At 47.7% G+C, this 57671-nt stretch carries 48 protein-coding genes, 1 other RNA gene, 11 pseudogenes and 1 riboswitch (2 of these 61 running past the window's edge); of the genes and pseudogenes, 20 read left to right on the forward strand and 40 right to left on the reverse strand.

Annotated elements, in window-relative coordinates:
- Positions 1–118, reverse strand: a riboswitch (Lysine riboswitch) (it extends 64 nt beyond the left edge of the window).
- A 114-nt stretch (positions 119–232) separates the two neighbouring features.
- Positions 233–376 (reverse strand): annotated as a pseudogene (gene sspJ, locus D368_RS07350) (small acid-soluble spore protein SspJ).
- Positions 377–559: 183 nt separating this feature from the next.
- Here sspJ and D368_RS07355 point away from each other — a divergent pair.
- Together D368_RS07355 and D368_RS07360 are read left to right on the forward strand one after the other, a co-directional pair.
- Complete coding sequence (locus D368_RS07355) at positions 560–1042, forward strand: metal-dependent hydrolase (protein WP_014305800.1); 483 nt, start codon at positions 560–562, stop codon at positions 1040–1042.
- Between the two features lie 42 nt (positions 1043–1084).
- Positions 1085–2938: pseudogene (locus tag D368_RS07360) on the forward strand (LTA synthase family protein).
- 29 nt (positions 2939–2967) lie between these two features.
- Here D368_RS07360 and D368_RS07365 read toward each other — a convergent pair.
- Positions 2968–3894, reverse strand: a complete 927-nt coding sequence (locus tag D368_RS07365) for a substrate-binding domain-containing protein (protein ID WP_003151757.1) — start codon at positions 3892–3894, stop codon at positions 2968–2970.
- 117 nt (positions 3895–4011) lie between these two features.
- On the opposite strand from D368_RS07365, the gene modA reads away from it, so the two are divergent.
- The 7 genes from modA (at position 4012) to D368_RS07400 (ending at position 10643) form a co-directional block, all read left to right on the forward strand.
- Entirely contained in the window at positions 4012–4809 is a 798-nt protein-coding gene (gene modA / locus D368_RS07370) for a molybdate ABC transporter substrate-binding protein (protein WP_071392270.1), read from the forward strand.
- A complete protein-coding gene (gene modB / locus D368_RS07375) occupies positions 4790–5473 on the forward strand; it encodes a molybdate ABC transporter permease subunit (RefSeq protein ID WP_003151755.1) in 684 nt (227 codons plus the stop codon). The genes modA and modB overlap by 20 nt, the downstream gene beginning before the upstream one ends.
- 93 nt (positions 5474–5566) lie before the next feature.
- Complete coding sequence (locus D368_RS07380) at positions 5567–6214, forward strand: response regulator transcription factor (protein WP_003151754.1); 648 nt, start codon at positions 5567–5569, stop codon at positions 6212–6214.
- A gap of 5 nt (positions 6215–6219) precedes the next feature.
- On the forward strand, positions 6220–7323 hold the full coding sequence (locus D368_RS07385; protein ID WP_486129243.1) for a sensor histidine kinase: 1104 nt from the start codon (positions 6220–6222) through the stop codon (positions 7321–7323).
- A gap of 119 nt (positions 7324–7442) precedes the next feature.
- Positions 7443–8378 (forward strand): ABC transporter ATP-binding protein, encoded by a 936-nt coding sequence (locus tag D368_RS07390; protein WP_015240573.1) that lies wholly within the window; start codon positions 7443–7445, stop codon positions 8376–8378.
- 23 nt (positions 8379–8401) lie between these two features.
- Complete coding sequence (locus D368_RS07395; protein ID WP_128574679.1) at positions 8402–9496, forward strand: ABC transporter permease; 1095 nt, start codon at positions 8402–8404, stop codon at positions 9494–9496.
- A 1-nt stretch (position 9497) separates the two neighbouring features.
- Positions 9498–10643 (forward strand): ABC transporter permease, encoded by a 1146-nt coding sequence (locus D368_RS07400; RefSeq protein ID WP_128574680.1) that lies wholly within the window; start codon positions 9498–9500, stop codon positions 10641–10643.
- A gap of 31 nt (positions 10644–10674) precedes the next feature.
- Here the strand turns inward: D368_RS07400 and D368_RS07405 are convergent, their stop codons facing one another.
- Positions 10675–11505: an aldo/keto reductase gene (locus tag D368_RS07405; RefSeq protein ID WP_007410023.1), complete on the reverse strand. Its 831-nt coding sequence runs from the start codon at positions 11503–11505 to the stop codon at positions 10675–10677.
- A gap of 221 nt (positions 11506–11726) precedes the next feature.
- Between D368_RS07405 and D368_RS07410 the strand changes: the two genes are divergently transcribed.
- Positions 11727–12212 carry a hypothetical protein gene (locus D368_RS07410; RefSeq protein WP_003151740.1) on the forward strand — a complete coding sequence of 162 codons (486 nt, stop codon included), beginning with the start codon at positions 11727–11729 and terminating at the stop codon, positions 12210–12212.
- A gap of 36 nt (positions 12213–12248) precedes the next feature.
- Here D368_RS07410 and D368_RS07415 read toward each other — a convergent pair.
- From D368_RS07415 to D368_RS07440, 5 genes and pseudogenes are all read right to left on the reverse strand, one after another.
- Positions 12249–14262, reverse strand: a pseudogene (locus D368_RS07415) (Na+/H+ antiporter).
- A 346-nt stretch (positions 14263–14608) separates the two neighbouring features.
- Positions 14609–16324, reverse strand: a complete 1716-nt coding sequence (gene cysI / locus D368_RS07425) for an assimilatory sulfite reductase (NADPH) hemoprotein subunit (protein ID WP_052827842.1) — start codon at positions 16322–16324, stop codon at positions 14609–14611.
- A 27-nt stretch (positions 16325–16351) separates the two neighbouring features.
- Positions 16352–18160, reverse strand: a complete 1809-nt coding sequence (locus D368_RS07430; protein WP_128574681.1) for an assimilatory sulfite reductase (NADPH) flavoprotein subunit — start codon at positions 18158–18160, stop codon at positions 16352–16354.
- 174 nt (positions 18161–18334) lie between these two features.
- Positions 18335–20649, reverse strand: a pseudogene (gene helD, locus D368_RS07435) (RNA polymerase recycling motor HelD).
- 171 nt (positions 20650–20820) lie between these two features.
- The gene (locus D368_RS07440; RefSeq protein ID WP_007410017.1) at positions 20821–21429 is read right to left on the reverse strand and encodes a trimeric intracellular cation channel family protein; all 609 of its coding nucleotides are present in this window, start codon (positions 21427–21429) and stop codon (positions 20821–20823) included.
- A gap of 222 nt (positions 21430–21651) precedes the next feature.
- Between D368_RS07440 and D368_RS07445 the strand changes: the two are divergent.
- Positions 21652–22451 (forward strand): annotated as a pseudogene (locus tag D368_RS07445) (zinc-dependent metalloprotease).
- A gap of 34 nt (positions 22452–22485) precedes the next feature.
- Here the strand turns inward: D368_RS07445 and D368_RS07450 are convergent.
- The 6 genes and pseudogenes from D368_RS07450 to csoR form a co-directional block, all read right to left on the reverse strand.
- Positions 22486–22905, reverse strand: coding sequence for a disulfide oxidoreductase (locus tag D368_RS07450; protein ID WP_101562429.1), 420 nt, complete (start codon positions 22903–22905; stop codon positions 22486–22488).
- Complete coding sequence (gene bdbD, locus D368_RS07455) at positions 22895–23566, reverse strand: disulfide bond formation protein BdbD (RefSeq protein ID WP_071392275.1); 672 nt, start codon at positions 23564–23566, stop codon at positions 22895–22897. The genes D368_RS07450 and bdbD overlap by 11 nt, the downstream gene beginning before the upstream one ends.
- A 116-nt stretch (positions 23567–23682) precedes the next feature.
- Positions 23683–25793, reverse strand: a pseudogene (locus tag D368_RS07460) (heavy metal translocating P-type ATPase).
- Positions 25794–25942: 149 nt separating this feature from the next.
- Positions 25943–28370 (reverse strand): annotated as a pseudogene (locus D368_RS07465) (heavy metal translocating P-type ATPase).
- A gap of 83 nt (positions 28371–28453) precedes the next feature.
- Positions 28454–28660 (reverse strand): copper chaperone CopZ, encoded by a 207-nt coding sequence (gene copZ / locus D368_RS07470; protein WP_015240581.1) that lies wholly within the window; start codon positions 28658–28660, stop codon positions 28454–28456.
- A 74-nt stretch (positions 28661–28734) separates the two neighbouring features.
- Positions 28735–29040, reverse strand: coding sequence for a copper-sensing transcriptional repressor CsoR (gene csoR / locus D368_RS07475; RefSeq protein WP_013353610.1), 306 nt, complete (start codon positions 29038–29040; stop codon positions 28735–28737).
- 138 nt (positions 29041–29178) lie between these two features.
- Between csoR and D368_RS07480 the strand changes: the two genes are divergently transcribed.
- Complete coding sequence (locus D368_RS07480) at positions 29179–30219, forward strand: oxidoreductase (protein WP_128574683.1); 1041 nt, start codon at positions 29179–29181, stop codon at positions 30217–30219.
- A 46-nt stretch (positions 30220–30265) separates the two neighbouring features.
- Here D368_RS07480 and azoRB read toward each other — a convergent pair whose 3' ends face one another.
- Positions 30266–30901, reverse strand: a complete 636-nt coding sequence (azoRB, locus tag D368_RS07485; protein ID WP_003151719.1) for an FMN-dependent NADH-azoreductase AzoRB — start codon at positions 30899–30901, stop codon at positions 30266–30268.
- A 344-nt stretch (positions 30902–31245) separates the two neighbouring features.
- Positions 31246–32096, reverse strand: a pseudogene (locus D368_RS07495) (helix-turn-helix transcriptional regulator).
- Between the two features lie 103 nt (positions 32097–32199).
- On the opposite strand from D368_RS07495, the gene D368_RS07500 reads away from it, so the two are divergent.
- The 3 genes from D368_RS07500 to D368_RS07510 are packed head-to-tail and all read left to right on the forward strand — an operon-like array spanning position 32200 to position 34622.
- Positions 32200–33417, forward strand: coding sequence for an MFS transporter (locus D368_RS07500; RefSeq protein WP_128574684.1), 1218 nt, complete (start codon positions 32200–32202; stop codon positions 33415–33417).
- Positions 33417–33833 (forward strand): carboxymuconolactone decarboxylase family protein, encoded by a 417-nt coding sequence (locus D368_RS07505; RefSeq protein ID WP_014305820.1) that lies wholly within the window; start codon positions 33417–33419, stop codon positions 33831–33833. The genes D368_RS07500 and D368_RS07505 overlap by 1 nt, the downstream gene beginning before the upstream one ends.
- A 3-nt stretch (positions 33834–33836) precedes the next feature.
- A complete protein-coding gene (locus tag D368_RS07510; RefSeq protein WP_128574685.1) occupies positions 33837–34622 on the forward strand; it encodes an amidohydrolase family protein in 786 nt (261 codons plus the stop codon).
- A 169-nt stretch (positions 34623–34791) separates the two neighbouring features.
- Here the strand turns inward: D368_RS07510 and D368_RS07515 are convergent, their stop codons facing one another.
- Genes D368_RS07515 through D368_RS07555 form a run of 9 tightly spaced genes read right to left on the reverse strand, consistent with a single transcriptional unit; the run spans position 34792 to position 41850 of the window.
- Entirely contained in the window at positions 34792–36120 is a 1329-nt protein-coding gene (locus D368_RS07515; RefSeq protein WP_070082371.1) for an LLM class flavin-dependent oxidoreductase, read from the reverse strand.
- Positions 36117–36404, reverse strand: a complete 288-nt coding sequence (locus tag D368_RS07520) for a glutaredoxin family protein (RefSeq protein WP_128574686.1) — start codon at positions 36402–36404, stop codon at positions 36117–36119. Before D368_RS07520 ends, D368_RS07515 begins: the two co-directional genes overlap by 4 nt.
- Positions 36405–36406: 2 nt before the next feature.
- On the reverse strand, positions 36407–37423 hold the full coding sequence (locus D368_RS07525) for an LLM class flavin-dependent oxidoreductase (protein WP_077722844.1): 1017 nt from the start codon (positions 37421–37423) through the stop codon (positions 36407–36409).
- Positions 37420–38199 carry an amino acid ABC transporter ATP-binding protein gene (locus D368_RS07530; RefSeq protein WP_071392281.1) on the reverse strand — a complete coding sequence of 260 codons (780 nt, stop codon included), beginning with the start codon at positions 38197–38199 and terminating at the stop codon, positions 37420–37422. Before D368_RS07530 ends, D368_RS07525 begins: the two co-directional genes overlap by 4 nt.
- Entirely contained in the window at positions 38196–38903 is a 708-nt protein-coding gene (locus D368_RS07535; RefSeq protein WP_128574687.1) for an amino acid ABC transporter permease, read from the reverse strand. Before D368_RS07535 ends, D368_RS07530 begins: the two co-directional genes overlap by 4 nt.
- A 15-nt stretch (positions 38904–38918) precedes the next feature.
- Positions 38919–39641 (reverse strand): amino acid ABC transporter permease, encoded by a 723-nt coding sequence (locus tag D368_RS07540; RefSeq protein WP_128574688.1) that lies wholly within the window; start codon positions 39639–39641, stop codon positions 38919–38921.
- A 22-nt stretch (positions 39642–39663) separates the two neighbouring features.
- Positions 39664–40476 (reverse strand): amino acid ABC transporter substrate-binding protein, encoded by an 813-nt coding sequence (locus D368_RS07545; RefSeq protein WP_015387707.1) that lies wholly within the window; start codon positions 40474–40476, stop codon positions 39664–39666.
- A 25-nt stretch (positions 40477–40501) separates the two neighbouring features.
- The gene (locus tag D368_RS07550; protein ID WP_128574689.1) at positions 40502–41314 is read right to left on the reverse strand and encodes an amino acid ABC transporter substrate-binding protein; all 813 of its coding nucleotides are present in this window, start codon (positions 41312–41314) and stop codon (positions 40502–40504) included.
- Entirely contained in the window at positions 41311–41850 is a 540-nt protein-coding gene (locus D368_RS07555) for a GNAT family N-acetyltransferase (protein ID WP_003151702.1), read from the reverse strand. Before D368_RS07555 ends, D368_RS07550 begins: the two co-directional genes overlap by 4 nt.
- A gap of 152 nt (positions 41851–42002) precedes the next feature.
- Here D368_RS07555 and D368_RS07560 point away from each other — a divergent pair.
- Positions 42003–42892, forward strand: a pseudogene (locus tag D368_RS07560) (LysR family transcriptional regulator).
- Positions 42893–42932: 40 nt separating this feature from the next.
- On the opposite strand, the gene D368_RS07565 reads toward D368_RS07560, so the two are convergent.
- Both D368_RS07565 and D368_RS07570 read right to left on the reverse strand, forming a co-directional pair.
- Positions 42933–43727, reverse strand: a complete 795-nt coding sequence (locus D368_RS07565; RefSeq protein WP_003151697.1) for an SDR family NAD(P)-dependent oxidoreductase — start codon at positions 43725–43727, stop codon at positions 42933–42935.
- Between the two features lie 114 nt (positions 43728–43841).
- Entirely contained in the window at positions 43842–44147 is a 306-nt protein-coding gene (locus tag D368_RS07570) for a barstar family protein (protein ID WP_077722849.1), read from the reverse strand.
- 176 nt (positions 44148–44323) lie between these two features.
- On the opposite strand from D368_RS07570, the gene D368_RS07575 reads away from it, so the two are divergent.
- Positions 44324–44977, forward strand: a complete 654-nt coding sequence (locus D368_RS07575) for a hypothetical protein (protein ID WP_101562435.1) — start codon at positions 44324–44326, stop codon at positions 44975–44977.
- Between the two features lie 941 nt (positions 44978–45918).
- On the opposite strand, the gene ssrA is transcribed toward D368_RS07575, so the two are convergent.
- From ssrA to D368_RS07610, 6 genes and pseudogenes are all read right to left on the reverse strand, one after another.
- Positions 45919–46281: a transfer-messenger RNA gene (gene ssrA, locus D368_RS07585) on the reverse strand.
- Between the two features lie 168 nt (positions 46282–46449).
- The gene (smpB, locus tag D368_RS07590; RefSeq protein ID WP_029973572.1) at positions 46450–46920 is read right to left on the reverse strand and encodes an SsrA-binding protein; all 471 of its coding nucleotides are present in this window, start codon (positions 46918–46920) and stop codon (positions 46450–46452) included.
- A gap of 139 nt (positions 46921–47059) precedes the next feature.
- Positions 47060–49392: pseudogene (rnr, locus tag D368_RS07595) on the reverse strand (ribonuclease R).
- An 18-nt stretch (positions 49393–49410) separates the two neighbouring features.
- A complete protein-coding gene (locus D368_RS07600) occupies positions 49411–50151 on the reverse strand; it encodes an alpha/beta hydrolase (protein WP_014305833.1) in 741 nt (246 codons plus the stop codon).
- A gap of 118 nt (positions 50152–50269) precedes the next feature.
- Complete coding sequence (secG, locus tag D368_RS07605; RefSeq protein WP_003151681.1) at positions 50270–50500, reverse strand: preprotein translocase subunit SecG; 231 nt, start codon at positions 50498–50500, stop codon at positions 50270–50272.
- 123 nt (positions 50501–50623) lie between these two features.
- The gene (locus D368_RS07610) at positions 50624–50809 is read right to left on the reverse strand and encodes a helix-turn-helix domain-containing protein (RefSeq protein ID WP_087920807.1); all 186 of its coding nucleotides are present in this window, start codon (positions 50807–50809) and stop codon (positions 50624–50626) included.
- 195 nt (positions 50810–51004) lie between these two features.
- Here D368_RS07610 and rghR point away from each other — a divergent pair, with 195 nt between their 5' ends.
- From rghR to catR, 3 genes are all read left to right on the forward strand, one after another.
- The gene (gene rghR / locus D368_RS07615; RefSeq protein WP_014418895.1) at positions 51005–51415 is read left to right on the forward strand and encodes a transcriptional repressor RghR; all 411 of its coding nucleotides are present in this window, start codon (positions 51005–51007) and stop codon (positions 51413–51415) included.
- Positions 51416–51439: 24 nt separating this feature from the next.
- Positions 51440–51871 (forward strand): helix-turn-helix domain-containing protein, encoded by a 432-nt coding sequence (locus D368_RS07620; RefSeq protein WP_003151674.1) that lies wholly within the window; start codon positions 51440–51442, stop codon positions 51869–51871.
- Between the two features lie 81 nt (positions 51872–51952).
- The gene (gene catR, locus D368_RS07625) at positions 51953–52270 is read left to right on the forward strand and encodes a catDE operon transcriptional regulator CatR (RefSeq protein WP_003151672.1); all 318 of its coding nucleotides are present in this window, start codon (positions 51953–51955) and stop codon (positions 52268–52270) included.
- An 84-nt stretch (positions 52271–52354) separates the two neighbouring features.
- Here the strand turns inward: catR and D368_RS07630 are convergent.
- From D368_RS07630 to D368_RS07660, 7 genes and pseudogenes are all read right to left on the reverse strand, one after another.
- Positions 52355–53757, reverse strand: a pseudogene (locus D368_RS07630) (sensor histidine kinase).
- Entirely contained in the window at positions 53748–54410 is a 663-nt protein-coding gene (locus D368_RS07635; protein WP_101562436.1) for a response regulator transcription factor, read from the reverse strand. Before D368_RS07635 ends, D368_RS07630 begins: the two are co-directional and overlap by 10 nt.
- 21 nt (positions 54411–54431) lie before the next feature.
- A complete protein-coding gene (locus D368_RS07640) occupies positions 54432–55202 on the reverse strand; it encodes a lantibiotic immunity ABC transporter MutG family permease subunit (protein ID WP_057080221.1) in 771 nt (256 codons plus the stop codon).
- Entirely contained in the window at positions 55199–55933 is a 735-nt protein-coding gene (locus D368_RS07645; protein WP_071392290.1) for a lantibiotic immunity ABC transporter MutE/EpiE family permease subunit, read from the reverse strand. Before D368_RS07645 ends, D368_RS07640 begins: the two co-directional genes overlap by 4 nt.
- Positions 55930–56643 carry a lantibiotic protection ABC transporter ATP-binding protein gene (locus tag D368_RS07650; protein ID WP_071392291.1) on the reverse strand — a complete coding sequence of 238 codons (714 nt, stop codon included), beginning with the start codon at positions 56641–56643 and terminating at the stop codon, positions 55930–55932. The genes D368_RS07645 and D368_RS07650 overlap by 4 nt, the downstream gene beginning before the upstream one ends.
- Before the next feature lie 72 nt (positions 56644–56715).
- The gene (locus D368_RS07655; RefSeq protein ID WP_128574691.1) at positions 56716–57429 is read right to left on the reverse strand and encodes an ABC transporter permease; all 714 of its coding nucleotides are present in this window, start codon (positions 57427–57429) and stop codon (positions 56716–56718) included.
- An 18-nt stretch (positions 57430–57447) separates the two neighbouring features.
- Positions 57448–57671, reverse strand: partial view of an osmoprotectant ABC transporter substrate-binding protein gene (locus D368_RS07660; protein ID WP_128574692.1) — the end only. The gene runs 694 nt beyond the window's last position; only the last 224 of its 918 coding nucleotides appear in the window; its start codon lies off the right edge, out of view; its stop codon occupies positions 57448–57450.

Genomic DNA, 57671 nt, shown 5'->3' on the forward strand with positions numbered 1-57671 from the left:
CATAAAGAAGGATCGGCTTTCTTTACACTTCGGCGCTGATGCCTTTAACACATGTTTTGCGGCCCCTTATCAGCCTGGCATGTGCGACTCATCATCAAGCGCAACCTCTACCTCACCGAGAAAGAGTGAGGATTTTTATCATTCAATTCTACTCAGAGGTTATCAGAGATAAAAAGATCTGTCAAAGGGAAATATTAGACGGAAAACGGATAGAGCGTTCGCCCTACCCGTCTTATATGGTCAGCGGTTGTTTTTTCTTTTGAACAGCTTCTTGAAGCGGATCGTCTTTCAGCGCTGCACTGGCGTCGTCAAGCGCGCCTTGAATGACGTTTTGTTTTTATCGCTGTTTTTCCTTTTCTTTGTTAAAGAAAGCCATCTGTATCACCTCTTTATCAAATATAGGTACACCTATAATGTGTCTTTTTCCGCGGCAGAATATGCGGAATCCGCGTCTCCTTCCTTTTGGCGGAACAGGTAAAGTTTGTTGATCAAACATGCATTCTCTTGATATATTTGTAATTCAGGGGATTTTGGCAAAAATAAAAAGGAGAAGCGAAAAATGACAGGAAAAACACACATCATGGGAGGCATCGCTTCTTGTTCCGCAATTGCGTATTATTACGGGTATGATCCGGTCCTTATGACCTCAGCGGGTGCCCTCGGGGCGCTGATTCCCGACATATGCCATACGAAAAGTAAAATCGGCAGGACGCTGCCCGTTCTGTCCAAAGTCGTAAGCACGGTGTTCGGGCACAGAACGTTTACACACAGCCTGCTGTTTATGCTTATTATGTTTTTCATTACGGCCTCGTATATTCCGAATCCGAGCATTTCCGCCGGACTGATGATCGGAATGGCAAGCCATCTTGTACTTGACGCATGGACTGTCAACGGCATTAAACTGCTGTTTCCGTCCGCCATCCGCTTCCGTCTTCCCCTTTATATGAGAACGGGGAGCTTTTCGGAGCAGCTTGTGCTGGCCGGCTTAACGATTGTATCCTGCTATTATTTATACGAACTGGTTCACGGCCGCATCTCTTAAACAAAAAGCGTCTTTTCGCTTTTAGGGTGAGGAGTCATACATATGAAGAAAACCTTTTTCAGCAATCATCGGTTTTTATGCCTGTCCATCCTGTTCATGTGGATGAAAACCTATGCCGTGTATAAGCTCGGTTTCGGTCTGCAGAACAATTCGGTTCTTGAGGAATGTCTGCTCCTTATTAATCCGCTGAGCTTCATTGTGCCGCTGTTCGGCATCGCCCTCTTGCTGACGGAAAAAAACAGCGGATCTTTCTGCTTTCGGCAAATGTGATGCTGACGGGAATTTTAATCGCGAATACGGTGTTTTACGGGTTTTATATTGATTTTATCACCATACCGGTTTTGTTTCAGGCAAGCAATATGGGTGATATGGGAAGCAGCGTCCAAGAGCTGTTTCACCCGCTTTATATCGCTTTATTTTTGGATATTGCGATTTTGTTTTATCTTGGAAAAAGGCATAAAGCCGATCAAGGAAAAGCGGGCGCCCGTACCGTTAAAGCGTATGCGTGGGCATCAGCCGGCCTCATGCTGTGCAACCTTGCGCTGTCTGAGGCCGAGCAGCCGAAGCTGTTCAAGCACCCTTTTGATCGTGAAGCGCTCGTAAAAGGAATCGGCCTGTTCCACTTTCATTTGTATGACACCATTTCGCAGACACTGAATGCAGGGGCTAAAGCGTTTGCCGATGAAGACAGCCTTGCGGCGGTCGCGAATTACACTCAAGCCGGCTACAGCAGGCCGTCCGATTCAAAATTCGGGCTTGCAAAGGGGCGCAATGTGATTTTTGTTACGCTCGAATCAACACAGCGTTTTGTAATGGATGAGCGGGTCAGCGGACGGGAGATTACCCCGTTTTTAAACAAACTGCGAAAAAAAGTTATGACTTCACTCATTTTTATCAGCAGACTGAACAGGGAAAAACCTCAGATTCAGAATTCATTACTGCGAATTCGCTGTATCCGTCTTCAAGCGGCGCCGTTTTTTTACAAAAAGCGGCCACCGGTTCAATACGATGTACCATATGTTAAAAGATCAGCAATACTATTCAGCCGTTCTGCATGCCAATCATAAAGCCTTTTGGAACCGGGATGAGATGTACGGGGCATTCGGAATCGACCGTTTTTTCGACGCGGATGAATTTAAGGTGACACAGGAAAATTCAACAGGCTGGGGCCTGAAAGATAAGGAGTTTCTCGAACAGTCAGCGGAAAAATTAAAGAAGCTTCCGCAGCCGTTTTACGCAAGCCTGCTGACTTTGACCAACCATTTTCCTTTTGAAATTGATCAACAGGATCAGCTCATTGAGGAACCGGACACAAGCAGCGAGTTATTAAACCGCTATGTGACGACGGTCCGCTATGAAGATGAGGCTCTGAAACACTTTTTCAAGAAGCTGAAAAAAGAAGGGCTGTATGACAACGCGATGATCGTCCTGATGGGAGATCATTACGGTATATCCGAAGCCCATAATCAAGGACTTGCCGAATTCTTAGGGAAAGAGGAAATCACTCCGTTTGATACGGTTCAGCTTCAGCGCGTGCCGTTTATCATTCATATTCCCGGGGTGACCGACCGTGCGCCGGAAACGATTGCTTCCGCCGCGGGACAGGTTGATGTAAGGCCGACGCTGCTTCACCTGCTCGGCATTGAAACGAAAGGCAGCATTCAGTTCGGCAATGATCTGTTTTCCGGAGAGCGGACTCCGTTTGCGGTGCTGAGAAACGGCAGCTTTATCACGGATGACCATATTTATACGAAAAATACGTGTTACAGCCGTAAAACGGGTGAACCGCTTTCTGACATGAGCGCGTGCAGTGATGAGAAAGAAAAAGCGGAACAAGAGCTGATGCTTTCCGATAAAATATTAAACGGCGACCTGCTGCGGTTTTATAAGCAATAAAAAATCCCTCCGTTATATGGAGGGATTTTTCATGTTTCATATATGAGCCGTCCTGTCATTTTCGTATCATATCCGGATAATTGAGAAAGCTGAGACTTGAATTCCTCAGAATTAAGAATGTCCCGCACGCTTTGAACAAGCTCCCGGTTTTGTTTTAACACAACCACATCGTACTGCTCACTGATCACCGGGATAAAGTCCGTGCCTGCCATATGCGCCGCATGCTGCGACCCGACTCCGATATCCGCCTTTCCGCTTGATACTTGTGAAGCCGCTGACAGATGATCCGTGACAATGTCATGATATCCGGCGACATCAGACGGCGTGATGCCGAATGATCTGAGCTGTTCATCCAGTAGCACCCTCGCGCCTGATCCTTTTTCGCGATTGACGATGCGGACATCCTTTCGGCTCAAGTCCTGAAAGCCCTGAATGTTCAGCGGATTGCCCTTTTTCACATATAATCCGGCCTGACGAAGCACGACATGAAAAAGCGCAAACGGCTCCCCTGAAAGAATGCGCTTCACATACGGGATGTTATACTGCCCCGTCTCCCCATCGTATAAATGCAGACTGACGATGTCACAAGCCCCGCGGTACATCTCGATCAGGCTGTTCAAACTGCCGCTGTACTTGCGGAGAGGAGCCGCCTGTATTGTTTGTTCCAGCTGTTTGCTGAGGAGGTCCATCGACACATCCTGCCCGCTGATGATAACAGACTGCCTTTTTTCCGGCTCCCGCCCGCGTGACGGGTCAGGCGCTTCTGCTGCGGATGGCTTTTTTGACATTCTCATGTTTGCTTTATATTGTTTTAAGTCCTCCTCATCGACCCTCATCTGTCTTCCGACCCTGTACGCCGGAATGAGTCCTTTTTTTATCAAATCATATACTGTCAGTTTGGAGACCTTCAAAAGGCCCGCAACTTCTTCTATTGTATAGGAAGTGGCTTCTGTCATATTATCACGCTCCGTTTTTATTATAACTGTTCAGATATTGAAAAAAAACCGCACCATCACGTACAATTGCGTTATAATTAGTTTGATCTAATGATATTTAGCTATAAGGGGTGCACAATGTTGAAAAAGAAAGCGACACTACTCACAACTGCGGCTATGGCCGTTTTCCTCGCAACTGCGGGCTGCTCATCCGGACAATCGTCCAAAGGCGGACAAAACGAAAAAGTCACGCTGACCGTTTCTGCAGCAGCCAGCGCTCAGGATGCACTTGAAGAAATCCAGACCAACTACGAAAAATCACATTCAAACGTAACCATTCAAGACAACTTCGGATCATCAGGCACATTGCAAAAACAAATTTCACAAGGCGCGGGAGCTGATTTATTCTTCTCGGCAGCCGAAGATAAATTCGAAAAGCTCGTTCATGACAGAGATATCGACAAAAAGGACAGCACGGATCTTTTGAAAAATGATCTCGTCATGATCGTGCCTGAGAAAAACAGCGCACACCTGACACATCTGAATGACCTGAAAAAAGACAGCACGGAAAAAATCGCGCTCGGCACGCCTGAATCCGTTCCGGCCGGACAATACGCCAAACAGTCACTGACGGCATTATCCCTGTGGGACAAGATAAAAGATAAAGTCGTCTATGCAAAAGACGTCCGCCAGGTGCTTTCTTATGTTGAAACCGGAAATGTCGATGCCGGGCTTGTCTATAAAACAGACGCACTGATTTCGAAAAAGGTGAAAATCACCGATGAAGCACCGGCGAAAACGCACGATCCGATCGTGTATCCTGTCGGCATCGTCAAGGATACAAAGCACCGTAAAGAAGCAGAAGCGTTTTATCAGTATCTGCAGTCAGATGAAGCGATGAAAGTGTTTAAGAAATATGGATTTACTGCCAAGTAACATTACGGCTTCGGAGTTTTTCACTCCCGTCGTACTGTCATTTGAGGTGGCTTTGGCATCGGGCATCGCCGTCATCATTCTCGGAACGCTTGCCGGCGCCTGGATGGCGAAAGCGCGATTTCCCGGAAAAACGGCTGTGGAGACTCTGTTTATGCTCCCGCTCGTTCTTCCGCCTACCGTTGTCGGCTTCATTCTCATTATCATTTTCGGGAAACACAGCTTTATCGGCCGGGCGATTGAGCGGATTTTTCACCAGCCCGTCATTTTCACGTGGTCGGCCGCGGTAATCGCTTCGGCCATTGTCGCCTTCCCGCTTATGTATCAGTCCGCTAAAACCGGCTTCGCCGCGATTGATGCTGACATCGAGGGAGCGGCGAAAGTAGACGGAGCCGGCAGGTGGCAGGTGTTCACCCGTATTTCCGTCCCGCTTGCCTTTCCCTCCCTCTTGACCGGAAGCATTCTCAGTATTGCAAGGGCGCTAGGTGAATTCGGGGCGACTTTAATGTTTGCGGGAAATATTCCCGGCGTCACCCAAACGTTGCCGACGGCGATTTACGTCGCGATGGACTCCGGCAATGAAACACTCGCCTGGGTGTGGGTGATCTGTATTGTGATCATTTCTTTTCTGATGCTGTTTTTCATCCAATTGAAAAAGCCCGCTTGACCGATCTGCCTTCCGCGCACCTTTCGCCGGGAGGCTTTTTGATTTAAAATCGGATGGTATATAATGAAACAAAAACACACAAAGGGTGCGGCTATGAAGATTAATGTCATTATCGCGGATGATAATTCTTTCATCAGAGAAGGAATGAAAATCATTTTGCATACATATGAGGAATTTACTGTATCGGCAACGTTGGAAAACGGACTCGAGGCGGCAGAGTATTGTAAACACAACCCCGTCGATATCGCCTTGCTGGACGTCCGCATGCCGGTGATGAACGGCGTCGAAGCCGCAAAACGGATCGCTGAGGAAACGGATACGAAGCCGATGATCCTGACGACATTTGACGATGATGAGTATATTTTAGAAGCAATTAAAAACGGCGCGAAAGGATATTTATTAAAAAACACCGAACCGGAACGGATCCGCGATGCGATCAAAAGCGTTTTCAACGGGCACAGCATCCTTCAGGACACCGTGCTGGACAAAATAAAAGACAGCCTTTTCCGACCGGCGGAAGCCGCGCATCAGATTGATGAAAGCCAGTTTACTGAAAGAGAGCTCAGCATCATGTCGCTTATTGCGAAAGGACTGTCGAACAGGGAAATTTCAAAACAGCTTTTCATTTCTGAAGGGACGACGGCCAATTATATTTCATCTATTTTAGGGAAAACGGGGCTTGAGCACAGAACGCAGATCGCCATTTTTTATATCACCGGGAAGGTGGATAACGGGCGTTGAACGGTATGGATTTTTGGATGCTGATGAGCAGACTGATCGCCATTTTTTATACGGCTTTTTTGTTCGTATCGGCTGACCGCCCTTACACGCCGTACGCCGTCTTGTTTCTGCTGCTTTATCTGTCTTTGGGCATCGCGGTCTGCATGATCAGGCCGCCCGTTTGGAGGCGCGGGATCACCCTCATGACGCTGGCATTGACCGCTTGGCTTTCCGCCTTAGGCCATCCGGCGTTTCTGTTTCTTTTGCCGCCCGCCATTTTTGCGGTTCTTGCCGAATATCCGGTTCACCGCTATGTGTTCTGCCTGCTCGTGTTTTTGCCGTTTTTATTTACCCCGTACATCGACCTTCCGACTTATATCGTCATAACCTTGTTCTGTCTGGCGATTTTCGTTTTGGCCGCCCGGTCCGGCAATCGGCTGAAGAAATATGAAGAACAGTCGGACATCATGCGCTCAAGCATTGAAAAACTGACGAAACAGCTGCACAGCAGCACAGAATATATCAAGCAATCGGAGTACACCGGCAAACTCGAGGAAAGAAACAGATTATCCCAAGCCATCCATGACAAAATCGGCCATTCCATGACCGGCGCGCTCATTCAGATGGAAGCGGCGAAGCGGATGCTCGGCTCCCATCCGGACAAAGCGGCTGAACTGCTCCAAAACGCCATTACCATTTCCAAAGAGGGCATAGAGGATATCCGCATAACGCTGAAAAATATGAAACCGCCCGCTGAACAAATGGGCATTCACAGATTAAGAACGTTTATTGATGAATTTTCGGCCAAAAACGGGATGCCGGTTCCGTTTACGCATCAAGGCGATTTGGACAGGCTGACGCAAATGCATTGGAGAGTCATTCAGGAAAACGTAACCGAAGCCTTGACCAATGCGATGAAATACGCCGATGCCACGCAGATTTTCATTGATATCCATGTGCTGAATAAAGCCGTGAAAGCGGAAGTGAAAGATAACGGAAACGGCGCTGTCCGCTTTAAAAAAGGCCTCGGCATGCTCGGTATGGAAGAACGGGCGGCCGTCCTGCACGGAACCGTTATTTTTGACGGCACGGCCGGTTTTTCCGTCACGACATTGCTTCCGGTTGAATAAGTGAATGTTTTCATGTGAAAAATATGAAGATTCTCATGTCAAAGGAATGAACAGCTGCACTAACGGCCGTTCATTCTTTTTTTTATAATAAGAGCATCATAAGACATAGAGGTGGAAACATGAACATTTTGGAGCTCAAACAGCTGAGTAAGAAATTCGGTGATTATGCCGCCGTTGACCAGATGTCGCTTGCCGTAAAAGAAGGTGAGATTTTCGGGTTTCTCGGCGCAAACGGAGCCGGAAAAAGCACGACGATCAATATGATCTCAGGTCTTTTAAAACCTTCAGGCGGAGACATTCTGTTTCTCGGAAAAGATATTTTCAAATATAGCAAAGCAACGAAAATGAATATCGGCATCGTCCCTCAGGACCTCGCGATTTACGAAGAATTAAACGCCTATGAAAATGTGAAGTTCTTCGCAGGTCTGTACGGCCTGAGAGGGGCGGCTCTGAAAGAACGGGTCGAGGAAGCCCTGACATTCGTCGGCTTGAGCGATAAACACAAATATTTGCCGAAGCATTTTTCCGGCGGAATGAAACGCAGGCTTAATATCGCCTGCGCCCTTGCCCACCGGCCGAAATTGATCATCATGGATGAACCGACGGTCGGCATTGACCCGCAATCAAGAAATTATATTCTGCAATCAGTGAAAAAGCTGAATGAAATGGGATGCACGATCATCTACACGAGCCACTACATGGAGGAAGTGGAAGAAATATGCACGCGCATCGCTATCATCGACCACGGAAAAGTCATCGCCGAAGGCACAAAAGAACAGCTGACCTCCATCATTACCGACACGAAGGACGTCGTGATTGAGCTGTCATCCGGAAACGGCATCAGCCTCGGCGATATTCAGGAGCTGCCCGGCGTCAGAGCCGCCGCACTGGAAGAAAACAGCGTGAAAATCAGCTCTGACACAGGGGTCAACAATTTAAACCGCCTGATCCGGTACTTCATGGACAAAGGCATTGAAATCCGCTCCTTGCAGGAACAGGCCCCTGACTTAGAAACGGTATTTCTCACGCTGACAGGCAGAAGCCTGCGCGACTGACCTAACTGAAAGGAGGATTGCAAATGAATATTCTGCACATCGCCGGGAAAGAAATCAAAATCAGTTTCCGCGACAGACGGACTTTTATTTTCATGCTTGCTTTTCCGATTGTCTTCATGCTGATTTTCACCGCGGCATTATCTAACGCCTTTGATTCAGAGGTGACGGTCGGAAACATCAAGGTGGTATATACGGACCAGTCAAACGGCCCTCTTTCTCATGATTTTACTGAGTTTATGAAAGCCGCCAAAGAAGAGCATGTCTATTTTCAAAAAGCGGACACCGAGGCAAAAGGCAAAAACGAGGTTCGAGAAAATCAGGCGGATGCTTTCGTCACTGTAAAAAACACCGGTTTCCAAGTCTATACAAATGACCGGAGCGGCATCAACGGCACGATCGTCCAAGGCATGCTGACCGCTTTTACCAATCAATACAAAGCAGGCGCCGCCGCTTACAAGGCGCATAAGGCACCTTCCGCCGGACAAATCAAAAGCGATTATATAAAGCAGACGTCTTTACACAAAGCGAAAGAACCGAAGGCGAAAGATTTTTACGCGATATCCATGACGACGATGATCGGGCTGTACGCCTCGATTTTTGCCAGCTCCTTATTCCGCGGGGAAAGAATACGGCACACCGCGGATCGCCTGATCGCCGCCCCGCTCCGGAAAAGCGATATCTTTCTCGGAAAGATGCTCGGCATTTTGGCAGTGAATGTTCTGACGATTCTTGCCGTTGTCGCCTTCAGCAGATTTATCTTGAAAGCGAACTGGGGCAGCCACATGGGACTTGTGCTTTTGATTCTCGTTTCTGAAATTCTTTTGGCCGTCAGCTTCGGGCTCAGCCTGAGCTATTTGACCAGAAAACCCGAAAGCGCCAGATTAATCACCGTCATCATCGTGCAGGTGATGTCCATTATCGGCGGCGCCTATTACAAATATGAAGGAGGGGGGATTTCCGCCCTGTCGCCCTTATCCTGGATCAATAAGGCGATTAACAACATCATTTACGCAAATGATGTATCAGCGGCATGGCCTGCACTCGGTTTAAATACAGCATTGGCGGCACTCTTTTTGCTGATCGCCGCATTTACGTTTCAAAGACGGGAGGGACTGTAATATGAAAAACTTCTGGTGGCTGTTTGCACACACTCTCAAAGGAATTACAAAAAGCAAAAAACAGCTCATTCTTTATATCGGGGCTCCGCTGATCGGCGTCTTCCTCTCTTTCATGACCAATGCCAACGGCGGAGCCGAAACGCTCAATATCGGCATTCTCAATCAAGACGGCGGAGAAGTGGCACAGGATACGGTCACGTTTTTAAAAGGACTGGATCATGTGAAGATTTCGGAGGAAACGGCTGCGTCCGCCTCATCAAAGATTGCTTCAGGAAAAATGGAGGCGCTCATTACGTTTGAAAAAGGCTTCTCCCAAAGCGTAAAAGACGGGAAACCGTCTCACATCGGCATGACCTCGCTGAAAGGCGCCCAGGTCACCGGATATGTCAGCTCTTATTTGTACAATTATATGAACAGCGCCGCCTCAATCGGCAAATCTTCCGGCGGAGACGCGAAGGCCTTTCAGGCGATGTACGCCGATTTCAAGCATTCTCCGATTCAAACGGAGTCCGCTGTTTTACAAGATACATCGAACCATAAAGAAATGACTTACTCAGTCATCGGGTATCTCATTATCATTATGCTCTATTCCGCCGGCAACCTGACGGAACTGATGATTAAAGAAAGAGAAAACAGGACGTACTACAGGCTTCTGTCAACGCCGATCACGTCAAAGCAGTATGTATTGGCAAATGCAGCAGTGAATATAATTATCATGGCCGTCCAAATTCTATTCGCCGTTCTCTTTATGGGCGCCGCTTTTCATATTCATCCGTCATTCCCGCTGTGGCAGCTGTTCGTCCTGATGATGCTGTTTGCATTAAGCGCAATCGGGATCGCCTTTATTGCCGTCGGTTTTTCCAACAGCAGCTCTTCGGCATCGGCGCTTTTGAACTTGATCGTCGTGCCGACAAGCTTGCTCGCCGGCTGCTTTTTTCCGGGCAATATTATGCCGAAAACAGTGCAGACAATCGCCGAATTTCTGCCTCAGCGCTGGGTGCTTGATACGGTCGATCAATTGCAGCACGGCCGCACGCTCCAAAGCCTGACGCTGAACATCATCATTTTGGGAGCCTTCGCCGCCGCCCTGTTATTAATAGCCGCATACAGGTTCAGCGTAAAACGTCAGACACAGACATTTATGTAAAGAAAAACAGCCCCGTAAAGGGCTGTTTTTCTTAGAACAGAAGCTCGTCCGGATTCGGTCCGACACGCTCGTCTTTGTTCAATGCGCTGATCTTTTCCATTTCTTCCTGTGACAGTTCGAAATCAAAAATATCGGCATTTTCTATGATGCGGTGCTCTTTAATCGATTTCGGAATGGTAACGACTTCGTTCTGAAGATCCCAGCGCAAAATCACTTGAGCAACCGATTTGTTATGTTTTTCCGCAATTTGTGACAGCACTTCGTTATCAAGGAGCTGTCCCTGCATCAATGGAGACCACGCTTCCACTTGAATGCCCTGCGCTTTGCAGAAATCTCTTACTTCTTTTTGAGTCAGGCGCGGGTGGAATTCAATCTGGTTGACCATCGGCTTGATTTCAGCATCTTTCAGCAGTTCTTCTAAATGATGCACTTGGAAGTTGCTGACGCCGATGGCGCGGATTTTTCCGTCTTTGTACAGCTTTTCAAGAGCGCGCCATGTGTCTTTATATTTATCCTTGCCCGGCCAGTGAATCAGGTAAAGGTCGAGGTAATCGAGGCCGAGGCGCTCAAGGCTTTTCTCAAACGCGTCAAGTGTCGTTTCGTATCCTTGATCTTCATTCCACACTTTTGACGTGATGAACAGCTCTTCTCTGGCAACGCCCGCAGCTCTGATGCCTTCGCCGACACCCTCTTCATTTTTATAAATAGCCGCCGTATCAATGCTGCGGTAGCCGTTTCTGATTGCCGCTTCGACGGAGTCCGCCGCTACGCTTCCGTTTTCCACCTTGAAGACGCCAAGGCCGAACCACGGCATTTCAACGCCATTATGAAGCTTTACAGTATCTTTTAAGCTTTTTGCCACGTTGAACCATCCTTTCTAGTCATTATGTAAACGGTTATTATTATCTCACATTTCCGCCGTAAGAAACCAATTATACGCTCATCATTATCACAAAAACCATCTTTAGTGCCCAAGTACCACCAACGTTATTATTTTCCTATTTTTCAAAAATTCCGGTTAATTGGGTAACTGTCCGGGTAAATCGCTACTGTAGCCACCACACAATTGAAGGAGGAAATCATATGAAACGTATGCGTATCCCGATGTCCGTTGCCCTTGGCGCCGCTTTGTCTCTGACTCCTCTGTCCTTTGTATCCGCAAAAGAAAACCCGGCTCCTCAAAACATGGCTCAGCAAACATCAGATGTCTCAGCAAAAGATGTCGGATTAAACATTGACGTTGACCTGCTCGGCATCGGCAATTCGATTGCTGACGCGATTAAGTCGGCGCAAAACCGTGACGGCTTCGTCAAAAACTTAATGGAATCTTCATTCTACGCTTCCGGACAAAAATATAATGTCATGGTGTTTAATTTAAGCCAGGAATATGAAGATCATTTTAACGGCGTTCAGTTTTACGGTTCCGCCGTTTATGACGGCATCACGTACGGCATTTGGGTGTTTGAAGACGGAAGCTTCACCAACAAAGGAGATGGCGGCTGGATCAACTGGGCCTTCAGAGGCTGGTTTGACCGCGACGGCGATCACGTCGAATTCCATCGTCCGTAATCTAAAAAAGTCCGGCGAACAGATGCCGGACTTTTTTTATTCATCTCCGTCAAGCATGGCCGCTTCCACATCATTGATGTATTGGCGAAGCTCATGCGACATGTCGCGGGAAATTTCCCGCTCTTCGAATAATGTTTGGATTTCGTTGCGGATGGCCTGTACGGCCCGCAGTTTGATTTCGAGTTTTTGATTTTCAAAACGGCGGCTCGGACTCTGTTCGTGATACGAGTGCCCCAGCCTGAAAATCAAGTGATTGTAAAAGGAAATGACGGCAAGCGTCACATCTTTATTTTCTTCAGTCATGTGTTTTTCAGGCTTTCAATGGCCGCTTTTGCCGTTTTAACCCTTGTAGAGCGAATGAGACCTTCTTCATTTAAAATCGACATTTCCGGCTTTTTATGTTCACCGAAAAAGATCCAGTACATCAGGCGTTTCAGCTTTTTCTTAGATAAGCCGACTTTAAACGGATTCGTATACAGCACTTCCAGTTCATCAAACCGTTCCTGAAGGCTGTCAGCTGTTTCTTCCGGGATGTCGCCCCGCTCAATCAGCCGCAGCAATTCTTCCTGTTCTGCCTGAATCCCTTGGGCGCGGACTTTCCGCTCATCTTTTTTCGTGCGGTTTTTGACGGTGAACTGCTGAAACCTGAGATTTTTCATTTTCTCATTGTATTCGGCAATGACCGCAAAAGAAGCCGTTTTGTTTGTCTCATTCATATTTTCTTTAATGGCGGTTAAGGCAGCTTTTATCAGCTTCCGTCTCGCTGTCAGCAATTTGACTTTCTTTTCTTTCACATTGTCTTCCGGCTTATCTGTCAAAATCGGCAGAACGATTGTCGCCAGCACCAATGTGCACAAAATAACGCCCGCGGCTAAAAAGAGAATCAAATTCCGTTCAGGAAACGGTGAGCCGTCAGAGAGCACGTAAGGAATGGAAAAGGAACCCGCAAGCGTGACCGCTCCCCTGACGCCTGAAACCGAAATCAGCAGGGTCGAGCGCAGGCCGGGTTTATAAATGCTCTGATCCTTGTTAAAAAACCACTTGCCGTTCCAAAAAAACAGCACCCACAAAAACCTGAGAATCATTAACGTCAGCGTAATGACGATAATATACCCGATGACCATCATATTGTTAAACGCGGTATCATTAAAGATGACGGAAACCACGTCCGGTATTTGCGCACCTAAAATAACGAAAACAAGACCGTTCAGAATGAACAAAATAATATTCCACGTACTTGAAGAGACGATTTGCAGTTTGACCATCGTTGATTCAAGACGGTCCTGCTCCACCGCATGCGTGATGCCGCCGGCCACAACCGCTAAAATGCCGGAAACGCCGATTTCTTCAGCCGCGAGATAGATGACGAACGGCGTCAGAATTTGAATCAGCATATGCATCGTGACATCCTGCATGCCGAGGCGCCGCATAAACAGCCGGAAACGGATAATCAAAAAAGAAATGACGACACCGCTGAGTAAACCGCCGGCTGAAATCAGAACGAAACTGAAGGCGGCCTGCGCCAGCGAAAATGCGCCCGTCACGGCAGCCGCAATCGCAAATTTAAAAGCGACCAGGCCGGATGCGTCATTCATCAGTCCTTCTCCTTCAAGGAGACGCAGAATGCCTTTTGGCATCTTCACACGCCCTGACAGCGCGCTGACCGCGACAACGTCAGTCGGTGACAGGATCGCCGCCAGCCCGAACGCGGCGGCCAGCGGAATGCTCGGAATCATCCAATGAATCGTGTAACCGCCGACAATCACCGTGGCAAACACGAGCCCGAGCGCAAGCAGCAGAATCGGCGCTCTTAAATTCCAAAGTTCCGCACGCGGCGTCCGTTTTCCATCGTTAAAAAGCAGCGGCGCGATAAACAAAACAAAAACAATTCAGTATTCAGTTCAAAATGAAGCCCCTGCGGAAATGACGCCGCAATGATACCGAGCGCCACCTGAATCAGAGGCACCGGGATAAAGGGGACAAACCGATTTACGATATTTGAGATCGCAATAATGGTTAAAAGTACGAGTACGACTAAAAATATGTCCAAAGCTGACCTCCTTCATCTGCTGCATCATATCATTATTGCCTGTTCTCTGCCCTTGTCAAAGGCCGGAGCCGATGATCGGGCAGATTCAATATATTTTCCGCACGCAACCATTCTTCTTTTATTTTACCCGTTTTTATTTAAAATTTCTCATAACGCGCTCACGGCGAACTTTTTTTGCCTTCGGCTACATTTTTTCCGGAAAAAGAAAAAGCCTGTTTTCTCTGAAAACAGGCTTTTTCGCAAGCTGCGTCATCTGTTTCATGACGCGGTGCAGCGTTTATGCTGCTTAGCAAAGGATAGAGAACCACCGCCAGTGTGTCTCTATCCTTGGTTTTAAGAGCTCATCTTATTCGTGAAAATTCGTGCCGTCTGTCGTCGCTTTAATGATGCCGGCGCGGATGACGAAATCCCCGAAGTGTTCGCCTTCCTCACGCTCTTTCGCGTAGCGCGGGAGAATGGTGCGAAGCTCACTCAGAATTTCCTCTTCACCGATATTTTCCCGGTACATTTTGCTCAAACGGCTGCCGTCAAACGCCGCTCCTAAATACATATTATATTTTCCGGGCGCCTTTCCGATAAATCCGATTTCGCCGAGTGCATGGCGGGCGCAGCCATTCGGGCACCCGGTCATACGGATGGTGATTTCTTCATCCCGCAGCCCGTTTTCGTCAACAATGTCTTCAATCTTATCAATCAATTTCGGCAGATACCGCTCGGCTTCGGCCATGGCGAGCCCGCATGTCGGAAGCGCGACGCAAGCCATTGAACTGCGGCGGAGGGCGGAATGCTGCCGGCCGTCTGTCAGACCGTATTGTTCGATTAATGCGCTGATTTGTTTCTTTTTCTGGCTCGAGACATTGCCGATAATCAGGTTTTGATTAGAAGTGAGACGGAAATCCCCTGTATGGACTTTGGCGATTTCACGCAATCCCGTCATCAGCTTATAATTCTCATAGTCCGTGACGCGGCCGCCTTCGATAAACATCGTAAAGTGCCATTTCCCTTTTACGCCCTTCACCCATCCGTAACGGTCGCCGTTATGGTCAAAATGATAAGGTTTCGCTTCATCCAGCTGCCAGCCGAGGCGGTTTTCCAGCTCGGCTTTTACGTTTTCCAGCCCGAGACGGTCAACGGTGTATTTGAATCTGGCATTCTTTCTGACGGAACGGTTTCCGTAATCGCGCTGAATTGTAATGGTTTTTTCCGCTACATCATACAGCTGCTCCGGTTTGCAGAAGCCGATGACTTTTGAAAGCTGCGGATAAGTGGCCGTATCGCCGTGCGTCATTCCCATACCGCCGCCGATTGCCACGTTGAATCCGATAAGACGGCCTTCCTCCACGATGGCAATGAAGCCGAGATCTTGAGAAAAGACATCGATATCATTGGACGGAGGCACGGCGATTCCGATTTTGAATTTCCGCGGCAAATACAGCGGCCCGTACATCGGTTCCGTTTCCGTGTCAGGAGTTCCCGCCACACGTTCCTCATCAAGCCAGATTTCATGATAGGCTCTCGTGCGCGGAAGAAGGTCATCGCTCAATTTCTTCGACCATTCGTATACTTCCGCATGAATTTCAGACTGGTGCGGATTTGAAGCGCACATGACGTTTCGGTTGACATCTCCGCAGGCCGCAATGGTATCAAGCAGCGCCGCATTGATTTTCTGAATCGTTTTTTTCATGTTCCATTTTAAAATTCCGTGCATTTGGAACGTTTCACGCGTTGTCAGCTTCAATGTATTGTTTCCGTATTTTTGCGCCAGTTCATCCATGACAAGCCATTGTTCCGGAGTTGACACGCCGCCTGGCATCCGGACGCGCAGCATGAACTGATAAGCCGGTTCAAGCTTTTGTTTTTGACGTTCATTACGGAGATCGCGGTCATCCTGCAAGTAGCTTCCGTGATGCTTCATCAGCCGGTTGTCATCGTCCGGGATGCCGGCTGAAATCCGGTCGAGCATGACTTCTTTCAATGTGCCGCGCAAATAATCGCTTTTTTCTTTAATTTCCTCAACATCACTTGGAGGGCCTTCCGGCGCTTTTAAAATGTTGTTCACCATGCTGAATAAGCTCCTTTCAAACCAAAATCAATATACGTCACGCTGATAGCGTTTTTTCTGCTGCATGTCTGCCAGGAAGCTTTCCGCTTTTTCACGGCTCATGCCGCCTTCTTCCTGAATGATATCGAGAAGCGCCTGGTGCACGTCATGCGCCATATGCTGTTCATCACCGCAGATGTATACGGCGGCTCCCTGCTGCAGCCATTCATACAGCTCTTTGCTTTGTTCTTTCATGCGGTGCTGCACATATACTTTTTCCTCCGAATCCCGGGAAAAAGCGACGTCCATTTTTGTGAGAACACCGTTTTGCAGCCATTTTTGCCATTCCGTCTGGTACAGAAAATCAGTGACAAAGTGCTGATCCCCGAAAAACAGCCATGTTTTCCCTTCAGCTCCGGTTTCTTCACGCTCCTGCATAAAGGAACGGAACGGTGCGATGCCTGTCCCCGGCCCGACCATAATGATCGGTGTATCCGGGTTTTCCGGCAGCTTGAAGTTTTGGTTGTGCTGAATGTAAATCGGAAGCGTATCTCCCGGCTGGAGTCTTTCCGCACAAAGAATGCTGCACACGCCTTTACGTTCTCTGCCGTGCGCGTCATATCTGACCGCTCCGATTGTCAGATGCACCTCTTCCGGATTCGCTTCTAAACTGCTTGCGATCGAATAGAGCCGGGCCGGCATTTTACGCAGGATGGAAAGAAAGTCTTCCGCGGAAGCTTCCCACGGACCGAAATCCCGGACGAGATCAAACAGATCACGGCCGTTGGTGTATGCTTTCAGCTGCTCTTCGTTTCCTTCGGCCAGAAGTTCACTCAGCTTTTGATCAGCCGTAAACTGTGCGGCCTTTTGCAAAAGCGGCTTTGTTAAGACGGTAATTTCAAAATGAGAAGTAAGCGCGTCTTTCAGCGGACGGCGCTCTCCTTGTTTATTCACCGCCACTTCCTGTTCTGGATTCCATTTCAGCTCATTGATCAGCTCATCAACGAGCGCCGGATCATTTTCCGGATAGATGCCGAGGCTGTCTCCGGGCTGATACGCGAGGCCCGATCCTTCAAGCGAAAGCTCAAGATGACGTGTTTCTTTATTCGAACCGCGTCCGTTCAGATTGATGTTCTCAAGAACCTCCGCCCGAAACGGGTTCGTTCTGGAATATACGGATTCACCGAGAGCGGGCGTCTCGGCAGGCGCTTCGGCTGTTTGATTTCCCGCTCCTTCGTTCAAACCGCCGATAACCGTGTCAAGCCATTCCGAAAACGGCTCATCATAATCAAGATCGCAATCAACCCGCGGCGCAAGCTGGGTGCCGCCGAGCTCTTGAAGACGCTCGTCAAACTCTTTGCCGGTCTGGCAGAAAAATTCATACGAGCTGTCCCCGAGCGCCAAAACGGAGTAACGGAGCGCTTCAAGCTTCGGCGCGCGTCTGCCGTGAAGAAATTCATGAAAGGCCAGCGCGTTATCCGGCGGATCGCCTTCTCCGTGCGTGCTCACCACGATCAGTAAATTGTTTACTTTTTTCAGATTATTCGGCTTAAAATCGTTCATCGACGCGACGGTGACCTGGAATCCCCGTTCCTCAAGCGTCTTTACCGTCTGTTTCGCAAGACCTTCCGCATTTCCCGTTTGCGATCCGTATAATACGGTCACTTCTTTCGAGACTGCCGGGCTTTCTGCAGGAGCCGGAGCAGCGGGCGCGGCTGTTTCACCGGATTCGGACCGGGCCGCAGCCAAATAACCGCTCAGCCAGATTTTCTGTGATTCTGTCAAGGTCGGCAGAAGGCGGTTAAGGAGCTCTGCCTGCTCCTGATTAAACGGACTGTTCATGACCTGAAGTTGCAACGATATCCACCTCACAAGGAATTAAACGTAACGTACGTTATTTCTATAGGAATTGTCAAAATAATATTCTAATTGAAACTTTACCGAAAGTTTGTATGTAAGTAAAATATATAATCATGATGACAACGATTAAGATTACTAATGATAAAAAGCCCTTTGCACTCGGCAAAGGGCTTAAACGAATAAGCCGGCGGGCACTTCTTTTATAAAAGGAGAGGGTTCTCCCGGAGACAATACGGTCAAATGATGCATCGCCCGCGTACAGGCCGTATATAACAGCTTACGGTCATGTTCGCTATTGTACTGGGCAGCAGAGGCGTCAGCGGCAATGACGGCGTCAAACTCAATGCCTTTTGCCAAATAAACGGGAATGACGCATACCCCTTTTTGAAAAGGCTGGTTTTCTTTATTGATCAAGCGGACACCGCTCTCGGCACTGACTGCCTGAAACACTTTTTTGGCTTCCGCGGCCGTTTTGCAGATGACGGCGACCGTCTCCCAGCCTTTTTGTCTGAGCTCCCGGATTGTATCCGCCAATTGTTCCTGCCGCGCATTTTCTGTATCCGTCCGCATAACACGCGGTTTTTCCCCGTTCCGGTTAAAAGGCTCAATGTCATCGCCGTCAGCCAGCAGCGCTTTCGTAAATTCAACAATCTGCCGCGTCGATCTGTAAGTCCGCTTCAGGCTGACATACTTTTCTGCACCATTGCGAAAGCAGCCGGCGAGGGAAGAAGGGCCCGTAATGGTGTGGGCATAAATCGACTGGCTGACATCACCGAGCACCGTCATCTTTGCCGCCGGGAAGATGCTTTGAATATATGTGAGCTGAAATGGGGAATAATCCTGCGCTTCATCAATGAAGACGTGCTTCATTTGTGTGTTTTTCTTTTTCCTTCTAGCAGATCCTGCAAATACAGATACGGAGCGGCATCTTCATACGGAAGCGACCGTTCTGCAAATGCGTTTCCGGTCAAAGCGCCGATGCTCTCCCAATGATCGGGCTTTTCATCAGCTCCCCAGTCTGAAAACAGCCGGAGATACATCCGTTTTATATCGAGAAAGCCGAGCCGTCTGACGGCCTGCTTAATCGGTTTAAAGGCTTTCCCGACAATAATGGCGGCAAGCAGGCGCTGTTCGCGCTGATGGTCGTCAAATGCAGGTTCATCATCTGCCGCCTGCTTCTTGAGTGTTTGATAAACCTCAGCATAGTCTTCCTTATCAAGCAGCTCGCTCTCCTGCAAGACCCATTCCTTCTTACGCTCCTTTTTTTCGAGAGCGCTGATTTCCGCGAGAAGCCATTCCGCCGTCAGCTCCGCTCTGTTCGGAATCGGCAGCTGCTGATCAAGCGAATAAAAATAGGCTTCAATCCGCTCTTTTGAAATCAGGATGTCTCCCCGGAAGCTGATCTGTTTACATATCAGGCCCGAGCCGGAAAGCGAGCCGGCATAGCGGTCAATCAGGGCCTGGAAAGCTGATGACGCTTTGTAAGCAATGGCTGCGAGCCTTACGGAAAGTGCGTCCTGATTTTGTTCAGTCAGGCAATATTCAAGCTGCTCGTACGGGCTTTCACAATCAAACTTTCGTCCGAGACGGCGGATGATATATTCCTGAAAGGTGGCCTGCTCCATATTCTCTTCTCCCAATTCCGGCAATACGGCGGAAACATAACTGTTAAACAAAATGTTCGGGGAAAACAATACAATCTGACGGGCATCAAGCACCCCGCGCCCGCGGTACAGCAAGTAAGCGGCCCGCTGAAGCGCCGCGGATGTTTTCCCGCTCCCGGCGGCCCCCTGAACGATGAGATATTTGCTTTTTTCATCACGGATGATTTCGTTCTGTTCTTTTTGGATGGTTGACACGATGTTTTTCATATGCTGTCCGGAATGGCCGCTCAGCACCTCTTGCAGCATTTCGTCACCAATCGTCATATCCGTGTTAAACATCGCTTTAAGCGTCCCGTTTTTAATGATGAACTGCCGCTTCAGTGTGATGTCTCCCTCTATCGTTTCTTCCGGAACTTCATAGCGGGCTTTTCCCGGGGAATATTGATAGTAAAGAGATGAGATGGGCGCGCGCCAATCATAAATGAGAAATTGCTCGTTGTTTTCATCCATCAAAGAAGTCAGCCCGATATAAATCCGCTCGGAAGAGGACTCCCCTTCTTCCGTAAAATCGACACGGCCGAAGTAAGGAGAGGTTTTCAGCTTTTGGATTTTTTGAAGCTGCCGGTATTGAAGCCGATGCGTCCGTTCACGTTCTGAAAGCATTTCCGCCTGCTGTTTAATGCTTGAAAATGTCTCAGCCGCTTCATGGGCGTCATCCATATTCACGGTGACATCATCCCAAAACGTTTTTCTCAGGCCGACAATATCCTGCTTCAAACCGCCCGATGAGGCTTCAAGATGAGTTTGTTTCTGTTCCAGTTCCTTCATGACAAAATTGATTCTTTCCTGCTCTTCTTTCCACTCTTTATCACGTTTTGCCATCAGCGGCACCTCCGACATCAAGCTGACAAATCCGGCTTTCCTCATACAAACATATATGCAACATATTATTCAGCATTATGGTCAAATACCCTTTTTCTTATCATATCGGGCGTCTTTTTTTATCAGAAGCCGTTATGCAAAAAAAACCGATTCGTTTGTTGAATCGGTTTTTTACTGATCTATATGATAGGAACGATTCGGCAGGCGCCACCTGAACACATAACTGCAGATGCGGCACGCCACAAGCACAAGAAACAGCACATACAAACCGGCGGCATCCCCGGCCCAGCCGAGGCCCACGATTAACCCTCCGAGCGCGGCCCAGACTGCATAAATTTCCGCCTTGAGCACAAGCGGCTTTCTGCCCGCGAGCAGATCCCGTATGATGCCGCCCCCGCTTCCGGTCAGGACCGCTGCCGCAATCACCGCACTGAGCGGATGGCCCATTTTCACGGCATATAAAGCGCCTTGGATGGCAAACGCCGATAGCCCGATGGCATCGGATAGGTTGCCCCATTTACTCCAATGTCTTAACAGCAGCTTCGGAAACAAAAAGACAATCGTAACTGATGCGAGAGCGATTTGAAAAAACGCGCCTTGCTCCCACAAGGCGGAGACCGGAACACCGATCAGCAGATTTCGGATGGCTCCTCCGCCGAACGCCGTTACAATCCCCAAGATATACACGCCTAAAATATCATACTCCTCTTCCATCGCAACAATCGCTCCGCTGACCGCAAACGCAATGATGCCGATTACACTAAGCAGCTCCCAGGCCATTCCATATGCTCCTTTTTATTTGTTAAATTTTCTGACGACCATTAGATTTTATAATCGCTTTCTCTTAAAATCAACCTTATTTTTGAAAGATTCTGATTCCTAATCCGGGACAACCTCACCCGCAACCGCTGAGAGCGAGAATATTTTCCTGTTTTATACTTTAATGGGAGGTTTATTGGAAGTTTCATTGAATACTTTCTCTAACAAAAAGGGGGTTATGAGATGAAAATCAGTTCACTTGTTTTCCTGTTTTATTGGCCGCCGGATTAATTCCCGGCCTGCCGTCAGCCGAAAGCCATACGCATTCGCACACTCATGCGGAGCCGGCGAAAACGGTGTATACGGACCCGCTTCCGAAAGCCGATCATTTTAAAGATCTGAAAGGCCCGGTCCAAGTTGAACAGACGGTTGACACAAAAATTCTGGATGAGAACGGCAAGCAGGCCGGCACGAAACGATTCAATGCCAATGTCAGTCAGGATAAAGCCTCAACTAAAGCCAGCACGGGCTCCCAGAAGGTCAGAGTGCTGGCGGTGGCGGACGCTGAATACCGCGCCAAATACAGCGACTGGCAAACGCGAATCGTCCAGATCGTGGAGCAGGCGGATGTCGCTTTTAACCGTGATCATAACATTGATTTCGTCGTACAGGCCGTGCAGGCTTGGAATTCTTCCGGCTCAAACAGTTCTCAGATTTTATCGAATCTCCAAAGCAGCTTCAGAAATCAAAATTATCATTTTGTCGTCGGTTTTACCGCAAAATCAAGTTTTGACGCCGGCGGTATCGCGTATGTATATAACGGCAAACCGAGCGGCCCGGCTTTCAGCGTGAACCTTGATCAAGGAACGGCCAACACGGCGAAAGCGGCACAGCACGAGTTTTCCCATAACTTCGGACTTCAGCATGACGCCCAAGGCAGCGGCATCCGCTGCGTCATGAATTATGATTATGCCTATTCCGTGGATATTTGGGACAGCTCCCATAACAGACAGATTGCGACAAACAAAGCTTGGTACAAATAATAGAAAAAGAGCCGCTCCCCATGGAGCAGGCTCTTTATTTTGCCGTGCGTTCCGTTTTGACAAAACACATGCAGATCATAATGAGAATAAATGCCGTCAATGCCAAGAAAGGAATGGTAATGAAACCGAACCAGTTAATATATTCAGATGAGCAAGGCACGCCGTACACACACGGCTTGATGCCGCTGAAACCGGGCACCTTCTGCTCAAGGTAATGCATGGTCGATATAAATGCGCCGATGACGGCCATCGGCAGCACATATTTTTTCACGCGCGTGTCACCCTGGAAGGTGGCGATTCCTAAAATCAGGACAAGCGGGTACATGAGAATTCTTTGATACCAGCACAGCTCGCACGGTATGAATTTTCTGATCTCGCTGAAATAAAGGCTGACGAGCATGGCAGCAAGAGCTATCACCCAAGAAGCATATAAAAATACGATTCTATTTTTCATTTTTCAGCTCTTTCTTAATCGTTTTTGAAATCTCCTCATAATCAGAGAAGTCTTTAATCACTTTGTCATTTACGTAAATCGTCGGTGTCGCCGTAATGTTTAATTTATCATTCAGGTCAGTGTCAGCTTTCAGCTCTTTTGCGAAGGTTTCTTTATCAAGGTTTTCCTTCAGCTTGTCAGGATCAACCTTTTTCGCGGTGCTTTTGACCGTTTTTTCAAGCAATGCAGGCGTGACCCATTCCTGTTCGCTTGACGGCTGCTCTTCAAACAGCTTTTCATGGAAAGCCCAGAATGATGCCGGGTCTTCCTTCCACACCTCTTCTGAAGCAAGTGCCGCCAGACGCGAGCCGCTTCCGTGGTACATGACGTTCACAAATGAAAATTTCACGTCGCCTTTATCGATAAAATCTTTTTTGATTTTCGGAATGATATCGCTGTTAAATACTTTGCATGACGGACATTTGTAATCTCCGAATTCAACTACCGTAACAGGCGCGCTGTCTTTGCCGAGCACGGGCTGTCCTTTAATGGAAGGCTGTTCGGCGACTGTTTCGCCCGCTTTTTCCGTTTGGTTGTTAATAATTACGATGGCCGCAAATAAAACGACAACGATTAACGTCAGAATCACCGCAAATTTCGCAGACGATTGTTTCTTTTTCACTCAGACACCTCATTGTTTTTAAAATAAAAAGAAGCGGATGCCGGATGGCCCGCTTCTCTATTTTACCAAGACAACCTTGTTTAAGAAAACCCTGAAAAACGAATTATCTTTGACAATTATTCCGCTTTCACTCTCATGACGCGCATCGCATTGGCAACGGCGATCAGCGTGACGCCTACATCTGAAAAGACCGCTTCCCACATGGTGGCGAATCCGAATGCGCCAAGCAAGAGAAAAATGATTTTTACGCCTAAAGCAAATCCGATGTTCTGCCAGACGATCCGGCGTGTGCGGCGTGCAATCCGGATGGCTTCGGCTGCTTTTGACGGCTGGTCTGTCATCAGGACGACATCGGCCGCTTCGACGGCGGCATCAGAGCCGAGGGCCCCCATGGCTGCTCCGATGTCAGCTCTGGCAAGCACAGGCGTATCATTAATCCCGTCGCCGACAAACATCAGTTTTTCATTCGGTGAAAGCGCGGCTTCAAGTTCTTCGACGCGGTCTACCTTGTCACCCGGCAAAAGCTCTGTGTACACGTCATCAATACCGAGCTCGCGGCCGACAGTTTCTCCGGTCTGCTTTGAATCACCCGTCAGCATCACTGTCCGCTTCACGCCGAGCGCTTTTAAATTGGCAATGGCCTGTTTGGCGTCCTCTTTGATTTCATCTGCGATCACGATTGCCCCCGCATACTGCTGATCAACGGCGACATAGACGACGGTTCCGTTATTTTCAGCTGTGCCGGAAGCGATTTGTTCTTTTGCCATCAGTTTTTGATTTCCGGCCAAAATCGTTGATCCGCCGGTTTTCACCCGAATGCCGTGTCCGGGTATTTCTTCATATTCTTCAATCTCCTCAGCCGCGAGCGGTTGATTGTAAGCCTCACGGATGGAAGAAGCAATCGGATGATTGGAATGGACTTCTGCAAGCGCGGCAGCATGAAGCAGGCTGTCTTTCGTAAATCCTGCCGCCGGTTTGATATCAGTAACGGCGAAATTGCCTTTCGTTAAGGTTCCCGTTTTATCAAACACGGCGTATGCCACCTGATTGAGCGCTTCTAAATAGTTGCTGCCTTTCACGAGCACCCCTGCTTTAGACGCAGCCCCGATACCGCCGAAAAACCCGAGCGGAATGGAGACGACGAGTGCGCACGGACAAGAAATCACAAGGAAAATCAGCGCGCGGTACACCCAGTCGGATAGCGCGGCTGAAGGCACGAGAAGCGGCGGTAAAAAGGCGAGAAGCACCGCAACAATGACAACAGCCGGTGTATAGTACTTGGCAAACTTCGTAATAAAGTTTTCCGTTTTCGCTTTGCGTCCGGCCGCATTTTCGACCAGATCCAATATTTTTGACACGGCAGAGTCTTCATATCCTTTAGAGGTTTCAATATGAAGCACGCCGTTCTGATTCATAAACCCGGCCATCACGTCTTGCCCCGGCTCCGCTTTTCTCGGCACGGATTCGCCCGTTAAAGCGGATGTATCAACCATCGAGGAACCGCTCAGCACCTTTCCGTCCAGCGGAATCCGTTCTCCGGGATTCACGACGATGACCTGTCCGACTTTGACGTCCTGCGGCGGAACGGCAGCCATGCCGTTTTCCGTTTTCACATTGGCGTACTCAGGACGGATGTCCAATAACGCGCTGATCGATTTTCTGGATCGGCTGACGGCCGCTCCCTGAAACAATTCACCGATCTGGTAGAACAGCATGACCGCGACGCCTTCCGGATATTGATGAATGATAAATGCGCCGATTGTGGCAAGCGCCATCAGAAAATGCTCATCAAATACCTGGCCGCGGACAATATTTTTTCCCGCTCTGGCTACGATATCGCCGCCGATGATCAAATATGAAGCAAAAAAGAGCAGAAACTCAAGGACGGCGCCCGTGTGCGCGAAGTAAGCGATGACGGCCAAAACGGCGCCCGCCGCCAATCTCACTAACATCAGCTGCAGCTTTTTGCGGTATTCATCCCCGCCGGGTTTGTCTTCGTGCTTCGAACGAACGGTCACATGAGGATCAATGGACTTTACTTTTTTCGCGACTTCGTCTTTCATCCATTGCTCGTTTTTGCCGCCGGCTGAGACCGTGATGGTGCTTGCCGCAAAATTGACAGCACAGCCGTCTATGCCGTCAATGGCTTTTACGCCGTTTTCTATTTTTTTGCACAGTTGCTGCAATCAAGTCCGTCTAATACAAATTCACCTTTGGCTGCTTTCATTTTCGACTCACCCTACTTTCCGTAATAGGATTCCCACAACATCAATACAGCTAAACGAAATTATATATATGAGCATATATTCATATAAGTGTTTTCTCTATTATATGCAGGCTTTGAATAAAGTGTCAATAAAAAAGACAAAACCGGCATCAGCCGATTTTGTCTTTTTTCACCTTCTGTAAACGCAAGGCATTAAGCACGACCGATACCGAGCTGAATGCCATGGCGGCGCCTGCCACCCACGGAGCCAGAAAGCCGGCTGCCGCAATCGGAATACCGATGCTGTTGTAGCCCAATGCCCATCCTAAATTCTGCTTGATGTTTCTCATAGTTATTCTGCTCATGCCGATGGCGTCGGCAATGCCGTTCAGGTCTCCGCGGATCAGCGTAATGTCCGCTGCTTCCATTGCGATATCGGTGCCGGTGCCGATGGCCATCCCGATATCGGCCACAGCCAGAGCCGGAGCATCATTGATGCCGTCGCCGACCATTGCCACGCGCCGGCCTTCTTTTTGCAGCCGGGAAATCTCCGCCGCCTTTTGTTCGGGAAGCACTTCGGCAATCACGCGGCTGATGCCTGCGGCTTTAGCAATGGCTTCCGCCGTCTTTTGGTTGTCACCGGTCATCATGATGACGTCAAGGCCCATATCCTTCAGGCGTTTCACCGCAGCCGGAGATGTTTCTTTGATCGTATCGGCGACTGCGATAAGCCCCGCCGCTTTGCCGTCTGCCGCAACAAGCATCACCGTTTTTCCTTCCGCCTCTAAGCGGGTCATGTGAGGAAGCAAGGCTTCATGTTCAATGTGTTCCGATTCCATCAGCCGTCTTGATCCGGCAAGAATCGTTCTCCCTTCAGCCTCTGCATAGATTCCGGAACCGATCCGGGCTTGGAAACGGGTTAGTTTCGGAATGGAAATCCCGCGTTTTTCGGCTCCTGACACGATGGCTTCTCCAAGCGGGTGCTCCGATCCCGCTTCAGCGGCGGCCGCCAGCCGCAGGAGTTCCTCTTCGTTCATTCCCGCTGCCGGTACGGCATCTGTCAGAACCGGTCTGCCGTTTGTCACCGTTCCTGTTTTATCCAGTACGATTGTCGTCAGACGCTGGGTCTTTTCTAGATGCTCCCCGCCTTTAAAGAGAATACCGAATTCAGCTGCGCGGCCGGAGCCCGCCATAATGCTCGTCGGAGTGGCGAGGCCCAGTGCGCACGGACAGGCAATGACAAGCACGGCGATGAATTTGCCGATCGCTTCAGAAAACTGTCCCGGCGCCGCCCATACATACCAAATGAGAAAAGTCAGCACGGCCAGCCCCAGCACAATCGGGACGAAAATGCCTGAAATGTGATCCGCGAGCCGCTGAATGGGGGCTTTTGATCCTTGGGCTTCTTCCACGATTTTAATAATGTGTGCAAGCGCGGTATCTTTGCCGACATTCACCGCTCTGATTTTGAGAAAGCCGTTTGCATTGATCGTCGCCCCGGTGACGGTGCTTCCGGGAGACTTATCGACAGGCATGCTCTCTCCCGTAATCATCGATTCATCAATCGCGGAATGGCCTTCAATCACTTCGCCATCGACAGGAACGCGTTCTCCAGGTTTCACGTATACGATATCCCCCGCCCGGACCTCGTCAATCGGAATCACCTGTACTTTGCCGTCCCGCTCAACCGCCGCCGTCTTCGCCTGAAGCTTCATTAACTTTTTAATCGCTTCTGATGAGCGGCCTTTTGCTTTCATCTCTAAAAGCTTTCCAAGCAAAATCAAAGTCAGCAAAATGGCGCTCGTTTCATAATAAAGCCCCTCAGCATGTCCGTCTCGTCCGAGAGACGCAATCGTCATGTACAGGCTGTATGCGTAAGCGGCCGTCGTTCCGAGCGCAACGAGAACATCCATATTGGCGCTTTTGTTTCTCAGCGCCTTGTACGCTCCCATATAAAAAGGCCAGCCGATGACAAGCTGCACCGGGGTGGCAAGCGCGAATTGCAGCCACGGATTCATCAGGATATCCGGCATCCAGATAAAAGAAGTAAAGAAAAATGGCTGACCATCGACCATAGAAGCGGAAAGGAGAGAACGGCAGAAAATATCAGCCTGATCAGCTGTTTACGCTGTTCTTTTCCTTTTGAGATAATCCGCCGTCTTGGCCGTCCGCTTCCTTATCTTCTAACCGGTAGCCGAGTTTTGCCACGGTCTCTTTCAGCTCTTTCGGTGTCACCTCTTTCGGATTGTATTCAACGGTGACTGTTTCCAGGGCGAAATTCACCGGTGCGCTCACAACGCCCTCTGTTTTGTTCAGGCGCTTTTCAATCCGGTTGGCGCAAGCGGCACACGTCATGCCTTCAATCTGAAAATCGGCTTTTTCCGTCGCGACGTGATAGCCGAGTTTTTCAATTTTATCCTTTATGGCGCCAGCTTCGATTTTGTCAGGCTGATAAGAAATATTTGAGGTCTCAAGCGCAAGATTGACGGAAGCGTCATTGACGCCGTCCATCCGTTTCAGCCCTTTTTCAATTCTTGAAGCGCAGGCGGCGCATGTCATGCCTCCCACCTGAATGGTCATTTCTTTCGGTTCACTCAATGTCCTCATCTCTCTTCATAAACCCCGTGGGGGTATAATTATGATAAAAGAAAACCGCGCCCGTTCCCGAAGCGCGATAAACCTTATACGACGTCATACCCTTGATCTTCAATCGCGTCCTTTATATCTGATACGGAGACTTTGTTCTCATCAAACGTCACATCCACCTGTCCGGCTTCCAATTTCACCTGAACCGCCGTCACTCCGTTCAGTTCTCCCACTCCGGTCTCTACTGCTTTTACGCAGTGCTGACAGGACATGCCTTCGACTTGCAGTGTTTTTTGTTCCATGATGATTCCCTCCACGTCTTGTTTTTCTTTTTTATGTTACCATACCCCTGTAGGGTATTTCAAAACATTTTATTTTACGATTTTGCGATTTTTTTCACAACATCAAGCAGCTCGGCAATCGCCTGCTCCCCGTTTCCGCTCTCAATGGCGCCGGCTACGCAGTGATGGGCGTGATCTTCCAGCAGATGAAACGCGACTTTCTGCATGGCCGCCTGTACGGCTGAAATCTGCACGAGAATATCCACGCAGTATCGTTCGTTTTCCACCATATTCTGAATGCCCCTGACTTGGCCTTCAATCCGTTTCAGCCGGTTCAGAATCTGGTCTTTTTCCTTGGCGCTTTTATGATTTAACGATTGATGCTCGGTATGTTTGTCCATTTTCCACCTCGGTTTTGTTCTTCGTTACCTTCATTATACAGACTTGAAAATCCGGTGTAAAAAATTTTCAAAACACAAGTTTTACCAGTACACCCGCGGGGTATATATTGTTATCACATATCATGAGGGGGAAGTTCATTGAAAACGATACAGGTTGGCATATTGGGATATGGTTTGTCCGGGAAAGTCTTTCATGCGCCGCTTTTGGACGTCCTTGATGATTATCAGATCAAAAAAGTCATGACCTCCAGAACGGAGGAGGTCAGACGTGATCTGCCGGGGGCTGAAGCCGTGCGCGCGATTGAAGACATTACCGGTGATCCTGACATTGATCTCGTCATCGTTACGACACCGAGCGGAATGCATTATGAATCAGCGATGAAATGTCTCCTGGCGGGAAAACACACCGTCGTGGAAAAACCGATGACGGCGACTTCAGCAGAAGCGGAGGAGCTGAGAAGAACGGCTGAAAATAAAGGCGTCTTACTGAGCGTGTACCACAACCGGCGGTGGGACAATGACTTTTTAACGATACAAAAGCTGATTCGGGACGGGGCGCTTCAAGACATTCATACATATCAAGTCAACTACGATCTGTACAATCCGGTTGTCCAAGAAAGATGGCGCGAAAAAAGCGGACCCGCCACGGGAACGCTGTATGATCTCGGTTCACATATCATTGACCAGACACTCCTGCTTTTCGGAATGCCGGAATCCGTCACGGCACATGTGATGAAACAGCGGGACAACAGTGAAACCGTCGATTATTTTCTGGCCGCGCTCCATTACGGCAAGCTTCAGGTTATTCTTCAATCCGGCTCCATGAATGCGGCAAGCGGCCCGCGCTATCAGATTCACGGACGGAATGCAAGCTTTATCAAATACGGAAAGGACGGACAGGAAGCTGCGCTTTCAGCCGGCCAAAAGCCGATTGACGAGAACTGGGGCGCCGATGACCCTGACAACTTCGGAGAGCTGACAATCGCAGCGGATGAAAAAAGGCATACAGAAACAATCCCCTCTGAGAACGGCTCTTACCTTACGTACTACAAACTGCTGGCGGACAGCATCTTAAACGGAAAACCGCTTCCCGTTACGGCAAAAGAAGGCATCGATGTCATCCGTGTCATTGAAGCGGCGATGAAAAGCAGCGAGCAAAAACGGACGATTGCCCTTTAATATAAAAAAACCTCCCAGCCGTACGGCGGGGAGGTTTTTTTTAAGATCAGAATGATTTTCCGGCTTCTTTCGCGCGGGCAATCGCATCTTCTTTAATTTGCTGTGCTTTATTCGGTTCAGCATTATGGCCTTCAACGATTAAACCGTCAAAAGAAGGAACGCCGAAGAAGTTCATCATGATGCCGATGTAACGGTGGCCCATTTCCATGTCAGCCGCCGGGCCTTCAGAGTAATAGCCTCCGCGCGCCTGAATGTGGAGCGCTTTTTTGTCAGTCAACAGACCGATCGGGCCTTGCTCTGTATATTTGAATGATTTTCCGGCTACAGCCACAGAATCAAGGTACGCTTTCATAACAGGCGGGAATGAGAAGTTCCAAAGCGGTGTGACGAATACGTATTTGTCAGCTGACGCGAATTGATCGCTCAGCTCGTTCAGACGGCCGACTTTCGCTTTTTCGTTTTCAGAAAGCTCTTCAAATCCTGTGCCGGATTGAAGTTTTCCCCAGCCGCTGAATACATCCGCGTCGATATGAGGAATGTTCTCTTTGTAAAGGTCGATATGTACAACCTCATCATTCGGGTTTGATTCTTTATAAGAATCGATAAACGCTTTTCCTGTCGCCATGCTGTAAGATGTCTTTTCATCATGAGGATGAGCAGTGATATAAAGTACTTTTGCCATTGTAAACAGCCCTTTCGTTTTCAAATTACACACACATTTATTATGAAATATGAATGTTTTTTTATACTGATCAGTTCTGTAATAATTATAGTTACAAAAAATTCTTTTCGCAACAATAATATCTCGAAATCAGTATATTTTTTAAAAAAGGCTGCAAGAAGTGCCTCCAGCAAATCGAAAAAAACCCGAGTTAAGCAAATTTCGACAAAGAAAAGACCGATCTTGACCACCTTAAGGCTAAATCGGCTGTTTCATTTCAGATAATGTATTCGTGCAAAATGTTCCTGCTCTTATATTAGAGACAAACGATTTCCGCTTAATACGTTCGTATTTATCACACTCTTTTATTGCAGGTCTGCTTGCCAGTTTAACAAACGCTTCATTTTCTGTTCTGTTTCACCTTCTTGGCGAGGTTGGTAAATGGTTAATTTTAGTTCAGGCGCATCGTACACCTGAAGAGTAATATGGTCCATAATCATTTCTCCAACTAAAGGGTGCAGAAGTGTTTTTTTGCCGCAAGGAGTACCTAGAACTTCATGCTTAGGCCACCAATTACGAAACTCAGGGCTCTTATTGGTAAGTTCTTTAATGATATCTTTAAACCACTCATCACCGACAAAACGTGTATAGGCTAAACGAAATTGAGCAATCAAGCGTTGCGCATGATCTTCCCAATTAAGAAAGAGCTCTCGGTATTCTTTAGACGTAAAGCAACGCCGGACTGCATTACGATCTCGATCATTCATTTTATCAAAATCACCAAAAACCACCGCAGCAGCTTTATTCCAGCTTACTATGTTCAATTTTTCGTCGGTTACATAGGTAGGGCAGTATTCTAATTGACTCAATACATTTTTCAGGACGCTATTTACACTTTCAACGAGCGGTCTTCCCGCCTTAGATAGCAATGGCTGATTTGCTAATAAAAATAGATGCTCTTTTCCTCTTCATTTAACCTGAATACACGCGAAATAGCCTCCAATACGTCTGAAGATACCTGTATATCACGCCCTTGCTCTAACCATGTATACCAGGTTACTCCTATTCCTGCCAGCTGAGCTGCTTCTTCTCGGCGCAATCCTTCTGTTTTTCTGCGCGGCCCAATCGGTAAACCAAAGTCTTGAGGAGATAATCGCGCCCGTCGTGTTTTTAAGAAATCCCCTAGTTCTTTCCTTCTTTCTTTGTCACTTAACATGAACTTCTCCCCTTATAAGTAGTAGTTTTAATAATAGGATAAACACACTCCTATTCCCATTATAAACCCTCATCTATTCTAATAAATGAAGGAGGTGAGTTTTATGGTTTTCAAAAATAGGGCTGAGACTTTTCCGAAAGGATTAGTTCTGCTAATGGCTGCAGCATGTGGTTTTACGGTAGCTAATGTCTATTTAAATCAAACGCTCTTAGTCAGTATGGCAAATACTTTTCACGTTTCTGAAAACTATATAGGAATTGTAGCAACTTTAACTCAAGTGGGATATGCATTGGGAAATCTTCTATTGGTACCATTAGGTGACATTTTTGAACGAAGAAAATTGATCCTAAGTTTATTATCTATTGTATGTATAATTTTAGCCGCAACTGCTTTATCAATGAATGTAACGTGGCTGATTGCAGCAAACTTAATTCTTGGATTTGTTACCATAGTCCCTCAAATTATTGTTCCTCTTGCTGCTAATTTAGCTTCAGAAGAGAACAGAGGAAAAGTGTTAGGGAATGTTGCCATTGGCTTAGTGTGCGGGATTTTAGGCGCTCGATTTATCAGCGGCTTTGCAGATTCCCATTTTGGATGGAGATCAATGTATTGGGCTTCTTTTGCCGGCACAATGATAATGATCATTTTACTGGCAATGTATCTCCCAAAAAGCAAAGGAAATCATGCAATGCAGTATAAAACATTACTTGCATCTTTAGGCACGTTATTTAAAAAGGAAAAAGTGTTGCAAAAAGCTTGTCTTAGTCAAGGAATGATGTTTGGTTCCTTTAGTGCCTTCTGGACAACTCTTATTTTTTTATTAAATACTTCTCCGTATTCTTATGGGAGCACCGCGGCAGGTTTAATAGGTTTAGTGGGAATAGCTGGAGCCTTTGCAACTCCCATGATTGGCCGGGTGATCGATAAAAAAGGATCAAAATTTGCTAATACCTTATGTATGTTTATTTCTTTAATCGCTTTTCTAATCTTCATATTCTTAGGATTTTGGTTACCAGGATTAATTCTTGGCGCACTATTAGTAACAGTTGGCACGCAAGCAAATCAAGTTGCTTGTCAAGCTGCTATCTTTCAACTATCTCCTGAAAAGAGAAGCAGATTAAATGGTTTATACATGGTATCTACATTCTTAGGCGGATCTTTAGGGTCATATCTAGGTGTACTTGCTTGGAGCAAATGGCATTGGTATGGAGTATGTACAGTTGGGATACTCATGATAGGTATTGCTTTTAGTTCCTTATTTAGCTTGCCTAAAAAAAGAACAGTAAAAAATAGAGAGTTCGAGAAAGGAAGTCATATCTAATGTCTGAAAATAAAGAAAACTTTAAAAAAGGATTGGAAGTATTATCAAAAATAGATCCGGACAACTACCTGAATATCGTGAACAGTTTTAAAGATTCAGCAGCACCTGACTTGGGAACTTTGGCTGTGGAATTTAATTACGGTCAAATTTTTTCCAGACCGGGATTAGATTTAAAATCCCGCCTTCTTGCAGCAGTTGCTGGTCTGACTGCTTTAGGAAATACGGAACAATTAAAGTTTTATATTAACGGAGCTTTAAATGTCGGATGGACCGAAGAAGAAATTATGGAAGCTATGATGCAAATGTTAATTTATGCAGGCTTTCCTGTCGCATTAAATACCATTTTAACAATAGCTAACGAAGTATTTTCTAAAAGACGAAATCAGCTGTCAGCCAATTTATTGGAAGGAGAGTAAAAAATGATTATTGATAGTCATGCCCACGTAGTTCTACCTGTAGAAAAACACATTGAAATGATGGATTCAAGCGGGATAGATAAAACTATTTTATTCTCTACGCTTGTTCATCCAGAAAAAAGTGAAAGCTACGATGAATTTATTCAGGAAATGGATGTACTGAATCAGATTTTAAATAACGAGATAAATCCCCTAGAAGCACGATCAAAAGCTCTAGAAGAATTAAGGGATGCTATCACAAAATATCCTGACCGTTTTATTGGATTTGGATCAGTTCCCCTTTTAAGTTCCTACGGGGAACTGCGTGATTGGATGGATAATATTGTAAAAGATTACAAAATGAAGGGACTTGGAGAATTCACTCTGGGTTCAGGCCAAATTAAAATGCTTGAGCCTGTATTCCAGGCAGCTAGTGATTATAATTCCTTTCCGATTTGGGTGCATACATTCCATCCACTCAATTTAAATGATATTCGGGAATTGTTCGCTTTAACTCGAAAATATCCTACTGTCCCTGTAATCTTTGGCCATTTGGGAGGGATACATTGGCTGCAAGTTATTGCATTAACAAAAGAAACAAAAAACGCCTACCTGGATATCTCTGCATTTTATACAACCTATGCATTATCTTTGGCCATAAAAGAACTCCCAGAGAAAACTTTATTTAGTTCTGATTTTCCATATGGTGATCCATTCCTAAATAAGCTGGCAGTTGAACGCCATGCTTCAAGTGAAGAAGTCGTACAACGAGTACTGGGCGGGAACATTGCTAATCTCTTAAATATTTAACTTATTTTTATAACAATTTCAGAGGGAATATAAGTTTGAAGGATTGCATTCAACAGGTTTTCATTCCTTCTTTTAAATAGTAAAGAGCCGATTTACTCTAAACGGGGTAAATTTCGGCTCTTTTCTTATTAATGACGGGAATGGCAAGCAGCAGAAAAAGCAGAAACATTTAGTTTCTGCTCAAAATCGGATTTGGTTTGCAGACCGGAATATCCAACCCGAGATTCCCCCGCAGTGTATCCGCCGGATAGCTTTTTCGGTACAGCCCCTTTTCCTGAAGGATCGGTATGACTTGATCTACAAAGGCTTCAAGCATGCCCGGGATGTCAGAGTGAATGATAAACCCGTCCGCCGCTTCCCGCTGAAACCATGTTTCAATTAATGATGCCACACGTTCCGGTGTCCCGATAAAGTTGGTTCGCGGAAACGCGGCTTCGCGCGCCACTTGACGCAGCGTAAGATTCCTGGCTTTCGCCTCTCTTTTGATACGGTCTGTCGTGCTTTGAAACGCGTTTTTCCCGACGTCGCCCAAATCAGGAAACGGCTCATCCAGCGGAAAACGGCTCAGATCATAATCGTCAAAAAATCTGGCCACATATTTAACGGCGTTCTCTATCGGTATCAGCTCGGCGAATTCCTGATATTTCGCTTCCGCTTCTTCTTGTGAACCGGCTATAATCGGACTGATTCCCGGAAAGATCCGCAGCTTGGAAGCGTCCCGGCCGTAATCCGCCGCCCGCTTCTTCACATCATCATAAAAAGCTTTCGTTTCCTCAAGTGAATTGGAGTGCGTAAAGACTGCATCTGCATTCCTCGCGGCAAACGACCGGCCGGTTTCTGAAGACCCCGCTTGGAAAACGACCGGCTCTCCCTGTTTGGACCGGCCGATATTCAGCGGGCCCTCCACTTGAAAATACTCGCCTTTGTGATACAGGCGATGCAGTTTGTCAGGGTCAAAAAACTGCCCGGTTTCTTTGTTGCGGACGAAGGCATCTTCTTCCCAGGAATTCCACAGACCGCGCACCACGTCCACATGTTCCTGGGCGATGTCGTAGCGCCGGCTGTGGTCGGGAAGGCTTTCTTTGCTGTGATTGCGCGCGGCTCCCGCCTGCGGAGAGGTGACGAGATTCCAGCCCGCCCTGCCGCCGCTGATATGGTCAAGAGACATCAGCTGTCTTGCGATGGTAAACGGCTCAGTGAACGAGGTGGAAAATGTGCCGATTAAACCAAGATGGGTTGTAGAGGCGGCAAGCGCCGATAAAATAGTGATCGGCTCAAACCGATTTAAGAAATGCGGGATGGACTTTTCAGAAATGAACAAGCCGTCCGCAATAAAAGCAAAGCTGAACAGCCCTCTTTCAGCGGTCTGCGCTTTTTGCCTGTAAAACGCCGCATTCGTGCTTGCTGTCGGATCGACGTCGGGATGACGCCAGCCGTCCGTTGTGCCGCCGACACCGTGAATCATGGCTCCGAATTGAATTAGATCCGTCCGGCTCATTTTCTCTCCCCCTTTTTCCCCTCGTAATCGGCAAGCGCCCGTTCTACATGCTCAATGCCGACTTGAGTAACGGCCTGATACTCACGGCTGTCACCGCTGCCGATTTCAACGACGGGGACATGACGGATGCCGTACTTCGTCTGCAGCACGTCACGCAATTCGTCCCGCTCTGTCACATCAATTGTTTCGTATGCCACGGCTTTTTCCCGCAAATACCCTTTCACTTCATCACAATAGGAGCAGCCCTGTTTGCTCCAGACCACTACGTTTACTTCATGACTCATGTTCATCCCTCCTGTAATTGTGGGGCCGGCTGCACCGCTTCGCTTAACAGCCGGTAAGACAATCGTTTTTCCTCAGCGTTTTTGATAGGCGACAAAATCACAAAATCGGTAATGCTGTATTGAACGGATAATCGTCTCAGCTCGGCGGCGGTCTCTTCTTTTGTCCCGGCAATCACACCCGTCTTTTGTGTGATCAGCTTATATGGCTGCGTGACTTGTTCAAGAAACGCTTCCGCTTGTTCCCGGGAACCGACATTCACCTTTTTGCCGTCTTCGAGAATGATTTTGACCGACTCACGCGATACGACGTGTTTTTCCGCTTCTGCTTTTGTATGTGCGGTAAATACCATCGGCGCAAGGTGAAATTCCGCCTTCGATCCTTTCGGCAGATGCTCGTCAAAGGCGTGGCGCGCTTTTTCTAACGCTGCCTCTTCACCGTTTATGAAATAGGCGAAAACGAAGGAAATGCCGAGTTTGGCCGCGGATATCGCGCTTTCCGCGCTGCCGCCGAGTAAAAAGATGTCAGGCGCATACTCAGTATGCGGCGTCGGCCGCAATGACGCGTAGCGGTGCGAGTCCGGAAAATCATTTCGGATGAAATGAGTCAGCTCCTCAAGCTTTTCTTCAAACAAACGGGCGGGCTGGATAAGCTCCCGCTGCAGCGCATCGGTTGACAGCTGAAATCCGCCGGGCGCTTTGCCGACACCGAGCGCCACACGGCCGGGAGCAAGGGCGGACAGAACCCGGAACTGCTCCGCCACTTTATAAGGACTGTAATGCTGCAGCATCACCCCGCCGGATGCGAGACGGATTTTTTTCGTGCTTGCGGCAAGATACCCCAGAACAATTTCCGGCGCTGATCCCGCTATCTCTTCATTGTTATGATGCTCCGCCGCCCAGAAACGGTCATATCCGTATTGTTCGGCCTCCTGAGCCAATTTCACCGTTTGCCGCAAGGCTTCTTCTGCGGTTTGGTTTTCCGCGGTGACACTTTGATCTAAAATGCTTAAACGAATCATACGACAGGCTCCTTTATGCGCTCTTTTATGTCATAACCGTAATCAGGCAGCACGCGGCGGAGGAACTTCTTCGTTCTTTCTTTTTTCGTCTTGTGAAAAACTTCCTCAGGCGTTCCTTGTTCCACGATTGCTCCTTCATCCATAAACACAATTTGGTCGGACACTCTTCTGGCGAATTCCATCTCATGTGTGACAATGATCATGGTGGCGCCGGTCCGCACAATGTTAAGCATCACCTCAAGCACCTCGCCGACAAGCTCCGGATCAAGGGCTGCGGTCGGTTCATCAAACAGCATCACATCAGGATGAATGGCAAGCGCCCGGGCAATCCCGACCCGCTGCTTTTGTCCTCCCGACAGCTGATTCGGATAGGCATGCAATTTATCCTGAAGCCCCACCTTAGCCAGTTCCCGCTCGGCAATGGCGTACGCATCTGATTTTTTCATTTTCCTTGCGACCGTCAGGCCTTCCATGACATTTTGAATTGCCGTTTTATGCAAAAACAAATGATATTGCTGAAAAACCATCGCCGTCTGTTTCCTCAGTCTGAGAATGTCTTTTTTGGCAGGCTTTTTGCAGTTAATGACTTCACCGTGCAGCGAAATGGCGCCCTCATCCGGCCGCTCAAGTAAATTAAGGCAGCGCAGAAAAGTGGTTTTCCCGGAACCGCTCGGGCCGATGATCGTCACGACTTCTCCTTTCCGGACACTTAAATTGATCCCCTTTAACACGTGATGACTGCCAAAATGTTTCTGAATGTTTCGGATTTCGATCATAATGCGCCTCCTTGATATCTGGCCGCTCTTTTTTCCGCCAGACTGTTTACTGCTTCGAGAATCAGCGTTAATCCCCAATAAATCACGGCCGCCCCGATAAATGCTTCCAGAAACGCATAGTTATCGGATGCCGCAATCGTCGCCATTCCTGTAATTTCAGGCACTGCAACAATTGCCGCGATGGAAGTGGTATGCAAAAAGCCGATGCCTATATTGGTGAAGTTCGGCAGCGATATCATGAACGCCTGCGGCAGAATTACGCGCCGAATCATCTGGCCCCGCGTCAGACCGATTGAATATGCCGCCTCCGCCTGCCCCGTATCGACGGCCATGATCCCGGATCGGAGAATTTCCGTCATATAAGCGCCTGCCGTTAATGACAGTGCCATGATGACAAACACGGCGACCGGAATCTGATTGGCCGACCAGCCGAGATGAAACGCGCGGCTGAATTGATCGGCAATCAGCGGAACCCCTAAATAAATCAGCATGATATGGAGAATCGCCGGGGTGCTGCGGAAAAAAGACACGTAAAACGCTGAGCAGGCCAGCAGCCATTTGATGCGGAATATACGCACCGTGATATTGCCGAGAGCTATGAAAAATCCGGCAATAATCGGAATGACCGTCATCGCCAATGTAAGCGGAACGGTTTTCAACATTTGTTTTATCGCAGTGCCGATAAATGGAATGTCCAGCTCCACTGTTCTCCCTCCTTTTCAGCCGTGCGCACTCATGTCAAAAACCGTCACAAGGCGCGTCTCATCTTTCTTGATTCGTTTTTCGGCCCATCTGAAGACACATTCAAATAAAAGGGCGGCCGCGTAATACAGAACAGACAGCGAGATATACACTTCAAGAGAATGATTGCTCGATGTAATCAAGGTCTGTCCTCTGCCCGACATATCCATCACCCCGATCGAAAAAGCGAGTGATGTATCTTTTAAGAAACCGATCACCATATTCCCGATGTTGGGAAAGGCCTGCACGAGCGCCTGCGGCAGAATGATGCGCCGGAATGTCTGCCCCCCGTTCAGCCCGATGCTGAACGCCGCCTCCGCCTGCCCGCGGTCGACGCTGTTCACACCTCCCCTGATGATTTCGGCCGCTCTTGCCGCGCTGCTCAGCGCGTACGTGGCGATGGCCGCATACAAAGGGTCCATTTTAGAGGTATCAATTCCGGCGAGCGCCGTGAGCGCCGGAATGCCGTAAAATACAATGAACAGCTGCACCATGATGGGCGTTCCTCTGAAAAAAGAGATATACAGCTTCGCATACTGATTCAAAACGGGAATGCGATAGATGCGGGGCAGCGCCAAAAGCAGCCCCAATAGAAAGCCGAACAGCAAAGACACCGCCAATATATACAGCGTGACGGGCAAATACCCGAGCAATGTCGGCACAAAGGACGCGATCATACTGATATCAAACGCTTTTTCCATTGCCGATCCCTCTCTTTTTCACTTAATATTGCTCCTTTGAATAATCCGCGCCGAGCCACTTTTCACTCAGCTTTTTAAGCGTGCCGTCATCAATGATTTCCTTGAGCGCTTTATCAATGTCATCGCTCAGCGTTTGTTCATTTTTGTTAAACATAAAGAACACTTTGGCATTTGACAGCACTCCGCCGACCGTTTTTTCTTTGATTGCGCTTGTTTTGTTTTGAAAATCGACAGCAAACGGCGTGGAAATCGTTGCATCAGCGCGGCCGGATTTCAGCTGGTTGGCCGCATCGTTTGAACCTTGACCCGCATAGGCGATTTCAAACGGACTGCCGTGTTTTTCATTCCATTTTTTCAGCACAAGCGCGCCGTTTGACGTCGGACTTGTAATGACCCGCTTTCCTTTCAAGTCATCAATGCCGTGAATGTCCCCGTTATCTTGGAGCACCGTGATTTTCAGCGGGAAGTTGTTATACGCGACTTGATTGAACAGAAATTTTTTCTCCCGTTCGGCGCTTTTCTCCATTTGATGAGCCACGATATCGACTTTATGCTGGCCGAGGCTGACAAGCAGGTTGGAGAAATCCATCGTTTTAAAGGTGAATCGATAGTCCGGCAGGCGCCTGTCAAGCTCTTTCACCAGCTCAACGTCATAGCCCGTCAATTTGCCTTTATCATCGATAAAGCAAATATTCGGAAATTGAGTTCCCGTGCCGACCGTAATGTTCTTCACGTTTTTCTGATTGCCTGATGCCGCCTCCCCGCCCGCGCCGCAGGCTGATAACGCCGCCGTTGCCGCAATTGTTAATGACATGACCGCCAGTCTTATTTTCATGTGATCGCCCCGTTTTCTGCTTCAATTATTTCGTGAATCTTGATTTTGAATAATCCGCGCCGAGCCATTTTTCACTCAGCCTTTTCAATGTGCCGTCCTTCTCAAGCTTTTGAATCGCCCGATCCGTATCGTCCGCCAGGGTTTGGCTGTTTTTATTGAACATAAAATACACCTCGGTATCGAGCAGCACATCACCGACCGTCTTTTGTTTGAACGCGTGCGTCTTATTTTGAAAATCGACGGCAAACGGCGTGGATACGGTGGCGTCAGCGCGTCCTGTCTCCATTTGGTTCGCTGTATCATTGCCGCCCTGCCCGGCGTATTTCAAGTGTATCGGGCTGCCGTGGGTTTTGTTGTATGCCGTCATATAATCCGCCGCATTTGACGTCGCGCCGACGATGACGGTTTTCCCTTTTAAATCCCGGAGCGTGTGTATCGCGTCATTATCCGCCTTCACCGTAATGTACATCGGCGAGTAGTTATACGGGATTTTGTGATACAAAAAGCGTTTCTCCCGTTCCTTGTTTTTCGCCATATTGTGCGCGATCACGTCAATTTTCCGGTTTCCGAGACTTGTAAGCAGATTCGAAAAATCCATCGTCTTAAAGACAAATTTGTATTGGGGCAGCTGTTCATCAATGGCTTTCATCACTTCAATGTCATAGCCGGTCAGCTCGCCTTTTTCATCCATAAAAGCAATGTTCGGAAAATCAGTTCCCGTGCCGACGATAACGGTCTGCACGCCGCTCCCCGCTTTCGTGCTTGCTCCTTGCCCGCACCCGGCCAGCACGCCGAGCAGCAGAAGCAGACAGCCGGCTCTGATCCGCTTTTTCATCATTGCGCCCAGCTCGGTGTGCCTAACAGCGACGCGTCAAACCGCTCCGGTATGAGCACCTTTCTCATCATGACTCCGATGTCTCCGTCTTTCTCCTGCTCAAAATACACTTCATATCCCCTCCGTCTGTACATATCTACAAGCCAGGGATGCTTGCGCGCCGAAGTGCCGAGCGTGATGGCCGGGGCCTTCAGCGTATCCCGCAGCACATGTTCCTCCACATAAGTCAAAAGTTTGCTGCCGATGCCCTGCCCCTTCAGCTCAGGAAGCGTCGCAAACCACCAGACAAACGGATATTTTGACGGAGGCGTGTCACTCTCCCACGGAAAACGGATCGTAATTGTTGAAAGAAGCCGTCCGTCCCGTTCGAGCACGACGGCTGAATGATTTTCAATATTTTCCGTTACCATATCGATGTCGGCCCGCGCCGACGGCCAGTCAATCTCCAAATTGCGGATCGGCTGAAACGCGCTGTACAGCAGCTCTAAAAACTCCGGCGCATCCTTTTTCTCAGCCAATCGAAATATGTCTTCACTCATTCCGGTCACTCTCCCCGCAAAAAATATATAATTCCAATTTGTTTACTAAGCTTTGATTGTTTATACTATAAAGCAAACTGATTTGTTTGACTAATCAAAAAAAGTAAAGGAAAGGTTCAAGAAAATTAATGAACAGCCGGGAGGGGATTTCGTTGGAATTACGCACCATTAAAACGTTTCATACCATCGTACAGTCAGGCAGCTTTTATAAGGCCGCCGAAATTCTGAACTACTCACAGCCGACGATTTCAATGCGGATTAAACAGCTGGAACAGGATGTAGGCGCGCAGCTGTTTGAACGGGGAAAGAAGCTGAAGCTGACAAGGGCGGGGCGGCTGTTTCATGAGCGGGCCGGGCAGCTTCTCGCGCAATACGAGGTGCTTGACCATACTCTGGCCGATATCAGACAGGGCCAGGCCGGCCTTATTCAGATCGGCATATCCGAACCGACGGCAAGCCTGATCTTCCCTGCCGTGCTGCGGGGTTTCTTAAATGATTATCCGGACATGTCGGTCAATGTCAGCGTGGATGATGCCAATACATGCAGCCGCAAACTGCTGGAGGGCGCCATTGATTTTGCGGTATGCGGCGAGCCGGAGCTGATTCTGGAAAATTATTTCGATCCGTTTTTCCACGACTCGCTCAATGTCATCGTGTCAGACAGACATCCCCTTGCCGCCAAAGCAAGCGTTAATCTCGAAGATTTAGAAAATGAATGCCTGATTTTTACGCCCGCCAATTGCCCGATCCGGATTCAAATTGAACAGCACCTGCAGCGGGCCATCGGCAGCCGCTATCGAAAAATGGAGCTGACCAGCAGCATGGCTCACCAATACTATGTCAGGGAAAATATCGGCGTCTCAATCTTTACGGCGACGGCGCATTCAGAGCCGATCGAGGGCACGAAGGTCATTCCGATCCATAACTTAACAATTTCACCGCCGGTCGGGCTGTTGACAAACCAAAAGAAGAGCATTTTGACTGTGCCACAAAAGATTTAATCAGCAGGATCATCAGCCGGTTTCAGCGTGATCCGCATTAAAAAACCCCCGCCACTTTGCGGGGGTTTTTGTATATTCATCTTATATAATGCTCCGCACTAAGCCGCCGTCGATCCGCAAAGCAGATCCGTTAATGGCTGACGACAGCGGGCTGCTTAAAAAGGCGACAAAATGAGCGATCTCTTCCGGACGGATCAATCGCTGAATGATCGACGTCGGACGATTTTCCTTCATAAATCGTCTCTCCGCTTCAGCCACTGTCAGGTTTTCACCGGGATAAAGCGACTCCAGCATCGTTTCGACGCCCTCTGTTTTCGTGGAGCCCGGCATGACCGTATTCACCGTCACATTCGTCCCTTCCGTGAGCTCGGCCAGACTGCGTGACAGCGACAGCTGCGTCGTTTTCGTAGCGCTGTAATGAGCCATTTCCTGAGAAGGCATGACGGCCGCTTCACTCGCGATAAAGATCACCCGTCCTTCCTTCCGCTCAATCATCCGCTTTGCATACCGGCGTGTCAGCCGCACGCCGCTCATGATATTCACCTCGAAAAACCGGAGCCACTCTTCGTCAGGAATATCAAAGTATTCCGCAGGTTCAAAGATTCCTAAATTGTTGACGAGAATATCCACATCCGGATACTGCTGAAAAATCGCGCCGCATCCTTCCGCCGTGCCTAAATCAAATGCGGCCGGATAGAGACGGGCATCCGGCGTCTGTTTCTCTAGTTCCCGGATCGTTTCGTTCACCTTTTCTTCACGGCGGCCGTTAATGATCACGGCCGCACCTTCTGCAATCAGCGAAGCCGCAATCGCCTTCCCGATGCCTGACGTAGATCCCGTCACAAGCGCCGTCTTCCCTTTTAACTGCAAGTCCATCATCCATTCCTCCCTATCGCAAGTCTCTTCTTATATATGGACAGAAATCGAAAGCCTGAAACCTTCCGTCCCTATTATCGGGTAGAAAAATGGATGAGGGGAAGTACGCACTTTTTAGTGCCTGTCCGTTGTCCCGGCTGACGGCTGATCGATTTGAATGACAAACCGATTCTCTAACTCTTCCTGAGCCTCTTGAAACAGCTCCAAGACATCATCAGCATCCGAACCCAATGCCATTTGACTGGCCTCAAAATTCTTCCACACCAAAGTCAGCGGAAGTTCGATCCATCCTGTCAGACAATCCCATAAGGCGTTCAGATTTTCACCATAAAAGTCCGGGAAATCTAATTGATCTTTTAAAATTCGGTGTAATGCTTCTGTGCTTGTAATATCTTTTCCGTCTATGATGACGACTATCATTCACATGGACTCCTTTTTCTTCGAATTATATTTAGCAGGATACACCTTGATCCATTACCTTCGACCCGTTATTATAACTCACCTCACACTTGTTAAGGAGAAATTAATATTCTAGTTATTTACTGTATTATTTATTATTGGTAGAATTTAATTGAATCTTATGAGGAGGGTTATAGATGAAAAAATCTTTTGTTTTTCTATTATCGCTAGTGCTTTTATTTAGCATTTTTCCTATTAGCACTTTAGCCACCGTGAAAACGTCAGAAGATGACACAATAACTGTACCTGGAAAAGATGTAAAAAACACTGCAGTATTAGTTGATGCTATCAATGAATTAGATGAAAAATTGGATATGAAAAATCTATCATCTAATTCTCCAGAAGATATAAGTCAACTGAGTTTAGCAGCAAAAACGCTGTATGATACTATTGTAAATTATGAAAATCAAACATCTGCTTCTTTGACAGGCACTGACGCGTTGATCATATTCAAAGAGTATATTGACGAGTTAAATAGAAGTGAAGTTATTAAACCTGTTGAACACATTGTAACAACAATGGGAGTTATAAACTATAAAGAATATAAAATTAGCAACTCACAAATAAAACAATTGAGTGCTGCTGTTGGAATTAATAGTGGATTTTGGGGTACAGCTACAGCTATAGCTAAAATTTTTGCTAAAAGCCCAACTGCACTTACATTAATGTTAGGTGCGGTACCGCTTTTAGGTATGGGTACTATAAATGCCTGCAATTCTAAAGGTAAAGGCATTATTATTACAAAAATGGGTTCAGGAGCAACGAATACATATAGTTGTAGATCTCAATAAAAAAGTGTGAGCTTTCGCTCACACTTTTTTATTTTTTATTTTTCTGATACATTTTGATATAAATTCACTAACAAAAAAAACTATTAAGCCTGATATTAATAACAAAAGTGAATTTATCTTTAAACCCTTGTTAAAAAATCAAGGATACTATTTATCAATAAAAAACCTGACCAATAGATGAATAAAGAATAGAAAGCTATATTAGTGCTCTTTTCATCCGTATTTCTACTAGTTTTAAAAACAATGATCTGCCCTCCCTATTCTTGAATCTTTTCAATCCTTACTATAAAATTTTTCAATGCTCATCAAAAATACTTATTGGTGGTTAAGTGCTTAATCTTTCGTTTAGGTTGGTACATTGAGCCTTCTTCATTTTACTCATGTCGTCACCTCCCATAAAACAATGATAACATGAATTAATTCTAGTTTATATTGTATGTAATTCCCGAAATAGCTAATACTCTTCACTAACTTCAAGTATAAACCGAAAAATTTAAACAATTTCATTTAAAATCTAAACAGAAGTCCATGTACGAGACTGAAGAAAATACTCCGCAATTCGATCCCTATCTTTCATTTCATTCTGAAAACAATTAAAACAAAGAGCATAGTAATTCTGTTGGCTTTATCTCTATTCTTTACTGTATTTCCTGGACAGCTTATTTGCCAAAATTATACAAACGGATAATACAAAATAATAGGATAAAGCAAAAGCAGCACATCTTTTAGATTATCCTTTTTAAGAATTGAATGAGTAGTAAGAGAAATTAAAATGAACAGGCAGGAATTTAGATAGGAGGAGGTATGGCATTAACACGAAAGCCATCTTCCTTTCAGCACAAAGGGAGAAAACGAAGAATTTTAAAAAGTGTTGCCAAAATGTTACCGCAGTGCCATCGAAAGCTTTGAAAGCCTTGATAACACTGCGGTTTCGGCGTTATGTATGGAGACGGTGGGAGTCGAACCCACGTCCAGAAACATCGATTACTTAAGCGTCTACGAGCGTAGCCTGCATATTTCGTGTTTCACTCGTCTTCATGCCTGCGGGCGGGCCTTCCGAGAGCTAGTCTGTCAGTCTCTTCTTACGTTCTCAGACGGGAACGCAAGCGTAGCCTACTTGGATGTGCTCTTCACGGACACATAGGCAATGTCAGGAAGAGCTCGCTGCGTTTATTAGGCAGCTAGTGCTAAGTTTTGGTTAAAACTTTTAGTTTTGCCAGTTATATTTAGGTGCGTGTTAACGAGATCGCCTCTCGGCTCGCAGCTCAAGCTCGATCCATCCCTGTCGAATCCGTAACGTCCCCTTGTTAAGGGTATACGGGAGATCTATCAAGCTCTTGCTCAACTGGCTGTACTGTTATTATACCATGATCACAGGCAAATTCAATTGGGAATATCTTCAATAAACAACCTGTGAATCTGATGTGTGAACAGTATAGCACAGGGCATATCATCACATCAAGGCTCAGGCATCAGAAGCCTTTTTGTCTGTCTCTGAACGCTCTTTCGATTTCTCTTTTGGCGTCTTTTCGTTTTAAATCATCACGTTTATCGTATGTTTTCTTCCCTTTTCCGAGGCCGATTAATACTTTGGCGAAGCCGTTTTTCAAGTACAGCTTCAGCGGCACGAGGGAATAGCCTTTCTCTTTTGTCAGGCCGATCAGCTTATTGATTTCTTTCCGATGCATCAAAAGCTTTCTCGTCCGGAGCGGGTCGTGGTTATAGCGGTTTCCCTGCTCGTACGGGCTGATGTGCATGTTGTGGAGGAACACTTCGCCGCGCTCGATTTTCGCAAAGGAATCCTTCATATTTACGCGGCCGGCGCGGATGGACTTAATCTCCGTTCCCTGCAGCACGATGCCTGTTTCATAGGTTTCTTCTATAAAGTAGTCATGATTTGCTTTTTTGTTTTGCGATAATACTTTGCCTGATCCTTTTGGCATGCCTTATCCTCCTCTCTCCGCAAAAACCGTTCATATGTGCGATACGCTTTATTTTAGCAAATGGAGCGTTCCGCGACAATGAAAATGCGGCTTGCGAAAGAAAGCAAACAGAGCATTATGCCCCATTTGCTTTTCGCATTTACTTCTTCTTTTTGCGTTTTTGTTTCGGCGCGTTTTGGAAACCGCGTTTTTCTTTTTCTTCTTCGGTTTTGTAAACCATTCCCCTTTTTCCTCCGATTTCGGCGGTGAAGCCGGGGTATTGCTGTTTAACACGCGTTTCCGCGCCGGTCTGCCTCGTTTTCTGCGGTCGCCTGTTGTTTCTCTCGGACGGCGGGTGCCTTTCATGCCGACAATTTCAAAGTCGATGTTTCTCTCATCTTTATTGACGTCGACGACTTTGACCGTGATTTCGTCTCCGATGCGGTAAACGTTGCCCGTGCGTTCACCGATCATGGCGAAATGCTGCTCGTCAAAACGGTAATAATCATCCGTCATAAAGCTGACGTGCACAAGCCCTTCAATCGTATTCGGCAGCTCGACGAACATTCCGAAATTCGTGACGGAACTGATCATGCCGTCAAATTCCTCGCCGATTTTATCAAGCATATATTCCGCTTTTTTCAGATCGTCCGTTTCCCGCTCGGCGTCAACGGCGCGCCGTTCCATCGTTGACGTATGATCAGCGATTTCCGGAAGGCGTTCGGCCCACTTTTCCTGAGTTGCTTCGTCCGATTGTCCGTTGATCAAATACGTTCTGATCAGCCTGTGAACGATTAAGTCAGGATAACGGCGGATCGGCGATGTGAAATGCGTATAAAATTCAGTCGCCAGCCCGAAATGGCCCAGGCTTTGCGGGTCGTATTTCGCCTGCTTCATGGAACGGAGCATAACCGTTGAAATCACCGTTTCTTCCGGACGGTCCCGCACTTCATCAAGAATGCTCTGCAGTGCGCGCGGATGAATGTCTCCGGCTTTCCCTTTGACGATATAACCGAATGTCGTCACGAACTCCAGAAACTTTTGCAGTTTTTCGGCGTTCGGCTCTTCGTGAATCCGGTAAATAAACGGCACGTTCATCCAATGGAAGTGCTCGGCCACCGTTTCGTTTGCCACAAGCATGAATTCTTCAATCAGCTTTTCCGCTACTGAGCGCTCTCTGATGACGACGTCTTTTACGGCGCCTTCCTCATCGACGAGCACCTTCGCCTCTTTAAAATCAAAATCCACGGCGCCGCGGTCCATCCGTTTCGCCCGGAGAATTTCCGCCAGACGTTCCATGTCTTTAAACATCGGGACGAGCGGCTCATATCTTTCTTTCAGCTCGGCGTCGTCTTCTGTGAGGATCCGGTTGACATCTGAATAGGTCATTCTTTCCGTCGTTTTGATGACGCTTTGGAAGATCTCGTGCTCTGTCACCTGTCCCTGCTGGTTGATTGTCATTTCGCAGGAAAGCGTCAGGCGGTCGACCTTCGGATTTAACGAACAGATTCCGTTAGACAGTCTGTGCGGGATCATCGGAATGACCCGGTCAACCAGATACACGCTTGTCCCTCTTTCCAGCGCTTCTTTGTCAATCGGTGAATTCTCCGTGACGTAATGGCTGACATCGGCAATATGGACGCCGAGCTTGTAGCTGCCGTTATCAAGCTTTGTCACGGTGACGGCGTCATCCAGATCCTTCGCATCGGCGCCGTCAATGGTGACGATGACCTGATCGCGGAGATCACGGCGGTCTTTGATGTCTTTTTCATCGATGGTATCGGGCGTGCTTGTTGCCTGCTCCATCGCTTCAGCCGGAAAATCTCCCGGCAGGCCGTGCTTATGGATGATGGATAAAATATCGATGCCCGGATCATTTTTATGGCCGAGTATTTCAACGATTTCTCCTTCGGCGTTCATTCTGCCTTCAGGGTAGCTTGTCAGTTTGACGACGACTTTATGGCCTTCCGCAGCGCCGTTATTGGCATGTTTCGGAATAAAAATATCACTCGTGATTTTCTTATCATCCGGGATGACAAAGCCGAAGCTTTTCGTTTCTGTGTATGTGCCCACGACGCGGTCGATGCTTCTTTCCAGGATGCGGATGACCGTGCCTTCCTGTCTCGATCCGCTTGACTGGGAATTGAGCCGCACCATGACGATATCGCCGTTCATGGCCGTATTCAGCTCGTTCGGCGGAATAAACACGTCGCTTAAAGAGGTATCCTCCGGCAGCAGAAACGCGAAGCCCTTCGCATGCGCGGAAATTTTTCCTTTTACTAAATTCATTTTTTCCGGAAGCCCGTAGCGGTTGCTTCTGGTGCGGACGATCTGTCCCGTCTCCTCGAGCGCCACCAGCGCTTTTACCAGCTCTTTAAATTCATCGGCTTCCTTGATGTTCAGCATCTCCTCGAGTTCCTGAATGGTAAGGGGCTTGTACGCCTCTTCCTTCATAAACGCGAGAAGACGGTCCATAAACGCTTCTTTTTCCATTATTCGACCTCCTGTTTGTTACCAATCGAGTTTCTCTAAAAATTCGTACACATCCTGATGAACGAGGTCCCGTTCTTTATCGAGTGTAATGACATGGCCTGATTCTTCATACCATTTCAGCTGTTTGTCGTCCGTTTCCACCTCGTTGAAAATGATGTTCGCACTTTCTGTATTAATCATATGGTCATGCCGTGCCTGAACCACAAATGTCGGGGAATAGATCATGTCGACGTTTTTGCGCACATCGGCAATCAGCTCCTGGAGCGATTTGAGCGTATTCATCGGCGTTTTTTCAAACTCCTTCATTTCCTTTTCAATCTGCTCCGGCTGTTTTCCTTCGAATTTTTTATAATTGCGCGCGTAGGAGAGAACTCCTTCGTACATAACCTCTTCACTTTTAATGTGCATAGGCGCACACATAGGAACAATTCCCTTTATGGGTACAGTGTAACCCAATTTCAATGAAAAAACCCCGCCAAGCGACAGTCCGCACGCCGCAATGTTTTCATAGCCTTCAGACCGTAAATACTCATAACCGTCCATGACGTCTTTCCACCAATCTTCAGGTCCCGTATGTACCAGCTCTTCCGGCGGAACGCCGTGCCCTTTATATTGAGGCGCGTGACAAGTGTAGCCGCGCTCATTCAAGTAGCGGCCGAGCATTCTGACGTCTGCCGTATTTCCCGTAAATCCGTGCAGCAGAAGCACCGCTTTGTCTCCGCCTTTAAATGTAAATGGTTTTGGTGTCACAATTTTCATGCTCATAACCCCTTTTTTGCACATTCAATTTAGTTTTCCACAGTTTTGCGAGAAACAAACGCCGTCTCTCAACAAGAAAAAGGCCTGATATTAAATCAGACCTTATACAAACATTGCCTTATACGATATACGCTAGCGAAATCGTCAACACGAAAAACAAGACTGCCAGCACAACGGTTGTGCGGTGAAGAATCAGATCAAGGCCCCTTGCTTTCTGTTTTCCGAAAAGCTGCTCCGCCCCGCCTGAAATTGCACCCGATAAACCGGCGCTTTTGCTGGTTTGAAGCAATACGACAATAATAAGTGCAATACTGACGATAACCAATAAGGTAATCAATAATGTGTGCATCCCATACACCTCCAGACTGACTGGCCTACATTGCTTCTATTTTACATGAAAAACAAAGGCATGTCACGCCGTATCGGTGCACATCATGTCAGAAAAACGGAAATGCGTTTGAATCTTCCATCATCATTGACTTTTGTCAACAAAGTCGTAGTAAAAAAGATCTTCAAATTTCATGTCAAAGTAATAGAGCATTTTTCCGATGACCAGCTGGCCCGGCCTCCGCTCTCCATTCAGTACACGGCTCAGTGTGGCGGGAGATATTCCGATCTCCAGGGCGAGCTGGTTTAACGAGTAGTCATTATTGACCATATACTGCAGCACATAATCTCTTCTGATCTGTATCTTTTCGACCACTTTCTTCACCTTCCGTTCTGTCAAATACTTTCTTTCTTATACATAAGATACGGCTTTTGTTAACTTTTGTCAATACTTTTCCAGCCTGGCTATTCCCTTTAGTCAATAAACATACTAGAATATAAATAGACCGCGGGAGGGGGAGAGACTGTGGAAAGCTTCGGGAAACAATTGCGGACATTACGGGAAAAAAGGCATCTGACAGTGAATCAGCTGGCAACGTATTCAGGCGTCAGCGCCGCGGGAATCTCGCGGATTGAAAACGGCAAACGCGGGGTGCCGAAACCTGCAACCATTAAAAAGCTCGCAGATGCGTTAAAAATCCCGTATGAGGAACTGATGCAGACGGCGGGATACATAGAGACCGTCCAGGAAACGAGAGCCCCGTACGACACGGGCTGCACCTTGCTGGAAAAAGCCGAAACGTATGAGCTGCATGATTTATCCCTTTTGGAGCGGGAGAACTGGCGGCACCTGTCGAAAGAAGACTTGGTTCTGCTTGATAAATACTTTGCGTTCTTAGCGGCGGAAGCCAAAAAAAGAACAAATGAAGACTCATGACTTTGCACATGTGAGGCGATCTTATTGAACACATTCGGAAAGCAATTAAGAGAGCTGCGCCGCGCCCGGAAGCTTACCGTCAATCAGCTTGCCGTCTATTCCGGCGTCAGCTCGGCGACCATTTCCAGAATTGAAAACGGGCACCGCGGCATTCCTAAACCGGCGACCATCAGAAAATTGGCGGACACATTAAAAATCCCGTACGAGGAGTTAATGGCGCGGGCCGGACACATCAAGGCATTTCAGGAGGAAATCCGTGAAACCTCCGAAAGCTATCAATCCATCTGCGCCATCTATCAGACCGCCGTTGACAGAGGCGCAGAGCATCTGCCGCTGTTTGACAGCAAAAAGTGGCAGCACTTCACAAAAGAAGATATTGAAAGCGTCAGCAAATACTTTGATTTTATTGCGGCTGAAGCGAAAAAGCGCTCCCCGGATTCCTCATCCTCTTTTTGACCCTCTCCTCAACTTAACAAGCGCCAGACGTACGTTCCCTCCGATTTTGCGGTATAATAGCAGAAGACGAGGTGAAAAAGCATGAACCAATCAGAAATGTGCCCCAGATTCGAAAAAGCGGTCGACATCCTAAGTAAACGCTGGGTGGCTCTAATCGTCTTTCAGTTATTGAACGGACAGCAGCGATTTAGCGAAATTGAAGCGGCGCTTCCGAATTTAAGCGGAAGAGTCTTGTCAGAACGTCTGAAAGAACTTGAAACAGAAGGTGTCATCAAACGGGATGTTATCCCCGAAACGCCTGTCCGCATAGAGTATTCTTTAACGGAAAAAGGCTGCGCATTAGCCCCTATTTTAGAGGAAATTTCCAAGTGGTCTTCAACATGGATTGATCCTTCCTGATAAACTCTTTTCCGCATAAGCGGCTGATCTCTCAAACGGACAGCCGTTTTTATTTTTGCTTTTCTTATACAGAAAAACAAGCCCTCAGGCGTGCAGGGCTTGTTTTTGTCTGACGCCTTCCAGCGGAATTCGAATCTCCGCCCGGGCTCCTCCAGACTCCTGATTTTCAAGTATTAATTCGCCGTGATGAAGATGTACGACGTGATGGGCGAATGTAAGCCCCATGCCGTGATGCCCCGCCGAATGTCTGCTTTTATCCTCCGTGTAAAAAAGCTGTGTCGCTCTTTTCAGCGCTTCCGGCGAGAACCCGCTTCCGCTGTCGGATACGGCAAGATGGAGGGCGGAAGCGGTGCACAGGACGTCCACACGGATTTCCCCTCCTTCCGGCGTATAGTCGACGGCATTTGCCGCGATATTCATGACCGCCCTGTGGAGCAGCTCATGATCGATCGGCGCTTCTATTCGGTCAATTCCCCGTTCGCTGAGGACGAGATCAATCTGCTTCGGCCCCGCAAGCGCCGCCGCATCACGATATATGTTTTGAACCCACTCCTTAAGGTCGGTATATTCGACATGAACATCAACTGCCTCCTCCGCTTTGGAAAGCTGGATCAGCTGTCCGACATAATGCTCGATTTTGTTTCCGGCATCAAGGATATACTGCGCATATTCCGCCTGCTCCTCATCAGGTTCTGTTAACTGAAGCAGCTCGGCATTTCCTTTAATGATCGTTGCCGGAATTTTAATATCATGCGCAAGCGCGCCGATTTGTTCTTTCTTTATCCGCTCCGCCTCCCACTGCGCCGCCAGAGATGCCTGAAGCGCGTCTTTCATTTTCAGCAGAGAGTCAATGACATCGTCAAATTCTTTTATACGCGACCTTTTTGGATTGATATTTAAATTCTGTTTTTGGATGCTTGCCGTAATGGAGCTGAGTGTGCTGAAATGTCGTCTCAGCTGATTGGCGAAACGCGTTGTCACGATAAAAACGGTCAAAAGAAGCAAAGTGATCAGAATCGTAAGACCCGTCCATTCATAATTCGGCAGATAGCGCCTTAACAGCGGCGACTGAAATTCCGACCTGAGTGAATATTGGAGAACGCCGTATTCATCTTTCCGATTTATCACCATGAATCCTTTTTGAGCATAATTAAAATACGGCTGATGCTGAATCTTTTTTCTGGCGTTGGCCGCATCTTGTTCCGTCATCGTTCCTTTTGTCATCCGCTTTGTTTTTTATCAAAAACGGCGTATGTCATACCTGCGGGGATCATGTCTTCTGTTATCTTTTCCGCTGATTTCAGGCGGGGTTTGATCTGTTCCGCCTCATGTTCGCTGTAGTTTGCGGGCAGGATCGCTCCGGCATTCATGGCAATGGCATTTAAGGCGATACATAATGCCGCCACCCCCATCGTGCTCAGACACAGCGTGATGGTAAATTTGACAAGCTCTTTGCGGATGCTGGATTTTCCTTTTGCTATTCCCATTTGTATCCGACACCCCACACCGTTTTGATCGGATCAGCCCCGTGTTCTTTACATTTTTTCCGGATGGTTCTGATAAACTCCGTAATGGTTGAATAGAGCGCATCGCCGTCCAAGCCGTACACTTCCTCGTAAATCTGCTCCCGTGAGAATGTTCTGTTTTTATGCTGTGCCAGAAATTCAACGATTTTATATTCGTTTTTCGTAAGAGGCAGTTTCCGGTCATCCATCCATACTTCTTTATTTTCAAAATCAAACATGAAGCCTGATATCAGCCGTTTCGTCTGATGCTTTTCCCGCCGTTCCCTTCTGACATGCGCGTTTACCCTTGCCATCAATTCCTGTACGCCGAACGGCTTTGTGATGTAATCATCAGCGCCTGTCATGAGGCCTTTCACAATGGATTCTTCGTCAGACTTTGCCGTTAAAAACAGGATCGGGCTGTCCACCAGCGGCCGAATCCGCCGGCAGAGTTCAATCCCGTCCGTTCCGGGCATCATGACATCAAGAAGAATCAAATCGTAGCCTTGAAAAAAATCCAATGACTGATCTTCCGCTTTTTCCAGAATCGTTACTGTATGCTGATCACGCTGTAAAATGTTTCTGATCAGAACGAGAATATCTTTTTCATCATCAATTGCTAAAATGTTTGCCACCGGCCGAATCGCTCCTTGCCTTTATTCATATGAACGCCGCCCTTCCCATCTTCTGCACCAATAGAGGCCGGCCAGACATAATATCACTATAGAAAAATATAACATTATTTCTCCGAATCTCATATCGTATCTTACATAAGGGAGGAACTCTTTTTTGACTTTGTCAAAATGCAGCAGTCCTGCAAGTCCTGAAAGCCGCACGCTCCATGCCCACGGAAAAAAACGCCAGATGATATCGCCAAGTCCCGTATTCATGAGCGCCGCCATTAATAATCCCGCACCCCCTAAAAGCCCGGATGGTCCCATGCCGTACTTTATGCCGACAAAAAAAGACATCATATAAAGCGGAATACTGCCGGCAATCAGCCACGCCCCTCCTTTTAAAAAGAGAAGATACGGGAGATCATTGATGTGAAGAACAAATTTCAACCCCGCCAAATAAAGACAGATGGCGAGGCCTGCCGATAACACATTCAACAGCAGCAGAAGAAGCAGCTTGCCCGCAAAACTGACGATTTTCGAATGCGGAACCGCCAGCATCATCTGAAAATGGCCCGCCTGTTCCTCGACGGAGGCAGACATGCCGCAGACAATACTGATGATTAGAGGGTATAAAACAGCAATCGCGCTGAAAAACACACTGTACAGCATATAAGGCTCCTGAACCCTTCCATACATATACAACAGGAAAAATCCCGCGCATAAAACCGGGGCCGCAGCATGCATCCATATGAGCGGCGTGCGCTTCATTTTTAATACATCGGCCCACATATATCGTAAAAGCACGGTCATGACCGGTTTCCCCCTTTTGAAAAAGACACTGCGGAAATCAAACTTATTGCGATAAAAGAAAGGATAGAAAGAATAATAGCCGGAAAGATCACGTTTCCGTTTAATAAGCCGCTGTTTGCGGGAAGCGGAATTCCGTTCGGATGGATCCCGAGAATCGGTGACATCAGCCGGACTGACCAGCTCCATGGGCTCAGCCACCACAATGAACCGGACGCCGGCACAATACCCAAAACAAAAGCGGCGATCATATTCACGAGAATGACTGCCGTAAATCCGAACTGTCTGGCAATCCATAAGCACAATGGGATTTCCCAAAGCGTCGTCAGCCACAAAAGGGAGCTTGCTTCAATACCTTTCAGCTGAACCGCAGCAATTGCCGGAAACACAAGGCCAAGCAAAAACACGATGACTAAAAAGACGATTTGCGACAGGAGTGAATACAGCGCGATCAAGCATATTTTTGAACACCAAATGCTCTTCAAGTCAGCCGGCAGTGAGTATACCGCACGGTCATTCGCTGATTTTTTCTCTTTTTTAACAGATAAACCGCACATTAGAGCAATCATGAGCGGCATGAAAATAACCGCCCACCAATTGAACGTGCCCGTCATAAAATAGGCGGCATTCAGCAGAAAAGAAAAAGCCGTGTTCAGAAGCGGAATCAGAATGATGAGCTTTCTGATAAATGTTCTTTTAGATGTAAGGTGTTCCGCCTGCATGTACTGAATCATTTCCCAGTCCCCGCTTTCTCCCGTGTTGATTTGACAACCTCCAGAAACAGCCGCTCCAGATCGTCTTCCCGGCTGATTTCTCCCTGATATCCCAAAACGCCGTCACTGATGATTCCGATATGGTCTGCGATCTGCTCGACTTCTGATAACAGGTGGCTTGATAAAATAACCGTCATTCCCTGTCCGGGCAGGGAGCGGATAAATTCCCGCAAATCCTGAATCCCCATCGGGTCCAATCCGTTTGTCGGCTCATCAAGAATTAAGAGCGACGGACGGTTTAATAATGCTAACGCAATGCCGAGACGCTGTTTCATTCCCATGGAAAATTGTCCGGCGCGCTTTTTTCCGGTTCCCGTTAATCCCGTAATTTCCAGCACTTCCGCAATTCTTGAATCAGGCAGTCCGAGCATCACGCAGCGGACTTTCAGATTTTCAGCGGCTGTCAGGTTGCTGTAAAGCGGCGGCGCTTCAATCAGGGAACCGATGCTTTTCAAATCTTCGCGCTTCCATGTATGTCCGTCGAACAGAACCTCGCCGGATGTTTGCTGCAGCATGCCGGTCAATATTTTAAGTGTCGTTGATTTTCCCGCTCCGTTCGGACCGAGCAGGCCGTATATACTGTTGCGTTTAACCGATAGAGACACATCAGCCACTGCCTGTTGTCTGCCGAATGATTTTTGCAGCCGTCTCGTTTCTAAGATGTTGCTCATATGATTACCCCTCTGCTTTGTTATTTGATATGTAAGACTTTACAGCGCAGTTATCAAAATTTAATCAAGAAATCAAAAAAAGCATCCTTCACGCGGAAGAATGCTTTTTTTCATGAGGCTGAGCGTACGATCAGCTTTCTTTTTGTTTTTCACCGGGCTTAGGGCTCGCTCCAGCCACGCCATCAGCAGGTCTGCGGCCACCGCCATCAGCGCGGTCGGAATGGCGCCCGCCAGAATAATAGCGGTTCCGTTTGTCGCGTTCGATCCTCTGACGATCATATCGCCGAGGCCGCCCGCCCCGACGAAGGTGCCGATCGCCGTGATGCCGATGGCAATGACGAGCGCCGTTCGGAGACCCGCCATAATGACGGAAAGCGCAAGCGGCAGCTCCACCATACGAAGGATTTGGTATTTCGTCATGCCCATCGCTTTTCCCGACTCGAGATAAGCGTGCTCGATATTAATAATGCCCGTGTGCGTATTTCTGAGAATCGGCAGCAGTGAATACAAAAACAAAGCCGTGATGACCGTATTGGCGCCGAGTCCCATGACAAGCATCAGGACGGCGAGCATCGCAAGCGCCGGAACGGTTTGAATCACGTTCGCCACAGCAAACACCCAGCCGGCGAGACGCCCGTGCCTGGCTGTCACAATTCCGGCCGGAATGGCGAAAGCGGCGGCGAAAACGACGCCGTACGCCGACATGAGAAAGTGCCGCCAGCACTCATACAAAACATAGCTTCCGTTTTGAGCGTAATACGTAAACAGCTCTTTCATCGTGTCCATCCGCACATCTCCTTTCCGTTATTCAAAGTAATGATGTTTTTCTAAATATTCCTTGGCCACGACGGACGGCTCTTTTAATCGGCCGTCAACTTCGTAATTCATTTTCTGCATCATCTTTGTATCAATCGCGCCGATCATTTGATTGATCACGTCCTCCAGTTCGGGATGCTCTTTTAATACATGATCCGGAACGACGGGTGAACAGTCATACGGAGGAAAGAACCGCTTATCATCCTTCAGCG

This window comes from Paenibacillus lentimorbus NRRL B-30488 (assembly GCF_000411595.1).
Taxonomy (GTDB): domain Bacteria; phylum Bacillota; class Bacilli; order Bacillales; family Bacillaceae; genus Bacillus; species Bacillus velezensis.

Excerpts from the sequence above, each read along its gene's own strand:
- D368_RS07355 (WP_014305800.1), top strand. The coding sequence starts at position 560 with ATGACAGGAAAAACACACATCATGGGAGGCATCGCTTCTTGTTCCGCA.
- D368_RS07365 (WP_003151757.1), bottom strand. The coding sequence starts at position 3,894 with ATGACAGAAGCCACTTCCTATACAATAGAAGAAGTTGCGGGCCTTTTG.
- modA (WP_071392270.1), top strand. The coding sequence starts at position 4,012 with ATGTTGAAAAAGAAAGCGACACTACTCACAACTGCGGCTATGGCCGTT.
- modB (WP_003151755.1), top strand. The coding sequence starts at position 4,790 with ATGGATTTACTGCCAAGTAACATTACGGCTTCGGAGTTTTTCACTCCC.
- D368_RS07380 (WP_003151754.1), top strand. The coding sequence starts at position 5,567 with ATGAAGATTAATGTCATTATCGCGGATGATAATTCTTTCATCAGAGAA.
- D368_RS07385 (WP_486129243.1), top strand. The coding sequence starts at position 6,220 with ATGGATTTTTGGATGCTGATGAGCAGACTGATCGCCATTTTTTATACG.
- D368_RS07390 (WP_015240573.1), top strand. The coding sequence starts at position 7,443 with ATGAACATTTTGGAGCTCAAACAGCTGAGTAAGAAATTCGGTGATTAT.
- D368_RS07395 (WP_128574679.1), top strand. The coding sequence starts at position 8,402 with ATGAATATTCTGCACATCGCCGGGAAAGAAATCAAAATCAGTTTCCGC.
- D368_RS07400 (WP_128574680.1), top strand. The coding sequence starts at position 9,498 with ATGAAAAACTTCTGGTGGCTGTTTGCACACACTCTCAAAGGAATTACA.
- D368_RS07410 (WP_003151740.1), top strand. The coding sequence starts at position 11,727 with ATGAAACGTATGCGTATCCCGATGTCCGTTGCCCTTGGCGCCGCTTTG.
- cysI (WP_052827842.1), bottom strand. The coding sequence starts at position 16,324 with ATGGTGAACAACATTTTAAAAGCGCCGGAAGGCCCTCCAAGTGATGTT.
- D368_RS07440 (WP_007410017.1), bottom strand. The coding sequence starts at position 21,429 with ATGGCCTGGGAGCTGCTTAGTGTAATCGGCATCATTGCGTTTGCGGTC.
- D368_RS07450 (WP_101562429.1), bottom strand. The coding sequence starts at position 22,905 with ATGAAAAATAGAATCGTATTTTTATATGCTTCTTGGGTGATAGCTCTT.
- copZ (WP_015240581.1), bottom strand. The coding sequence starts at position 28,660 with ATGGAACAAAAAACACTGCAAGTCGAAGGCATGTCCTGTCAGCACTGC.
- csoR (WP_013353610.1), bottom strand. The coding sequence starts at position 29,040 with ATGGACAAACATACCGAGCATCAATCGTTAAATCATAAAAGCGCCAAG.
- azoRB (WP_003151719.1), bottom strand. The coding sequence starts at position 30,901 with ATGGCAAAAGTACTTTATATCACTGCTCATCCTCATGATGAAAAGACA.
- D368_RS07500 (WP_128574684.1), top strand. The coding sequence starts at position 32,200 with ATGGTTTTCAAAAATAGGGCTGAGACTTTTCCGAAAGGATTAGTTCTG.
- D368_RS07505 (WP_014305820.1), top strand. The coding sequence starts at position 33,417 with ATGTCTGAAAATAAAGAAAACTTTAAAAAAGGATTGGAAGTATTATCA.
- D368_RS07510 (WP_128574685.1), top strand. The coding sequence starts at position 33,837 with ATGATTATTGATAGTCATGCCCACGTAGTTCTACCTGTAGAAAAACAC.
- D368_RS07515 (WP_070082371.1), bottom strand. The coding sequence starts at position 36,120 with ATGAGCCGGACGGATCTAATTCAATTCGGAGCCATGATTCACGGTGTC.
- D368_RS07520 (WP_128574686.1), bottom strand. The coding sequence starts at position 36,404 with ATGAGTCATGAAGTAAACGTAGTGGTCTGGAGCAAACAGGGCTGCTCC.
- D368_RS07525 (WP_077722844.1), bottom strand. The coding sequence starts at position 37,423 with ATGATTCGTTTAAGCATTTTAGATCAAAGTGTCACCGCGGAAAACCAA.
- D368_RS07530 (WP_071392281.1), bottom strand. The coding sequence starts at position 38,199 with ATGATCGAAATCCGAAACATTCAGAAACATTTTGGCAGTCATCACGTG.
- D368_RS07540 (WP_128574688.1), bottom strand. The coding sequence starts at position 39,641 with ATGGAAAAAGCGTTTGATATCAGTATGATCGCGTCCTTTGTGCCGACA.
- D368_RS07545 (WP_015387707.1), bottom strand. The coding sequence starts at position 40,476 with ATGAAAATAAGACTGGCGGTCATGTCATTAACAATTGCGGCAACGGCG.
- D368_RS07550 (WP_128574689.1), bottom strand. The coding sequence starts at position 41,314 with ATGATGAAAAAGCGGATCAGAGCCGGCTGTCTGCTTCTGCTGCTCGGC.
- D368_RS07555 (WP_003151702.1), bottom strand. The coding sequence starts at position 41,850 with ATGAGTGAAGACATATTTCGATTGGCTGAGAAAAAGGATGCGCCGGAG.
- D368_RS07565 (WP_003151697.1), bottom strand. The coding sequence starts at position 43,727 with ATGGACTTGCAGTTAAAAGGGAAGACGGCGCTTGTGACGGGATCTACG.
- D368_RS07570 (WP_077722849.1), bottom strand. The coding sequence starts at position 44,147 with ATGATAGTCGTCATCATAGACGGAAAAGATATTACAAGCACAGAAGCA.
- D368_RS07575 (WP_101562435.1), top strand. The coding sequence starts at position 44,324 with ATGAAAAAATCTTTTGTTTTTCTATTATCGCTAGTGCTTTTATTTAGC.
- smpB (WP_029973572.1), bottom strand. The coding sequence starts at position 46,920 with ATGCCAAAAGGATCAGGCAAAGTATTATCGCAAAACAAAAAAGCAAAT.
- D368_RS07600 (WP_014305833.1), bottom strand. The coding sequence starts at position 50,151 with ATGAAAATTGTGACACCAAAACCATTTACATTTAAAGGCGGAGACAAA.
- secG (WP_003151681.1), bottom strand. The coding sequence starts at position 50,500 with ATGCACACATTATTGATTACCTTATTGGTTATCGTCAGTATTGCACTT.
- D368_RS07610 (WP_087920807.1), bottom strand. The coding sequence starts at position 50,809 with ATGGTCAATAATGACTACTCGTTAAACCAGCTCGCCCTGGAGATCGGA.
- catR (WP_003151672.1), top strand. The coding sequence starts at position 51,953 with ATGAACCAATCAGAAATGTGCCCCAGATTCGAAAAAGCGGTCGACATC.
- D368_RS07640 (WP_057080221.1), bottom strand. The coding sequence starts at position 55,202 with ATGACCGTGCTTTTACGATATATGTGGGCCGATGTATTAAAAATGAAG.
- D368_RS07645 (WP_071392290.1), bottom strand. The coding sequence starts at position 55,933 with ATGATTCAGTACATGCAGGCGGAACACCTTACATCTAAAAGAACATTT.
- D368_RS07650 (WP_071392291.1), bottom strand. The coding sequence starts at position 56,643 with ATGAGCAACATCTTAGAAACGAGACGGCTGCAAAAATCATTCGGCAGA.
- D368_RS07655 (WP_128574691.1), bottom strand. The coding sequence starts at position 57,429 with ATGGACACGATGAAAGAGCTGTTTACGTATTACGCTCAAAACGGAAGC.